At 66.8% G+C, this 57,671-nt stretch carries 46 protein-coding genes and 3 tRNA genes (2 of these 49 running past the window's edge); 29 read left to right on the top strand and 20 right to left on the bottom strand.

From position 1 onward, the window contains the following. Positions 1–1,253 carry the 3' portion of a diaminopimelate decarboxylase gene (gene lysA, locus OH799_RS31175; protein WP_406271571.1) on the top strand. It extends 91 nt beyond the left edge of the window, so only the last 1,253 of its 1,344 coding nucleotides appear in the window; its start codon lies off the left edge, out of view; its stop codon occupies positions 1,251–1,253. A gap of 50 nt (positions 1,254–1,303) precedes the next feature. Here lysA and OH799_RS31170 read toward each other — a convergent pair whose 3' ends face one another. Next, a complete protein-coding gene (locus tag OH799_RS31170) occupies positions 1,304–3,049 on the bottom strand; it encodes a helicase HerA-like domain-containing protein (protein ID WP_406271568.1) in 1,746 nt (581 codons plus the stop codon). A gap of 249 nt (positions 3,050–3,298) precedes the next feature. Between OH799_RS31170 and orn the strand changes: the two genes are divergently transcribed. The 3 genes from orn to OH799_RS31155 all read left to right on the top strand — a co-directional run bounded on the left by orn (position 3,299) and on the right by OH799_RS31155 (position 6,827). Next, positions 3,299–3,943, top strand: coding sequence for an oligoribonuclease (gene orn, locus OH799_RS31165; protein ID WP_406271565.1), 645 nt, complete (start codon positions 3,299–3,301; stop codon positions 3,941–3,943). A 55-nt stretch (positions 3,944–3,998) separates the two neighbouring features. Then, a tRNA-His gene (locus OH799_RS31160) sits at positions 3,999–4,071 on the top strand. Positions 4,072–4,604: 533 nt separating this feature from the next. Beyond that, positions 4,605–6,827, top strand: coding sequence for an NACHT domain-containing protein (locus OH799_RS31155; protein ID WP_406271562.1), 2,223 nt, complete (start codon positions 4,605–4,607; stop codon positions 6,825–6,827). Positions 6,828–6,866: 39 nt separating this feature from the next. Here the strand turns inward: OH799_RS31155 and OH799_RS31150 are convergent, their stop codons facing one another. Both OH799_RS31150 and OH799_RS31145 read right to left on the bottom strand, forming a co-directional pair. Further along, positions 6,867–7,097: a hypothetical protein gene (locus OH799_RS31150; RefSeq protein ID WP_406271560.1), complete on the bottom strand. Its 231-nt coding sequence runs from the start codon at positions 7,095–7,097 to the stop codon at positions 6,867–6,869. A gap of 381 nt (positions 7,098–7,478) precedes the next feature. Beyond that, on the bottom strand, positions 7,479–8,711 hold the full coding sequence (locus tag OH799_RS31145) for an Ig-like domain-containing protein (RefSeq protein ID WP_406271558.1): 1,233 nt from the start codon (positions 8,709–8,711) through the stop codon (positions 7,479–7,481). Positions 8,712–9,013: 302 nt separating this feature from the next. Here OH799_RS31145 and OH799_RS31140 point away from each other — a divergent pair. The 3 genes from OH799_RS31140 to OH799_RS31130 all read left to right on the top strand — a co-directional run bounded on the left by OH799_RS31140 (position 9,014) and on the right by OH799_RS31130 (position 10,853). Beyond that, positions 9,014–9,086: transfer RNA gene (locus OH799_RS31140), tRNA-Lys, on the top strand. 715 nt (positions 9,087–9,801) lie between these two features. Continuing rightward, complete coding sequence (locus OH799_RS31135; protein WP_406271555.1) at positions 9,802–10,422, top strand: transglycosylase SLT domain-containing protein; 621 nt, start codon at positions 9,802–9,804, stop codon at positions 10,420–10,422. Between the two features lie 116 nt (positions 10,423–10,538). Beyond that, entirely contained in the window at positions 10,539–10,853 is a 315-nt protein-coding gene (locus OH799_RS31130; protein ID WP_406271552.1) for a hypothetical protein, read from the top strand. 239 nt (positions 10,854–11,092) lie between these two features. Here OH799_RS31130 and OH799_RS31125 read toward each other — a convergent pair whose 3' ends face one another. Continuing rightward, on the bottom strand, positions 11,093–11,548 hold the full coding sequence (locus OH799_RS31125; RefSeq protein ID WP_406271550.1) for a MarR family winged helix-turn-helix transcriptional regulator: 456 nt from the start codon (positions 11,546–11,548) through the stop codon (positions 11,093–11,095). A gap of 70 nt (positions 11,549–11,618) precedes the next feature. Between OH799_RS31125 and OH799_RS31120 the strand changes: the two genes are divergently transcribed. Together OH799_RS31120 and OH799_RS31115 are read left to right on the top strand one after the other, a co-directional pair. Continuing rightward, positions 11,619–12,596 (top strand): pirin family protein, encoded by a 978-nt coding sequence (locus OH799_RS31120; protein ID WP_406271547.1) that lies wholly within the window; start codon positions 11,619–11,621, stop codon positions 12,594–12,596. Positions 12,597–12,730: 134 nt separating this feature from the next. Next, complete coding sequence (locus OH799_RS31115; protein WP_357267831.1) at positions 12,731–13,027, top strand: excalibur calcium-binding domain-containing protein; 297 nt, start codon at positions 12,731–12,733, stop codon at positions 13,025–13,027. A gap of 68 nt (positions 13,028–13,095) precedes the next feature. Here OH799_RS31115 and OH799_RS31110 read toward each other — a convergent pair whose 3' ends face one another. Then, complete coding sequence (locus tag OH799_RS31110; RefSeq protein WP_357267829.1) at positions 13,096–13,317, bottom strand: DUF3618 domain-containing protein; 222 nt, start codon at positions 13,315–13,317, stop codon at positions 13,096–13,098. 178 nt (positions 13,318–13,495) lie between these two features. On the opposite strand from OH799_RS31110, the gene bcp reads away from it, so the two are divergent. After that, a complete protein-coding gene (bcp, locus tag OH799_RS31105) occupies positions 13,496–13,969 on the top strand; it encodes a thioredoxin-dependent thiol peroxidase (RefSeq protein WP_406271544.1) in 474 nt (157 codons plus the stop codon). Between the two features lie 66 nt (positions 13,970–14,035). Here the strand turns inward: bcp and OH799_RS31100 are convergent, their stop codons facing one another. Further along, entirely contained in the window at positions 14,036–15,292 is a 1,257-nt protein-coding gene (locus tag OH799_RS31100; RefSeq protein WP_406271541.1) for a hypothetical protein, read from the bottom strand. Between the two features lie 296 nt (positions 15,293–15,588). On the opposite strand from OH799_RS31100, the gene OH799_RS31095 reads away from it, so the two are divergent. Next, a complete protein-coding gene (locus OH799_RS31095; protein WP_406282761.1) occupies positions 15,589–16,209 on the top strand; it encodes a TetR family transcriptional regulator in 621 nt (206 codons plus the stop codon). Between the two features lie 52 nt (positions 16,210–16,261). On the opposite strand, the gene OH799_RS31090 is transcribed toward OH799_RS31095, so the two are convergent. Next, on the bottom strand, positions 16,262–16,684 hold the full coding sequence (locus OH799_RS31090; RefSeq protein WP_406271538.1) for a holo-ACP synthase: 423 nt from the start codon (positions 16,682–16,684) through the stop codon (positions 16,262–16,264). 76 nt (positions 16,685–16,760) lie between these two features. After that, positions 16,761–26,081, bottom strand: coding sequence for a fatty acid synthase subunit beta domain-containing protein (locus OH799_RS31085; protein WP_406271535.1), 9,321 nt, complete (start codon positions 26,079–26,081; stop codon positions 16,761–16,763). Between the two features lie 386 nt (positions 26,082–26,467). Here OH799_RS31085 and OH799_RS31080 point away from each other — a divergent pair. Next, positions 26,468–26,549 (top strand) — tRNA-Leu (locus OH799_RS31080). Positions 26,550–27,449: 900 nt separating this feature from the next. Here the strand turns inward: OH799_RS31080 and OH799_RS31075 are convergent. After that, positions 27,450–27,854 (bottom strand): GbsR/MarR family transcriptional regulator, encoded by a 405-nt coding sequence (locus OH799_RS31075; protein ID WP_406282757.1) that lies wholly within the window; start codon positions 27,852–27,854, stop codon positions 27,450–27,452. Between the two features lie 141 nt (positions 27,855–27,995). Here OH799_RS31075 and OH799_RS31070 point away from each other — a divergent pair, with 141 nt between their 5' ends. From OH799_RS31070 to OH799_RS31025, 10 genes are all read left to right on the top strand, one after another. Continuing rightward, complete coding sequence (locus tag OH799_RS31070) at positions 27,996–28,895, top strand: ABC transporter ATP-binding protein (protein WP_406271532.1); 900 nt, start codon at positions 27,996–27,998, stop codon at positions 28,893–28,895. After that, complete coding sequence (locus OH799_RS31065; protein WP_406271530.1) at positions 28,885–29,676, top strand: ABC transporter permease subunit; 792 nt, start codon at positions 28,885–28,887, stop codon at positions 29,674–29,676. Before OH799_RS31070 ends, OH799_RS31065 begins: the two co-directional genes overlap by 11 nt. Before the next feature lie 204 nt (positions 29,677–29,880). Continuing rightward, on the top strand, positions 29,881–30,345 hold the full coding sequence (locus OH799_RS31060; protein ID WP_406271527.1) for a GbsR/MarR family transcriptional regulator: 465 nt from the start codon (positions 29,881–29,883) through the stop codon (positions 30,343–30,345). A 2-nt stretch (positions 30,346–30,347) separates the two neighbouring features. Further along, a complete protein-coding gene (locus OH799_RS31055; RefSeq protein ID WP_406271525.1) occupies positions 30,348–31,505 on the top strand; it encodes an FAD-dependent monooxygenase in 1,158 nt (385 codons plus the stop codon). Between the two features lie 608 nt (positions 31,506–32,113). Further along, on the top strand, positions 32,114–32,563 hold the full coding sequence (locus OH799_RS31050; RefSeq protein WP_406271522.1) for a CBS domain-containing protein: 450 nt from the start codon (positions 32,114–32,116) through the stop codon (positions 32,561–32,563). Between the two features lie 28 nt (positions 32,564–32,591). Further along, positions 32,592–33,881, top strand: a complete 1,290-nt coding sequence (locus OH799_RS31045; protein WP_406271519.1) for an ArsB/NhaD family transporter — start codon at positions 32,592–32,594, stop codon at positions 33,879–33,881. A 241-nt stretch (positions 33,882–34,122) separates the two neighbouring features. Continuing rightward, positions 34,123–34,674, top strand: coding sequence for a TerD family protein (locus tag OH799_RS31040; RefSeq protein ID WP_406271516.1), 552 nt, complete (start codon positions 34,123–34,125; stop codon positions 34,672–34,674). A 750-nt stretch (positions 34,675–35,424) separates the two neighbouring features. Then, the gene (locus OH799_RS31035; RefSeq protein WP_406271513.1) at positions 35,425–36,000 is read left to right on the top strand and encodes a TetR family transcriptional regulator; all 576 of its coding nucleotides are present in this window, start codon (positions 35,425–35,427) and stop codon (positions 35,998–36,000) included. Further along, positions 35,960–36,865, top strand: coding sequence for an ABC transporter ATP-binding protein (locus OH799_RS31030; protein ID WP_406282754.1), 906 nt, complete (start codon positions 35,960–35,962; stop codon positions 36,863–36,865). The genes OH799_RS31035 and OH799_RS31030 overlap by 41 nt, the downstream gene beginning before the upstream one ends. Further along, positions 36,862–38,388, top strand: a complete 1,527-nt coding sequence (locus OH799_RS31025) for a hypothetical protein (RefSeq protein WP_406271510.1) — start codon at positions 36,862–36,864, stop codon at positions 38,386–38,388. The genes OH799_RS31030 and OH799_RS31025 overlap by 4 nt, the downstream gene beginning before the upstream one ends. 399 nt (positions 38,389–38,787) lie before the next feature. On the opposite strand, the gene OH799_RS31020 is transcribed toward OH799_RS31025, so the two are convergent. Genes OH799_RS31020 through OH799_RS31000 form a run of 5 tightly spaced genes read right to left on the bottom strand, consistent with a single transcriptional unit; the run spans position 38,788 to position 42,536 of the window. After that, a complete protein-coding gene (locus OH799_RS31020; protein WP_406271507.1) occupies positions 38,788–39,225 on the bottom strand; it encodes a hypothetical protein in 438 nt (145 codons plus the stop codon). Continuing rightward, a complete protein-coding gene (locus OH799_RS31015) occupies positions 39,222–40,451 on the bottom strand; it encodes a molybdopterin-dependent oxidoreductase (RefSeq protein WP_406271505.1) in 1,230 nt (409 codons plus the stop codon). The genes OH799_RS31020 and OH799_RS31015 overlap by 4 nt, the downstream gene beginning before the upstream one ends. Continuing rightward, a complete protein-coding gene (locus tag OH799_RS31010; protein WP_406271502.1) occupies positions 40,448–41,077 on the bottom strand; it encodes a methyltransferase domain-containing protein in 630 nt (209 codons plus the stop codon). Before OH799_RS31010 ends, OH799_RS31015 begins: the two co-directional genes overlap by 4 nt. Then, the gene (locus OH799_RS31005; RefSeq protein WP_406271499.1) at positions 41,074–41,874 is read right to left on the bottom strand and encodes a DUF2064 domain-containing protein; all 801 of its coding nucleotides are present in this window, start codon (positions 41,872–41,874) and stop codon (positions 41,074–41,076) included. Before OH799_RS31005 ends, OH799_RS31010 begins: the two co-directional genes overlap by 4 nt. Further along, on the bottom strand, positions 41,871–42,536 hold the full coding sequence (locus OH799_RS31000; protein ID WP_406271496.1) for a glycosyltransferase family 2 protein: 666 nt from the start codon (positions 42,534–42,536) through the stop codon (positions 41,871–41,873). The genes OH799_RS31005 and OH799_RS31000 overlap by 4 nt, the downstream gene beginning before the upstream one ends. A 125-nt stretch (positions 42,537–42,661) precedes the next feature. On the opposite strand from OH799_RS31000, the gene OH799_RS30995 reads away from it, so the two are divergent. From OH799_RS30995 to OH799_RS30985, 3 genes are read left to right on the top strand one after another with little or no spacing between them, the layout of a single operon-like run. After that, a complete protein-coding gene (locus OH799_RS30995) occupies positions 42,662–44,083 on the top strand; it encodes a hypothetical protein (protein ID WP_406271493.1) in 1,422 nt (473 codons plus the stop codon). 4 nt (positions 44,084–44,087) lie between these two features. After that, entirely contained in the window at positions 44,088–44,780 is a 693-nt protein-coding gene (locus OH799_RS30990; RefSeq protein ID WP_406271490.1) for a response regulator transcription factor, read from the top strand. After that, positions 44,770–45,804, top strand: a complete 1,035-nt coding sequence (locus OH799_RS30985; RefSeq protein ID WP_406271487.1) for a sensor histidine kinase — start codon at positions 44,770–44,772, stop codon at positions 45,802–45,804. Before OH799_RS30990 ends, OH799_RS30985 begins: the two co-directional genes overlap by 11 nt. Before the next feature lie 159 nt (positions 45,805–45,963). On the opposite strand, the gene OH799_RS30980 is transcribed toward OH799_RS30985, so the two are convergent. After that, a complete protein-coding gene (locus tag OH799_RS30980; RefSeq protein WP_406271484.1) occupies positions 45,964–47,025 on the bottom strand; it encodes an NAD-dependent epimerase/dehydratase family protein in 1,062 nt (353 codons plus the stop codon). Between the two features lie 960 nt (positions 47,026–47,985). On the opposite strand from OH799_RS30980, the gene OH799_RS30975 reads away from it, so the two are divergent. Then, entirely contained in the window at positions 47,986–48,414 is a 429-nt protein-coding gene (locus tag OH799_RS30975; protein WP_406271481.1) for a hypothetical protein, read from the top strand. Positions 48,415–48,416: 2 nt separating this feature from the next. Next, positions 48,417–49,466: a tyrosine-type recombinase/integrase gene (locus OH799_RS30970; protein WP_406271478.1), complete on the top strand. Its 1,050-nt coding sequence runs from the start codon at positions 48,417–48,419 to the stop codon at positions 49,464–49,466. Positions 49,467–50,341: 875 nt separating this feature from the next. On the opposite strand, the gene OH799_RS30965 is transcribed toward OH799_RS30970, so the two are convergent. Both OH799_RS30965 and OH799_RS30960 read right to left on the bottom strand, forming a co-directional pair. After that, positions 50,342–50,947 (bottom strand): class F sortase, encoded by a 606-nt coding sequence (locus OH799_RS30965; protein WP_406271475.1) that lies wholly within the window; start codon positions 50,945–50,947, stop codon positions 50,342–50,344. Between the two features lie 53 nt (positions 50,948–51,000). Then, the gene (locus OH799_RS30960; RefSeq protein WP_406271473.1) at positions 51,001–52,377 is read right to left on the bottom strand and encodes an ice-binding family protein; all 1,377 of its coding nucleotides are present in this window, start codon (positions 52,375–52,377) and stop codon (positions 51,001–51,003) included. A gap of 491 nt (positions 52,378–52,868) precedes the next feature. Here OH799_RS30960 and OH799_RS30955 point away from each other — a divergent pair, with 491 nt between their 5' ends. Next, on the top strand, positions 52,869–53,213 hold the full coding sequence (locus OH799_RS30955) for a hypothetical protein (protein ID WP_406271470.1): 345 nt from the start codon (positions 52,869–52,871) through the stop codon (positions 53,211–53,213). 922 nt (positions 53,214–54,135) lie between these two features. On the opposite strand, the gene OH799_RS30950 is transcribed toward OH799_RS30955, so the two are convergent. After that, complete coding sequence (locus OH799_RS30950; RefSeq protein ID WP_406271467.1) at positions 54,136–54,285, bottom strand: hypothetical protein; 150 nt, start codon at positions 54,283–54,285, stop codon at positions 54,136–54,138. 63 nt (positions 54,286–54,348) lie between these two features. Further along, positions 54,349–54,474 carry a hypothetical protein gene (locus tag OH799_RS30945; RefSeq protein ID WP_406271464.1) on the bottom strand — a complete coding sequence of 42 codons (126 nt, stop codon included), beginning with the start codon at positions 54,472–54,474 and terminating at the stop codon, positions 54,349–54,351. Positions 54,475–55,146: 672 nt separating this feature from the next. On the opposite strand from OH799_RS30945, the gene OH799_RS30940 reads away from it, so the two are divergent. Next, positions 55,147–56,487, top strand: coding sequence for an ice-binding family protein (locus OH799_RS30940; RefSeq protein WP_406271461.1), 1,341 nt, complete (start codon positions 55,147–55,149; stop codon positions 56,485–56,487). A 198-nt stretch (positions 56,488–56,685) separates the two neighbouring features. Here the strand turns inward: OH799_RS30940 and OH799_RS30935 are convergent, their stop codons facing one another. Next, positions 56,686–57,671, bottom strand: partial view of a carboxyl transferase domain-containing protein gene (locus OH799_RS30935; RefSeq protein ID WP_406271458.1) — the end only. The gene runs 4,549 nt beyond the window's last position; only the last 986 of its 5,535 coding nucleotides appear in the window; the start codon falls outside the window, past its right edge; it ends in the stop codon at positions 56,686–56,688.

Here is a 57,671-nt window from a genome sequence, read left to right as displayed (position 1 = left end):
GCGACGGCAGGATCACCCTCGGCGGGGTGGCCCTCGCCGACATCGCCGACCAGTACGGCACCGCCACCTACGTCCTCGACGAGGAGGAGGTCAGGTCCCGCTGCCGGGCCTACCGCAAAGCCTTCCCCGAGGCCGAGATCATCTACGCGAGCAAGGCGCTGATGATCCGCGCGGTAGCGGAATGGGTTACCCAGGAAGGACTTTCGGTCGACGTGTGCTCGGCGGGAGAGCTTGCCGTCGCACTCGCCGCCGGGGTGCATCCGGATCGAATCCTGTTGCACGGCAATGGAAAGTCCTTCGACGAGCTGGAGACGGCGGTGCGCGAAGGAGTCGGCCGGATCGTGGTCGACTCACTCGCCGAAATCACCCTGCTCTCGGCGCTCGCGACCACGCCACAGAGGGTGTTGCTGCGCCTGTCCCCCGGTATCGACGTACACGGACATCCCGCGGTGCGCACCGGTGTGCTCGACCAGAAGTTCGGCTTCCCGATCGGGAGCGACATGGCCGCGGAGGCGATCTACCGGGTCATGCGCCAGCCCAACCTGACGCTGATCGGCTTCCACTGCCATCTGGGCTCGCAGATCCACGACCCGGATCACTACGGTGAGGCCGCGCGGCGCCTGGTCGCCGAAATGGCTCGGGTTCGGCAGGACCACGGCGTCATCCTCACCGAACTCGACCTCGGCGGCGGGCACGCGGTGGCCTATCGCAGCGGCGACGCCGAAATGAATCCGACCGAACTCGCCGACATCATCGAGGATGCCCTCGACGCCGCTTGCGCGCGCCACCACTTCCCGCGCCCCGTCATCGCGTTGGAACCGGGCCGGGCCATCGTGGCGAGGGCGGGCGTGACGCTGTACCGAGTGCTCTCGGTCAAGCACATCGACGGGGGACGCACCTACGTCACGGTGGACGGGGGCATGAGCGACAACCCGCGCGTCGCGCTGTACGGCGCCCGGTACGAGGTGGTGGTGGCCAACCGCCATCCGTGCGGTCCGCACATGACCGCGACGGTCGCCGGTCGCCACTGCGAGGCGGGCGACATTCTCGCCGCCGACGTGCGGCTGCCCGCCGACCTGCGCCAAGGCGAAGTGCTCGCGGTGCCGTGCACCGGCGCCTATCACCACAGCCTTGCCTCGTCCTACAACATCGTCGGACGCCCGCCGATCATCGCGGTGCGCGACGGCCGCGCCCGCGAGTTGGTGCGCCGTGAGACCACCGCGGATCTGCTCGCCCGCGACGTCGGGCACTGAGCTGGGCAGGCCTGACGCCGGGATATCCGATGTCCGGCCGGCTACGGTGCTCAGCGGCGGCGGGTGCCGAAGAGGCTGCGGCTGATCTCACGACCCGCCGCGACGGCCGCCGACCGTAGAAATCCCTTCACCGCGGGGTTCTTCATGATCCGCTCGGCGGTCGACTCCTGCTCGCGCGTGGCGCGGCCCGGAGCCTGGGTGGTTTCCGGATCCTGCGCTGCTGCCGCGACTTTCGCGGCGAGCAGCTCGTAGGCGGACTCCCGGTCGACGGTCTGCCCGTACTTCGCGGCGAGCGCGCTGGTCAGCGCGTGCGACCTGATCGCGTCCGTTCCGATGGTGTCCATCAGCGAACGCGGTGGCTGAATCCTGGTCCAGGCCACCGGAGTAGGCGCGCCGTGCTCCGAGAGCACCGTCACGATCGCCTCACCGGTGCCGAGCGAGGTGAGCGCGTTCTCCAGGTCGTAGCTGTTGGTCCTGGGGTAGGTGCGCACGGTCTTCGACAACGCCTTCTGGTCGTCCGGGGTGAACGCGCGCAGCGCGTGCTGAATGCGCGCACCCAATTGGGATAACACCTGATTCGGGATGTCGGTAGGCAACTGGGTGCAGAAGAACACTCCGACACCCTTGGACCGGATCAGCTTGACGGTCTGCTCAACCTGATCCAGGAATGCCTTCGAGGCGTCCGAGAAAAGCAGGTGAGCCTCGTCGAAGAGGAAGACCAGCTTGGGCTTGTCCACGTCGCCGACCTCGGGCAGCGTCTGGAACAGGTCGGCGAGCACCCACATCAGGAAGGTGGAGAACAGCACCGGCCGCGCCGCCTGCGCGCCCAGCTCGAACAGCGTGATGACGCCCTGCCCGCCCGCGACCCGTACCAGGTCCGACGGATCGAGTTCCGGCTCACCGAAGAATGTGTCGCCGCCGTCGGCCTCCAGGTTCACCAGGGCGCGCAAAATCACGCCCGCGGTGGCCGCGGAAACGCCGCCGATGCCCTTCAGGTCCTCCTTTCCGTCGGGGCTGGTGAGATGGGTGATCACGGCGCGCAGATCCTTCAGGTCCACCAGCGCGAGGCCGTTCTTGTCCGCCCAGTGGAAGATGAGACCGAGGGTCGACTCCTGCGTCTCGTTGAGCTCGAGCACCTTGCTGAGCAACACCGGCCCGAACGAGGTGATGGTCGCACGGACGGGCACTCCGATTCCGGTCGTGCCCAGCGAGACGAACTCGGTCGGAAACCCGGTCGGCGCCCACTCCTCGGCACCGGTCTCCGCGGCGCGCGCACTGATTTTGTCGTTGGTCTGCCCTGGCCGGCTCAGTCCCGACAGGTCACCCTTGATGTCAGCGACCACCACGGGGACCCCGGCGCGCGAGAGCTGTTCGGTGATGGTCTGGAGCGTCTTCGTCTTCCCGGTGCCGGTCGCCCCCGCGACCAGGCCGTGCCGGTTCATCATCCGCATCGGAATCCTGATGGGAGCCGCCGGTTCCACGGTCCCGTTGATCACCACAGTGCCCAGCTCCAGTGCCGCGCCTTCGAATGCGTATCCCGCGGCGATTTCCGCGGCGGCGTCTGACCGAGCGGAGGCTTCCTTCGGCTCGCCATCCGCTTTCTTGTGCTGCGTTATCCGATCCGCGTTCTCCGGCGCCGTCACCACATCCGAACCGCTGCCTCCCGCAGCAGTCGCTTCTTGCTCGGCGAGTTCGCGCTCCGCGGCCGCTGCGGCGGCCGCCGCTTCGGCCGCGACCCGCGCCGCCTCCTGCGCCGCCTGACGTGCCGCGGCCGCTTTCTCCTGGGGGGTGATCATCGTAGGTCCTCCCTCTCGGTCTGACTCCGACTGCTTTACCCAGTGTTTGCTGTCGCACCGAAAACGCATTTGCCGATCTGCGGAAACTGTATCTCCGCCGGTCAGGTTCGAAGGGGTGTAGCCGGTCATCGTTTGCCGTGCCGGATCGGCGGCGGCTGGCGGCGAACGCCGACCGTTCACGGCGCCGAGGTAGCGAGCGAACGCCCCGTACCGACGGCGCTGCGGTAGGCCCCGGCTAATGTTGCTCGAGTGTCCGACAAATATGTGGTGTGGATGGATTGCGAGATGACCGGCCTGCGCCTGGACAGCGACAAGCTGATCGAGGTGGCCGCGCTCGTGACCGACAGCGATCTGAACGTCCTGGGCGAGGGCGTGGATATTGTCATCCACGCCGACGACCAAGCCCTTGCCGCGATGCCCGCGGTGGTCGCAGATATGCACGCGCGTTCCGGCCTGACCGACGAGGTCCGCCGCTCCACCGTCACCATGGCCGAGGCCGAACAGCGGGTGCTCGACTACATCCGCCAGTACGTCCCCGCCCCCCGCACGGTGCCGCTGGCCGGTAATTCGATCGCCACCGACCGCGGCTTCATCGCCAGGGACATGCCGCTGCTGGACACCCACCTGCACTACCGGATGATCGACGTGAGTTCGATCAAGGAGCTGTGCCGCCGCTGGTACCCGCGGATCTACTTCGGCCAGCCGGAGAAGGGCCTGACCCATCGCGCGCTGGCCGACATCAAAGAGTCCATCCGCGAGCTGGAGTACTACCGGCGCACCGCGTTCGTCGCCCCACCCGGCCCCTCCACCGCCGAGATCGCCGCGGTCGCCGCCCAGATCTCCAAAAATGAGGTGGAATCCAGCCAGGTCAACGCCTCGCCGGAAACCGATTAGGGAGTCGAAGGGGTGACGCGCTAGTATCTACCGCGCCGGTTGTTCACCGGCGATGGTGAGCGTAGTTCAGTTGGTAGAGCACCAGGTTGTGATCCTGGCTGTCGCGGGTTCGAGTCCCGTCGCTCACCCTGATGTGAGGGTGCGAACCGAATCCCGAGAAGGGCGGTTCGCACCCTCCCTCATTTCCGCTGGTGGAATGGCAGGACCCTCGGTTTCCCCGCCGGACGCGCTTATACCTATCTGACAGGCATTTCACGACCGGATGTCAGAAGGGCGGCCCCGTGCGTCGACAACGAGTCCGCCCGCCTGGAGAGGAGCAGCGGGCTGCTCTGGCCGACCTGCTCGGCGAAGATCGGTTTACGGCCTGAGATGACGACTGTGTCGGTTGCTCGAGTCGACGCTGCGCTGACAGAAGCCATCGGCACATCGAGCAGGTGACGCCGAACCACACGAGCAACCGCTTCTCTGACGCCTCGATTCAATTCGACTGTTCCGTCGCCTACGAGGGCCAGGCGACGAAGAAATCGCGAGACAACAACAACGCCCTAGGTCGCAGCCTCGACGGCCGGGATCCGCGGTGAGAACCTTCACATGGGCCAACGCACGGCGATCCGGACCGATCATGCGGTCGGTCCACCGGCGGTAGAGCAGGATGGTGATCATGTCAGCGGGCCGCCGTAGCAACAATCGAATCCCGATCGCCCTGTTCTTCATCGGCGTTGTGGCGTTGGCGATTTGGCTGGCACTGCAACTCCGGGGGCGCGATCCCGAAGGTGCCGACGCGTATGCCGGTGTCGTGAGCATGTGGTTGGGAATTGCCTCGATCACGCTGAGCGTGTTCACGGCCCTGGCCCAGCGCAACCAACTGTCGCAGCACTCGATCACGCCCGACCCGTCCGAATCGCTCGACGCCGTCACCGAGACACTGGCGTATGCCGTGCGGAAGCAGTGGAGCAACGAGGTAGAGGTGCGCCGAGTGAACGAGTCGCTGCCGCTGAAGACCCGCTGGGTGAACGGGCCGGACGAGATCTCCGATCACTGGCCGAACATTCGTGACGACCGGACGCAGCGGACCGCGCTGCAGCTCGGCGGCCAACTGGAGCAGATCGCCGACGTGTTCGGTCGCGTTCCCTCCGGGCGACTGGTCGTGCTCGGGCAGCGCGGGGCAGGGAAGACCATCCTGGCTTCACGTTTCGTGCTGGACATGCTGGAGCGCCGCACCGCGGGCTCCGGGGATCCGGTGCCCGTGCTGTTTCCGCTCGGCGCGTGGAATCCCGAGACTCCGCTGCGTACCTGGTTGGCCGATCGGCTGGTGGACACCATTTCTCCGGAGCTGAAGGACACCGATGCGCAGGGCACGACCCTCGCGACTCGATTGCTGGACAAGCAGCGTATTCTGCCCGTGCTGGACGGGTTCGACGAGATCGGAGAACAGCTACGTGCCACCGCGATTCGGGCCATCAATGCCGATCTGCGGCTCGGTGACCAGCTGCTGCTGACCAGTCGCCCGAGCGAGTATGCGAGCGCGGTCGCCGACAGCGATGTCCTCAGCCGTGCGGCGGTGGTCCAGCTGACCGATCTCACCACCGGGCAAATCGCCGAGCATCTGCCGTTGACCACCCGCAGGGACGGCAATGGGCAGACCAAGTGGGGTTCGGTCCTGCAGCGGGCTCGGAGCGAACCCCGGTATGCCCCGCTGATGGAGGTGCTGTCCACCCCGCTGATGGTCATGCTGGCCCGAACGGTCTACAGCGAGACCGGTGACGATCCCGTCGAACTGCTCGACATCCTCGATCGGGTGGCGCTGGATCCGGCGGCGGACCCGCATCGGGCGCTCGCCCACCGGCTGCTGGCGGGTTTCGTGAGCACCGTGTACGCGAAGTCCTACCGCGCCGGGGTGAAGCACCTGCGCGACGACTACACCCCCGACAAGGCGACAGAGTGGCTCGGATTTCTGGCGCGGCACCTGAAACGCCATCAGAAGACCGAACTCGCATGGTGGGAACTGGTTCTCGCGGTCCCGAGGTGGGTGGTCGGTGTGGTCGCGGGCGCGGTCACTGTGCTGACGGTCGTGCCGGTGGTCGGATTCACGGGGTGGGCAGGCAACTGGCACGGCAACGACGGCCGCACGGCCTGGATCACGGCCACTGTGGTATCCGCCCTGGTCTGCGGCATTGTGGGCGGGACGCTGATCGGACGAGGCCGCGGCATCAGAAGCACACCCGCCCGACTTCAGTTGCGCGCCAAAGGCCGGATGCGTGAGATCGCCGGGGACCTCGCGCAACGACTGCGCAGCTGGCGGACCGCCGCTTGGCTGCTGGTGTGGACCGCAGGCGGCGGCTTCTTCGGGTTCGCCGGCTGGCTGACTCCCACTGCGGCGGTGGTGATCCCGGTCGGTCTCGCGGCGGGCGTGTTCGCCGGGTCCGGCACCTGGTTCGTGGTCTCGTTGATCAGGGCGCTGGGGGTACCGGTCGATCCGACAACTACGGTCAGTCCCTCCGATCTCCTCCACACCGACCGCTCCACCGCCTTCCTGCAAGGGCTGGGTGTCGGAGCCGGTGGCGCGACGGTGTTCTGGATCATGATGTTGTTCGCCTTCGAGCCCGCGTCCGGGCTCCCCTTCGAGGAGGTGCTCGGCGCGGGCCGCTGGGCTGCCGGGTGGGTGGCCACCGCAGGGGCAGGCGTGCTGATCTGGGTACTGTACTTCCCCGTGTGGGGGCCGTGGCTGATCGCGCGAATCGTCTTGCCGCTCACCGGCAAACTTCCGTGGGGAGTGATGACGTTTCTCGACGACGCACACCGTTCCGGGGTGCTGCGCAAGGTCGGTGGTGTGTACGAGTTCCGTCACGGCTATCTGCGCGACCACCTCGCAGACACCCGCTGACCCACCCCGTTCACTAGGCGAGAGTGGTGGCTACGCAGATCAGGCGTGGGCCTGTCGCAGTGAATTCGATGAGGGGGGCGCGCGCATGGTGGTGAGCAGGTATTCGAGCTGTTGTTCGTCGATGAGGTGCTCCTGCGCGCTGACGACGGCCAGGTCGATGCCGTGCACCAGGATTTCGGTGAGGTGGATCAGCGCTGCCATCGGACCGGGGACCGTGCCGAAGCCGAGCCGGATGGTGGTGTCGAGGGTACCGGGGTGAGACCAGGCCACGCGGTCGAGGTCGGCAGCGGTGGTGAAGGCGTGTGATGCCTCGCCGACGGCGTCGGCGGCGCCCGCCGGGAACGAGCCGAATCCGGGGTAGCACTAACAGATCGGGCAGGTTCAACGCACGCTCATCGGCACCGGCTACAGGGCTTGTTCCAGCGCTACCGCACAACAGTCCCTACCAACCTGATCGCGATCTCCTGCCCGCTGACCAGGATTTCCCGGTTCGTATGCCGGGACGTCGGGGACCCCGAATGCGGCCCAGGCCAGGGACTTGAATCCCGGGCCTGGGCCGTACTGCTACTCGGTACTCGCTGCCGGGTACCTCGAAACGCCGACCGGGCCACCAGCGATCTGGTGGCCCGTTCGCGTTCCCATGGTGTGGCTTCAGCGGTTGTCGTCCGCGTTTCCCGCCTTCCAGGTCGGCCACGGAATGTTCCAGTCGCCGAGGCCGTCCACACCGGACAGGGTGCCGCCGACGGTGTTCTTCACAATCGTGATGTCACCACGCTTCGCGTTCTGGTAGACCCACTGCGCATTCGCCGGGCTGAGGTTCAGGCAGCCGTGGCTGGTGTTGCTGTAGCCCTGCTGGCCGACCGACCACGGCGCCGAATGGAAGAAGATTCCGCTGTAGGACAGGCGCGTCGCGTAGTCCACTGGCGTCTTGTATCCGTCCGGCGAGCCGACCGCTACGCCATAGGTCGAGGAATCCATGATGATCCGCTCGTGCCGATCGGCGACGATGTAAATGCCGTTGTCGGTAGGCGTGTTGCTCTTGCCCATCGAGGTCGGCATGGTGCGAATCACCTGGCCGTTCTGCTCGACGGTCACCTGCTTGGTGTTGTCGTCCGCGGTGAAGATCACGGCGTCGCCGACGGTGAAGAACGAGTGGATGTTGTCCTGGCCGTACAGACCGTCGCCCAGATCACGCCCGTAGACGTTCACGTCGATGGTCACCTTGGTTCCCGGCGCCCAGAAATGCTCCGGCCGCCAGCGCACCTCACGGTTGTTCACCCAGTAGAACGCACCCTCGACGGGCGGCTCCGTGGCGACTTTTATCGCGGCCTGCGCGGCCCTGCGGTCGGGGATGTTCTCGTCGAACTGGATAGCCACCGGCTGGCCGATGCCGACCACCTCACCCTCACCCGGGATCAGGTAGGGCTTGGTCTGGCTGTCCGGCGAGCTCGTGGTGAAGCTCAGCACCGTGGAGTTCGCGCCGCCGAGGCCGATCGCGTCGGCCTTCAGCCGGTAGGTCTTGCCGTAGCCGAGCACCTCGGTGGTCTCCCAGGACCGTCCATCGGCCGCCAGCTTGCCGCCGACCGGCTTGTTCTGCGTATTGACCAAGGTCACGTTGGTGAACTTGCCGTCTTCGACCTTGAATGCCATCGGCATGCCGGGTGAGACGCCCACCGCGCCATCCTTGACCGGAGACAACAGCTTCGGCTTGATCAACTCGGTTATCGGATTGCGGTCGATGGCGACCTGCGCGGTCTCCGTGCCGCCCGACGACGAACACGCCGTCAAGGCCAGCGCGGCCACGACGAACACAACCACAAACCCCGCGATCCTCCGTCTCGACCGATATGCGGTCGATCCGTGCCGACCCTGACCAACGCTCATTTCAACCCCGTTTCAAGTCTCGGTGCTCCAGAACGCACCGATGGCTTCGGATACCAACCGCCTACGCCGTCACCCCGCGCGCCGCAGGCGGTCGAGACCACAATCGGACATTCTGCCAGCACGTCACCACCCCGGCCAATGCGAAAACCACGTCGACACAACAGCGTTACAACGGATAGATCAGGTCCGCGGCCCTACGTGTTAACACAGTGGGAGAGCATCGCATCCGCGCCGGTCAGGACACGATTTCACTTCTACGGCCCGAGCCTGTTAAGGTTTGTGCCGCACCGCAACACGGGCACGCGCCATTAGCTCAATTGGCAGAGCAGCTGACTCTTAATCAGCGGGTTCGGGGTTCGAGTCCCTGATGGCGCACAACCAAGCCATGTTCTTTGCCCGCAATCAGGCGGCAAGAACATGGCCTTTTTTGGCACCGACATCGTCGAAATCCTCCGTGACAATCATGAGACCTCGACCTTCCCAGGTGCGCCATTGGTCGCGATTCAGTGCCGATATGCTCACGCGCGCCGCCGAAATCCAACTGGCCAGCCGAGAATTTCTGTGACGTATGTCACATCAGGTTTAGTGCCAAACCCCCTGCTCAGGTAACGATTCGGCAACGCGGTTCTACGCTTTCCAAGATCGGCAGCCCCGACCATTGGCCACTCGTTCACTCTCCGTTAACCAAGCGTGACCATTCTGCAATCAGGTCACAAAGCGACCTGGAGTTTGGTTATCCCGAAGAGTTGTTCACACCGATTCGGTAACCACCGTACGGATGGCAACTGCCAACCACACGGTCGGCGGAGCGGAATCCGGCAACAAACCGGCGATCCCCATTCTTCCGCCCGACTCTTCGCATCGAGGATGCGGAGTCCCGCGCGACATCGCGGCCGAGTCCTGCCGAAGGCGAGCCGGCATCGCACGCACGAGCACGTCGCGCTCCAGGGGACCAGAGCGTCCCACACAACAGAACCACAAAACAGCACATGGCCGAAACGGCGAGCGTCCACGAGCGCACGCCGCAGGATCCTTGCTGCTCGAACGCGGCCGGATCGAGACAAGTCCCCAACCAAGGAACCGATTCGCAATGCCTGACAGACGCATTTCTTCCTTCCGCCGCCCATCACTCCGCGAAGGCATCACCATCGCCGTCGCCGCCGCGGGTGTCGTGGCCGTAGCCGCCTCCTCCGCGGTGTCGGTGGCCGACGACAGCGTCCCGTCTCGCATCGCCATGGTGGCCGAGCAGCAGCCGGCTGCCGCGCCCGCCGCCGCTGCGCCCGCCGCCGAGGTGGCCGCCCTGGAGGCGATCCCCGCGCCCATGCCCGCACCCGCACCCGCACCGGCGCCGATGCCGATGCCGGCCCCGGCCCCGGCCCCGCCGGTTTACGAGAACAACCTGGACGGCTGGATCCGCCAGTCACTCGACATCATGAACGCCAAGGGCATTCCGGGCAGCTACAACGGCATCCACCGCAACGTCCTGCGCGAGTCCTCCGGCAACCCACAGGCGATCAACCTCTGGGACTCCAATGCCGCCGCGGGCATCCCGTCCAAGGGCTTGTTGCAGGTGATCGACCCGACCTTCGCCATATACCACGTCGAGGGCACCTCTTGGGACATCTGGGATCCCGTCGCGAACATCGTCGCCGCCTGCAACTACGCGGCGCACCGCTACGGCTCGATGGACAACGTCAGCAGCGCGTACTGACCCGCCGGCGAGGCGAGGCCTTCCTGTCCACGGATGGGGAGGCTTCGCCGCGTTCGGTCACCGTCCGCCCGGTCGGCTAGGGTCGATGCACCCCGACCCCGTGGACAGACAGCACCATGACCGACTATGCACATAGCGACGCCGCGGCAAAGAGCCGCGCCGAGAAGGCGCGGCGGTTGGCGAGCTATGTCTGGCAGCGCGGCGTCACCGGATCCGAGTTGCTCGCACTGCCCGCGTCCGCACGACGCAAGCTGGCCAGGGCTGCCGAGACCAACCCGCCGAGCACCGACGAGACCTGGGTGACGGTGGCACAACTGCTGGACGAGAAGGACCGCTGGGCGGCCCGGCATCCGGAGCATCCGGCCGCCCGGCGCGAGCACACCGACGAGAAGCTGCTCTGGGTGAAGCCACCGATCGCCCCTTGGTTGTGAACACACCGGGACGCCGGAAACCCGACTGCCACAAACAGTCGCCACCAGCTTGCCGGTCAGGTGCTGGGCGATCGCGGCTGGTGGCGACGTTCGGTCGGCCGCGGCCGGACCATCGGGTAGCCGCGAAACCGGGAGCACTTGCCTCCGCCGAGTCCGGCCGCCCGTCGGTGATCCCGAAGCGGCGTGTTCCGGATCGAGCCGCGGAGCCGACCCGACCGTCCTCGCCGACGGCCCGCCGATCAGGCGCCGCCCAGCTCGGTCACCTGCTCGACCTCGGCGACGACCTTGTCCGCCAACGCCCGCAGCGTCCGTGCTTCCGCGACCGTCATCGGCTCGACGAACACCCTGCGCACCAGATCCACGTGATTCGGCGCGGCCCGCTCCAAGGCGGCGCGGCCCTCCGGCGTGAGCTGAACGATGATGCCGCGGGCGTCCTCCTCCGCCGGCCGCCGTTCGACCAGGCCGCGAGCGTCCATCCTGGCCAGATGCTTGGATAACCGGCTCTTCTCCCAGCACACCTCGGCGGCCAGCTCCTTGGCGCGCAGACAGCCGTTCGGCGCCGCGGACAGGGCCACCATCAGCTCGTAGTCCGCGAGGGACAAATGATCCTCGGCCAGCCCGGCCGAAATCGCCCCGTCCAAACGCTGGCGCAGCCGCACGTAGGCCTGCCACGTCGCCTGCTCGTCGTCACTCAACCACCGGACCATGGGAATGAAGTGTAATCACCTTTGGTTGACATGGATACCAATTCTCGAGGAGGTTCCGATGCCCGCCATCACCGTGCCCGACATCATGGTCCTGCCGCGCCTTCCGCACCCCGACGCGACCCTGCGCGAGCGTCCGGTCCGCAGCGTAGTCAACGCGCATACCCAGCGCGAAGGCGCTGGATTCGAGGTGCGCAGGCCCTTCCCCAGTATGGATCTGCGCACCGCCGACCCGTTCATCCTGCTCGACCAGATGGGCCCTGTGGCCTACGAACCGCACGAAGCCAAGGGCGCGCCCTGGCATCCGCACCGCGGGTTCGAGACGGTGACCTACATGCTCGACGGCACGATGGTGCACCACGATTCGAACGGCGGAGGCGGTGTCATCAGTGAAGGCGACACACAGTGGATGACCGCGGGCTCCGGCATCTTGCACGACGAGGTCCCACCGGAGGACATGGTCATCGCCGGAGGCCGGTTCCACGGCATCCAGCTCTGGGTGAACCTGCCGCGCGCACTGAAGTTCGCGGCGCCGCGCTACCAGGACCTGCGCGGCGGCGAACTGACGCTGGTGAGTTCGCATGACGGCGGCGCACTGGTCCGGCTCATCGCCGGTGAAGTCGGCGGATTCACCGGTCCCGGTTCCACCTACACTCCGATCGCGTACGCGCACGCCTCGATCGCACCCGGCGGACAGCTGAAAACGCCCTGGCCGCAACAGTTTACGGCGATGGTGTACGCGCTGTCGGGCAATGGCACGGTCGGTACGGAACGCAGGCAGCTGCGCGACGGACAGCTGGCGGTATTCGGCCGAGGGGACGTGATCACCGTGACAGCCGATGCACGCCAAGACAATCGGACCGGCGAACTCGAAGTGTTACTGCTCGGCGGACAGCCGATCAAGGAACCTGTGGTGCAATACGGGCCGTTCGTGATGAACACCCGTGCTGAGATCATCGAAGCGATGGCCGATTACCAGGCCGGACGCATGGGAAATATCCCCGCCGAGCACGTCGGCGGTGGCCGGCCCACCACCTGACCGGCGCCATAGCCACATCCTCCTGATGCCCTGGTTCCGTTCCCCCGCAGTTGACAACAGGCCGAGCCGTCACAACAGTGGATGCGGCGTCCGGTTGGGCGCCCATCCACCGCAGCAACCAGACAGAGGAATACATGAACGTTCGTCGGCTCACCGTCAGCGCTGCCGCCGCAGGTTTAGCCCTGCTCGCGGCACCCGCCGCCCAAGCCGCCCCTCCGTCCGGCTCCGCCGGGACGGGTTCGTCGGCTGTCGATACCGGCTCCGCCGCGACCGGCTCGGCCGGTTACTCGCAGACCGGCTCGGCCGGAGGCGCCTACGCCAACTGCGACGATGCCCGCGCCGCTGGACACGCCCCGCTCTTCCGCGGAGAACCAGGCTACGGTCCGCACCTGGATCCCGATGGCGACGGCTTCGCCTGCCCGACGGTCTGAACTGACTGACCTGGTAAACGACGACACCCGGTATGGCCGCGGCCATACCGGGCGTCGTCGTTTACCAGTCAGCGGAAGATCTTGAGCAGAACCAGACCGACGATCAAGGTGGCCGCCCCGATCAGGCCGTACTTCACCTTCGGCTCGTTGAGCTTCGCGACCACGATCTGCTTGGTGTCGTCCGCGAGCCGATGCGGATCCGTGCGTACCGCGAGTTCGTCGAGTGTGCTCGCCAGCCGAGTGCGGGCGGCCTCGATGTCCTGCTCGATCCGCTCGGTATCCCTTGCCACGTTCAAATCCTCCTGTAGTCGATTGCCGCGCCCGGAGCACGAACCACGCCGTCGTGTCGGCCGTTCGCGGAGCACCCAGCGCTCGCGGACGAGTCTATCCGTCCCCACTATGCGCTCTCGGGCCGCGCGACGATCTCCCTTCCGCGCGATGTCCGGGCATTCGGTTACCGTGCTGGAGGTGACCACCAACCAACGACTCTCACCCGGCGACACCGCGCCCGAGTTCACGCTGCCCGACGCCGACGGCAATAACGTCTCGCTCGCCGGCTACCGCGGCCGCAAGGTGATCGTGTACTTCTATCCCGCCGCAAGCACGCCCGGTTGCACCAAGGAAGCCTGCGACTTCCGCGACAACTTGGCCGACCTGGACGGCGCGGGCATCGACGTCATCGGTATCTCGCCGGACAAGCCCGCAAAACTGGCCAAGTTTCGCGACGCCGAACAGCTGAGCTTCCCGCTGCTGTCGGACCCCGACCGCAGCGTGCTCACCGCATGGGGGGCGTACGGCGAGAAGACCATGTACGGCAAGACGGTCGTCGGCGTCATCCGCTCCACCTTCCTGGTGGACGAGGAGGGCAGGATCGCGGTGGCGCAGTACAACGTTCGCGCCACCGGACACGTCGCCAAGCTGCGCCGCGACCTGTCAGTGTAGCCCGGACAGCGAAAAGCCCGGCGCCGCAAGGGCGCCGGGCCCGATTCGCGTCGCTGTCCGGTCGCGCTACGTCGGCAGCACCTGCCGGGTCCCCCACTGCGTCATCATGCGAAAGTGCTTGTCCCACCAATCCGCGGCCTCCGGAGAGAACATGGAGGGCGGCGGGACCTCACCGGGAAAGAGCAGCGCGCCATTGGGCGTGCCGACCTCGGTGGTCGTCGGGATTCCCGAACCGGGCACAAGCGACGCCGTGGCGTTCGTACCCACCTCGTACCCGACTTCGGCGGACACCAGTGGCACCGGAGCACCCCGGGGCTGCGCCGACAGCGGCAGGCGGGCGGCGAGACCTCCTATCCCAGCTGTCGGCTCGGCGAACGATCCGCCCGTCTGGGCAGGCCGCCCCGATCCGTGCTCGCCGGGGGCCGTACCGCGGTCACCGGCACCGGCCGAGCCGGCGACGACGCGACCATCCGCCGTCACTCGCGCGTCGGCCGCCACCGCGGTGGACGTCGGCCGCACGAAACCGTTCATCGCGTAGACACCGCCGACGAGCAACCCGCCCGCCAGCACGCTGGCCGCCGCGAACATCGCCGCTCCGCCCCGCACCCGAGGCACCACCTCCTCGACCGGCTCGTCGAACCCGTCCACAGCCACCCGCGCGCTCGACGCCGCACCCACCGCGGACGCGAAAGCGGCCATCCTGCATGGGATCACCGGTGCGCCGAAGCTCTGCACCGCGGCGAGCACCGACGACTCGGCGCCCGCCGACCCGATCAGCACCACCGCGTCCGGTCTGGTCGCGGCCGCCTCCAGCTGATCCCACGCCGCCGTAACAGCCATGCCGAGCGATTCGGATGTCGCCCTGCCCGCCTGACCGACCGCGGCGAGCACCCGGCGGCGACCTCGGTCGACCAGGGTGAACGCCTGATACCCGGGCACGACCTCGCCGACCAGCAGGTTGTCGAATTCGTCGAGCCAGGTCATCAAGCTCGCCACGCTCAGGTGGGCGGATTTGGCCGAAACCATCGAGGCAGTGTGCCACGGACCGGCCGCCAGCGCGGACACGATGGTCCGCCGCTCAGCGGCGTCCCGGTAGGCGACCGCCGCGCCGCCGATCTCCCGGTCGGGCCCGAGGTCGGCGGCAAGTTCGTCCAGCACCGTCGCTACCGCCGCTGCTACGTCCGCCTTGGTGTCACCATGCGTATGTTGCGATCGATGCAGCAGAACGCGCTCGGACAGCGTCCCGCAATCGGCGAGCGCTACCGCGTGCACGGCGCCACGTTCGGTGGAAACGCCAAGAGTTATCACTGATCGAGCTACCACAGACCACCCCTTCCCTGTGCGCATTGACCGGGACAACGAGCTTTGCCGAATGCCATGAGCGCCATGGATTCCCTGCTCGGAACACGCGTCACAACGCACGCGCGCTCGGTATGTGTTCGAGGCCATATTCGTCGCGGATGGGTGCGGAAAATCAACGGACCTGAACAAACACCGCACATGCGCGTGTCGCGCTCGTGCCCTACCGTTAGCCTGGATGCGTGGAAGTACGCGCGGAGGCCAGGTCGAAACAACGTCTGGACCCTGCGTTGGAGCTGCAGGACGACCCACGGGAGCTCATGCCGCGGCGCCGACCGACGCAGGAACGCAGCAAACGCAAGTTCGATGCCCTGCTACAGGCGTCCCGGGAACTGCTCGTCGAGGTCGGGTTCGAGTCGTTCACCTGTGAAGAGGTCGCGGCGCGTGCGGAGGTACCGATCGGCACGCTGTACCAGTTCTTCGCCAACAAGTACGTCATCGTCTGTGAGTTGAATCGGCAAGACTTGGTTGCCGTTTCCCAGGAGCTGGCCGATTTCCACGGCGAGATCCCGTCACTGGACTGGTTGCGGCACATGAACCAGTTCGTCGATCACCTGGCCAACCTCTGGATGACCGACCCGTCGCGGCGGGAGGTGTGGCTTGCCATGCAGTCCACTCCGTCCACCCGGACTACCGGTGCGATCCACGAGAAGCAATTCGCCGAGGTCGTGTCGCAGATGCTGCGACCGCTCACCCCGCGCACGCCGCGGGCGCGCCGCACCATGATGGCCGAAGTGCTGGTGCACGTGGTCTATTCGATGCTGAACTTCTCGGTGCAGGATGATCAGAGCAACGCGGAGGCGGTCTCCGAGCTCAAGCGACTGATGGTCGCCTACCTGCTCGTGGCGGAGAAGGAATCACGCACCGCCAGCGAACGGTAGCGGGTGATCCCGGCGCGAGCCGGGATCACTTCCGCGCTGACCTGATATTTGTTCAGTCTTCGACGATATCGGCCGGCTCACCCGGGTCTTCCAGCACGACCATCGCGGCCGCGGTGTCGCCATCGTGCGTCAGCGACAGATGAACCCTTACCCGTGGGAGGAATTCGGCGGCGACGCCGTGCAGCTTGATGCTCGGCCTGCCCCACGCGTCGTTGACCACCTCGATCAGGGGATAAGGGTTGTCCCCGATCTGCGGGCGACGGGCGAACCGGGACGAGGCCCAGGCTTTGATCACAGCCTCCTTCGCCGCCCACCGCGTCGCGTAGCTGCGCGCCGGGTCGGTCCCTTTACTCTGGCAGTATCGCCGCTCGCCTGCGGTGAAACTTTCCCGGAGCATCGTGGTTCCGGCGCGTTCGAGCTGTTCGGCGAACTCGGAGATAGTCACCAAGTCCAAGCCGATACCGAGGATCGTCATAGCCGCGCAGCCTACGACCTGGCCGACGCGCCCGTGCAGGTACCCCGCGCGGCGGGTTGCCCCGCCGCGCTCGAGATCAGGCGCATCCGAACCCGTTCGCCTGGTACGCGCCATCCTGCCCAAGGCGCGCCTCCGGTGCGAGCAGCACGTCGGCTTCCAGCTGCCGAGCCCGCTCGGCGGGGGTGCCGTCCCCGCCGAAACGGCGATCCGCGGGACGCTCGTACAGCGGAGCGCCACCGCACATCGCTTCGGAGAATCGCTGCCGCCCTGCCAGCTGACGCTCCTGCGCCCTGCGCTGGTACTCCGCACGTCGGCCAGGCTCGATGGCCTGGATGAACGCCTCCGGATGCACCACGGCGAGCAGGCCGGACACGTGCCCGAAGCCGAGCGAGGTCAGCAGACCCGCCTTGAGCGGGAACCGGTCGCCGAAGCGCAGCGGCTCGCGTACCCACACCAGGTGCGGGTATTCCCGCATCTTGTCGTCGACGCAGTCCAGGCTCCGGTTCGGCGGCACCACACCGCTTTCCAGCACCTGGCACAGGCCGATCAGCTGGAATGCCGCCGCGCCGCCCTTGGCGTGCCCGGTCAGGCTCTTCTGCGAGACGACGAACAGCGGAGCGCCATCCGACCGCCCGATCGCGGCGGCAAGCCGCTCGTGCAGCTCGGACTCGTTCGGGTCGTTGACGGCGGTCGAGGTGTCGTGCTTGGAGATCACCGCGATGTCGTCGGGCTGCACGCCGAGCTTGCGCAGTTCGGCGGCCAACCGCGACTCGCGCCCGCCACGGCCCGCGCCGAGCGCACCGAGGCCCGGCGCCGGGATCGACGTGTGCACGCCGTCGGCGTACGACTGCACGAACGCCACCACGCCGAGCACCGGCAAACCGAGCTCCATGGCGATATCACCACGCGCCAGCAGCACGGTGCCACCGCCCTGCGACTCCACGAACCCGCCGCGACGGCGGTCGTTGGCGCGGGAGAAATACCGGTCGCTGATGCCCTTGGCGCTCATGGTCGCGGAGTTCGCGGTGGCGGACATGTCACCGAAGCCGACGATGCCCTCGATACCGAGGTCGTCGTAGCCGCCGGCGACCACCAGCTCCGCCTTGCCGAGCCGGATCTTGTCCACGCCCTCCTCGACCGACACCGCTGCGGTGGCGCAGGCCGCCACCGGGTGCACCATCGCGCCATAGCTGCCGACGTAGGACTGAACCACATGCGCCAGCGCCACGTTCGGCAGCGCCTCCTGCAGGATGTCGTTCGGGCGCGACTCACCGAGCAGGTTGTCGATGTAGAGCGAGCGCATCGAGGACATGCCGCCCATACCGGTGCCCTGGGTGTTGGCCACCAGCGAGGGATGCACCCAGCTCATCAGCTCGGCCGGGCTGAACCCGGAGCTGATGAACGCGTCCACCGTGCACACGATGTTCCACAGCGCGACCCGGTCCACCGAGGCGGCCATGTCGGGCGAGATGCCCCAGATGGTCGGATCCCAGCCGGTCGGGATCTGGCCGCCGACGGTGCGCGACAGCTTGGCTCGCCGCGGCACCCGGATCTCGGTGCCTGCCTTGCGCGTCACGGTCCAGTCGCCGGAGTCGGCGACCGGCGTGATCACCGTGTGCTCCGGGTCGGAGGCGTGGAAGGCACGGGCCTCGGCCTCGCCGCCCACCGTGAACGACAGGTCTTGGTCGAGGAAGACGGAGGTCATCAGCGGGGCCGTGTTGTCTGCCATGGCGCCGTCGTCCTCGTAACGGCGCACGCCGCACCGGGCGACCACCGTGTCGTGGTACCGCTCGGCCACCTCGTGTTCGGGCACGTAGTCACCGGACTCGGCGTCGTACCAGCCTGGCTTCGGGTCGTTCTCCCAGGTGATCAGGCCGGTGGTCCAGGCGAGCTCCAGCACACCCGCGGCCGACAGCTCGTCGGAAACCTCCATTTCGAACCGGGTGCGCGCCGAACCGTACGGGCCGAGCTCACCGGCACCGACGATGACCACCATGTCGGCAAGATCGGCGGTGACGCCATCGAACTCGGGCACCGGCAGAGCCGAGGTCATGGTCGGCGGTGTGGGCAGCGCCGCGATCGTCCTCGCCGCATCGGCTTCCGCGGTCTCGGCTTCGGCCTGCTCCGCTGCCTGCTTGGCCAGCGCGGGCAGATCCAGCTTGACTCTGGACAGTCCGCCGGTCAGGTCGATCTGCTGCGGGCCTGTCGCGGTAACCTGGCGAGCTCGCGAGGTGCACCACTTGACCAGCTCGTCGGCCATCTCGGTGGTGGACCAGGTGTGCACGCCTGCCTTCTCGACCGCCGCGGCGATCGGGTCGTTGTGGCCCATCAGGCCGGTGCCGCGCACCCAGCCGATCAACGCGTGTACCAGGGTGACCCGGGCGGACCAGGACTTCTCCGCCCGCCACTTGGCGACCACCGCGTCCAGCGCCGCCTTCGCCTCGCCGTAGGCTCCGTCGCCGCCGAACATGCCACGGTTGGGCGAACCCGGCAGGACCACATGCAGTTTCGCGTCCACGTCGTGGTCGGCGCCCAGCTTGGACAGTCCGCCGATCAGGCGCTCGACCGACCAGAGCAGCACCCGCATCTCGAGCTCCGCGCGGCTGCCCGCGTCCGCGAGGTCACCGGCCACCCGCGGCGCCGCGAACGGCAGCAGCAGGGTTGGGGTCATCGCGTCCTTGATCTTGATCTTCGCGCCGCCCGCGTTGTCGACCTGCTCGGTGCCGACCCAGTCGATCAGCTCGTCGATGTCCTGGTAAGACGCCATATTCGCGGGCAAGACCCAGAGCGCGGCGCCGTGGCGGGCATTCTCCCGGTACAGCTTCCGGTAGAAACCGAGGCGCTCGTCGTTCAGGCTCGAAGTGGTCACCACCACCGTGGCGCCACCGCTGAGCAGACGCCCGGTGACCGCCGCCGCGATGGACCCCTTGCTCGCGCCGGTGATCACCGCGACATCGGAAGACCAGAGCCCGGGCTCTGCGGTGCTCCGCGCCGCTTCGGCGATACGCTCGTACACCCGGGCAAGCACCGAACGTGCCTCACGCATGGCCCGCTGACGCCACCAATCGGCTTGCGCCGCAACAGCTTCGCCCGCACCGAGGAATCCGGTCACCGGGCCTTCTGCGGAGCCGACGTCGTCGAGCAGCCAGAGCCGGGCAAGATCCTCACGCGCTGTGGCCCACCGGTCGTCCAGCAGCACCGCCTTGCGCGCGTCGAACACGGGCGCGACCTGACGTGGCCAGTCCGAACCCAGTTCGGCCGAGACCAGGTCGACCAGCGAGTCGTCGGTCGCCTCCGGCGCGGACACCCGCTCGGAAAGGCCGAGCTGTTCGAGCACCACCCGGGCGGCCGTGGCGAGCACGCCGTCGCGTCCGGTGATCTGCTCGGTGAACTCGCCCAGCGCGGCCGCGTCGACGGTCGCGCCGCCGCCACCGCCCGCCGAAGGCAGCGACACCGCGACACCGCGACGGGCCGCGACGGCCTGCACGGCGGCATCGATGGCCGCGTCGACCGATGCGGCGTCACCCAGCGTGCCGGAGACCAGCCCGCCCAGGTCGCCACCGCGCACGCTGGTGCCCTCACGGGTGCCGAGCGACACCTCGGTGGTCACGTGGCTGGCCCACCCGTCGCCGAGCTCCCAGACCTTCTTCACGCGCTCGGCGATCGCGGCCGGGCGCTTGCCGGACGGACCGAACACCTTGCGCAGGTGGTCGCCGATGGCGTCGTTCAGCACCGAACCGAACGGTTTGTAGGTGCGTGCCAGGCGCTCCACCGTCACGGACAGCGCACCCATGTCGGCATCGGCCGCGCCGTCGATCGCGCCGAGCGAGAGCTCGGAGCCGAGGTCGACGAGCAGCTGGTTGCGCCGCGACGAGACGCCATCGCACAGCCCCTCGATGGTGTCCACCGGACCGATCTGGTCCAGCCGCAGCTTGGTCCACAGCGCGATCAGCACGCGGGTGGCGTCGGCGGCGGTGAACGGGATGTCGTCGGGACGCGCGCCACCCGAGCTCGGCGCCGGCGCCGCGACCGGAGCGGCTGCCGCGACGGGGGCCGCGGAAGCGGTGACCGCGGGCTCCTCGATCGGCTCGTCGACCGGCGCCGGGTCGGTGTCGGTCGAGTACACGAGCGCGGCCTCGCGCTCGATGTTGAGCACCTCGACTGTGGCGGCGTCGAACGCCGGCAGCTTCAGCGTCTGGCTTGCCAGGTTGGCCACCGTGGGCGTCACGCCGAGACCGATCTCGACGAAACGCTCGACGCCGAGGCCGCCGTGTGCGACATCGGTGAACAGCAGGTCCTGAGTCTCGATCCAGCGCACCGGGCTGGCGAACTGCCACGCGAGCAGCTCGACCAGCACCACGCGGCACAGGTCGGTCGGCCGGGCCGCCCAGCTGTCGAAGTCGGCGAGCACCGCGGCCAGCGGCTCGGAGGGCACCAGATCCGCGATCTCCTGGACGAACGCGCGCTCCAGTGAGAACGGCTTGGGCACCAGATTCGGGATGTACCGGCCGATCAGAGTCTCCGGCTGCAGGTCGGCGGGCAGCAGCTGCTCGAGCTTCTGCCGGAATTCCGGAACACCCTTGCGCAGCACAGTGGAGTGGAACGGCACGTCGATACCGGGCACCACGATGAACGCACGCCTACCGCCGAATTCCGCGCGGCGCCGGTCGATCTCTTCCTCCAGCGCCGCCAAACCCGCCACCGTGCCGGCGATCGCGTATTGCGAGCCGCGCAGGTTCAGGTTGACCACCTCGAGGAACTCGCCGACCCGCTCGGCGATGCCGTTGACGAAGTCGATCACCTCGGAGTCGGGCAGCCCGATCTGGGAGGGCCGGATGGCGGCCATCCGGTAGTCACTTCGGCCCTTGGCGTCCCGCGGCACCAGCTCGTGCATGGCCGAGCCACGCTGGAACACCACCTCCAGCACCGCTTCCAGCGGAAGCACTCCGGCGACCGCCGCGAGCGCGTTGTACTCACCGACCGAGTGGCCCGCGAGCATCGCGCCTTCGACGAACGCACCGGCCTCGCGCAACTCCGCCACCTGGGCGACCCCGAGGGTCGCCATGGCGACCTGGGTGAACTGGGTCAGGTGCAGCACACCGTCCGGGTGCCGGTGCTCGACGCCGCGCGCCTTCAGGTAGGTCGGGTTGTCCCGCACCACGGCCAGGATGGAGAAGCCGAGCGCCGCGCGGGTGTGCTTGTCGGCACGGTCCCAGATCTCCTTGGCGGCCTTCGAGCGGGAACGGGCGTCCAGGCCCATGCCCTTGCGCTGGATGCCCTGACCCGGGAAGGCGTAGACGGTCTTCGGCGCCGCGGTGCGACCGGTCGCGGTCATCACCAGTTCGCCGCCGGCCCGGCAGGAAACCTCGATGATCTCGCTGCCCGCGTCGACCGCGACGCGCTCCACCCGCACATCGATCTCCGCGCCAGGGCGGACCATGCCGAGGAAGCGGGTGGTCCACGCGGTCAGCGTCCGCGCGGGAACCGAGCTGTCCGGATCGATCGCGGACACCGCGTGCTGCGCGGCGGCCGACAGCCACATGCCGTGCACGATCGGGCTGCCGAGACCGGCCAGCTTCGCGGCGGAATCGCTGGTGTGGATCGGGTTGTGATCGCCGGAGACGGCAGCGAACGCGTGCATGGCGCGCGGGGCCACCATGGTGACGTCCCGACGACGCCTGCGCGGGGTGTCGGTGGCCGTGTCGGACACGGTGCCCGCCGCGCGGGGCGGATCGGTCAGCTCGCCGGTGCCGTTGCGTCCCCGGATCGCGAAGCGCTCGGTGAGGGTGGCCAGCACCGGCATGGACATCCCGGTCTCGGGCTTGTCCAGCATGGCGGTGATCCGGACGTGCACCTCGACGACCCGGCCGAGGTCGGTGTCGAGGGTTTCGCCTGCCTCCGCGCGGACCGCGAGCACGCTGGTCTCGGTGGGCAGGTCGGCGGCGAGGTGGATCTGGTGGTCCAGGTGGACCAGGTCGAGCATGCCCTCGATGACGCTTTCGCCGTTGGCGGTGCGCGCCGCGCCCAGCACCGCGAAGACGGCGGGCCAGCAGGCGCCGACCAGCACGTCGGGGGCGGTGCGGCCGAGCGTACTCAGCGACACGGGCAAGCCGGAGCCGGTGACACCCGCGTGGTCGGCGATCAGATCCGGCGTCCAGGCCAGATTCACGTGCGCGACCCTGCCCTTCACCTCCGGCAGCGCCTGGCCGGCGGCGACGGCGAGCAGCGCGGCCATCGCCTTGTCGGCGTCGGCCTCCGTGACGACCGGGGCACCGCCGTTGTAGATGGATACCGGAACCGTGATGCGGATACGGACCGCGTTGCCCGCCAGCAACGGAACGGTCAGCTCGACGTAGGAGTGCTCCGCTTCGGGTCCCGTGGTCTCGACGAGCGTCGCGCCACTGGTCGGATGCACCGCGCCCTTGCCGTCGACGACCCATTCGGTCAGATCACCGAGCCGGTGCACCGGGCTGATAGTGGTGCGTCCGGCCCACTGCACGTCCGGTGCGGCGAGCACAGCGTCGATCGGACCGCTGGTCACGTCCGCGGTACGGCGCGCGTCGACCGCCGCGGGCACAACGCCGGCACGTACCAGCGAGTACGCGGTGTCCTGTTCGAAGCGGTCCAGCAGCTCGCCGACCGGCTCGTCGACCCGGGTGATGCCCGCGACCGAGACGGTGCCGGGGATGACGCACACCTGGTCGGCCGAGTAACGCGGATCGTGCGCCTGCCACAGCGAATCCGAGCGCCACCAGCGGCGCACGTCACCGTCGACGACCGGGACGAAGTTCACCGGCTTACCCGGTGTCTTGCACAGCGCCACGAAGAACGGAACGTCGGCGGGGTGCAGCAGCGTCTGTGCCATCGCCGGGTACCGCTGCTTCAGCGTGCACAGCGCGGCAACCGGGTCCTCGAAGTCCTCGTCGGCCGCGAACAGGGTGGGGATCTCGCCGCGGTCCGCCGGATGCAGCCGGGATTCGGTGCGGCGCATCATCTCCGCGAACCGGTCACGCCAAGTGATGTCCAGCCAGACCGAGCGGGTCGCCTCGGTGATGGCGTCGCCGATGTCGCTGCCGCAGTCGAAGTCCTTGCGGTGATCCAGGCCCACCGCGAGCTCGACGTAGCGCTCCAGCCAGTCCTGGTAGGTCATGGTCGCCACGTCGCCGAAATACGGCTTGGCGGTGGCGTTCAGCGCCGCGATGATCTCGTCCCTGCGCCCGGCGACCGCGTCGGCGTCGCCCGCGACCTCGTCGAGCAGGCGGCCGGTGCGCGAGGCCGCGTTGTCGATTTCGTGGATGTCGGCGCCCAATTGACTACGACCCGAGGCCATTCCGCCGGACGCGGTGCCCGCGCCGACCCAGTCGGGGGTACCGGGAGTGTCCACGAGCAGCTGCTTGACCTCCGGCGCGGTCGTGGCTTCCAGCGTCGCCATGGCCGCGGTGCCGACCAGCACACCATCCAGCGGCATCACGGGGTAGCCGTGCGGAATCGCCCATTCGCCGGTGAGGTACTGCGTCGCGCGCTCGGGAGTGCCGATGCCGCCGCCGACACACACCACCACGTTGGCACGGTTGCGCAGCTCGGCGTAGGTGTCCAGCAGCAGGTCGTCCAGGTCCTCCCAGGAGTGGTGGCCACCCGCCTTGCCACCCTCGATGTGGACGATCACCGGATAGTCCGGGACTTCGTCGGCGATCCGGAGCACGGCCCGGATCTGGGCGACGGTGCCCGGCTTGAACGCGACGTGCGAGATGCCGACCTCGGTGAGTTCCTCGATCAGCGCGACGGCTTCCTCGAGTTCAGGAATACCCGCGGTCACGATGACGCCGTCGAACGGCGCGCCCGCGGTGCGGGCCCGCTGCACCAGACGCTTGCCGCCCAACTGCAGCTTCCACAGGTAGGGGTCGAGAAACAGTGAGTTGAACTGCACCGCGCGACCCGGGTGCAGCAGTTTCTTCAGCTCGGCCACTCGGTCGGCGAAGATCTGCTCGGTCACCTGGCCGCCACCGGCCAGCTCCGCCCAGTGCCCCGCGTTCGCCGCGGCCGCGACGATCTTCGCGTCGACGGTGGTCGGGGTCATGCCCGCGAGCAGGATCGGCGAGCGACCGGTCAGCCTGGTGAAGGCGGTCTCGACCACGATGCGGCCATTGGGCAGCCGGATCGGTCGCGGCGCGAACGCCGACCACGGGTCTGCCGGCTCCGGCGCAGCCCCTGGCGTGAGCAGGCTGCGCTGCCCCGCGCGGGTGGCCGCGGCGATCATGCCGACGCCGGTGCCCTTCAGCGAGCCGGAGGTGATCCGGGTCAGCAGATCGCCAGGCCCGAGGTCCAGAATCCATTGCGCGCCAGCGGAAATCATGCCGTCGACAACGCCGACCCAGTCGACCGGATCCACCAGGATCTGCTGCGCCAGTCCGCCCGCCAGGTCGGCGTCCACAGCGCACTGGGTGGCCCAGCTGGTCACCAGGTCGACGGTGTCGGCCAGTGCCGGGTGGTGGAACGCCACATCGACGGACACATCTTCGAAGACCGGCGCGAACACCGAGCCGCCACGTATCTTCGCGTCACGCTCGCGCGCCTGCTCGTCGTGGAGCTGCACGCACCGCTGACGCACCCGCTCCAGCTGTGCCGGTGCGCCGGAGAGCACCGCACGCCGACGGCCGTTGCGGATCGACATCACTACCGCCGCGGCGGGGTCCACACCCGCGCTCACCTCCGCGACCACGGCGCGCAGCCGCTCGGGATCGACATTCGACACCGCGACCATCGGCGAGCGATCGCCCACCGGCATCACTCCGCGCCGCCGTGCGACCAAACCCGCTGCCGCGCCGATCATTTGCGCGATCGCAAGCAGCTCGGCGTCGCGCCGGCCACCCGCCTCGACCGCGGCGGCCGCGAGCAGACCCTGCGAGTGGCCGACGATCGCGGCGGGCGCGTGCTCGGTCGTATCCAGTCCGTGCAGCCGCAGCGCCCGCACGGCCGCCACCTGAGTCAGCAGCACACCGGGCATCGACACCGCGGCCGAACGCAGCACATGCTCGGATGGCGCCGCGGAGGTCTCGCCCTCGTCGGTGTCCGCCAGCTCGTTCTCCAGCATCCAACCGATCGGGTCGAAGCCGACCGGCCGCACGACAAGCAACTGCGCCGCGACTGGTTCCAGCAGCGTGGCCGCCTCGTTGACCAGTGCGGTCAGCTCCGGCTCCAGCGCGCTGTCGCGCCCGATCTCCTCCAACTCGCGCAGCCATTCCGCGCCTTGTCCGCCGAAGGCGAGCGCGTACGGAACGCCGCCGAGCAGACGATCCAGCAGCGGCGACCGCGCGCCCCCTGCCGCGGCCTTCCCGGCGGCGCCGACCACCTTGGCGCTCCGTCCGGTCCCGGTCTTGGTGCTCTCGTTGATCGTCAAGACGCTTCGACTTCCTTTTCCGTGCGACATGCCCTCGTCGACACGCCGCTCCCTACCGGTATGCGGGTGATCGCAGAGCATCGGCCTGATACCGGCGAGGATGACACAAAATCATGAGGAAATCCTCACGTTTGCTCGCCGGCGTCTGCCCTACCGTCGAGTATTCGCGTACGCACGTACTAGAACATTCTGAAGCATGACTCGTCCTCATGTTTGAAGCCGCTGGTCGATCGGGTTACCAACGCGTACGAAACATGAGCTCTCCTCATGTTGACTGTTATAAAATCGTTATAATCCCAGGTTGTGTTACTGGCGGGTACGCCACGCCCCCCGGTGCTTCGCGATGGCGGTGAAGCCCGGTAGAGTTTGGACGGTCGTACCATCAAGCGCGAGTGGCGAAATTGGCAGACGCGCCAGATTTAGGTTCTGGTGTCCACGGACGTAGGGGTTCGAGTCCCCTCTCGCGCATTACTCGAGCACGTATTTGCGTCAAACTTGACGCAAATACGTGTTCGAACACCTTCTCGCACGACGTTCCCCTCGCTCGATCACCCCCGACGTGGCCCAGACGAGCCATCCACGCCCTCGCTTGCACATGTCTCCGGCACCGATCACCCCGATACGTGTTCGAGTGGCGTCGCACCTCGTCCTCGAACACACCATCCATGACACATCTGAGCCAGCCGAGTGTTCGAGAGCTTCTCTAACATGCGTTTCCGGCACTACTGAGACAGTCGAGTGCATGAGCGCTTTCTCGAACACGTGCCAGCGGAACCCGTCTGGCACCCCGCCCCGTTATCCGACTGGTTGGTCTCGACCGAGAAGGGCGGCTGCGAGAGCACGTAGTCAACGAACTGGATCGCGGTCTTCTGGTTGTTGCGCGGTTAGTGGTCGTAGATGGGCGCTTCCCACGGTTCTGGACTGCGCGAGTGGAGTTCGTCCGCTGAGTAAGCCTCGGGGGTGATCCACGTCACTGGTTGATGCTGTCAGGAAGCCGGGGACTGTTTCGTTCAGGGAGCACGCGAACAAGACAGGAGCGAATCATGAAGCACCACAACGCCGTCACCAGCGGATCAGCGGGCTCTTGGTGACCCTGCTGGTGACGGCGCCACCAGATGAAACTCCGGTCGAAAGCTACGCATGAGGCGCGACGCGGTGCTCCGCCACCGCCGCCTGGTCAATGGTCGCCCTCCTTCCGGTCTCTCCGATCCAGCCCGCGTCCGCCTGCTACGGAATGGTGCAGCCGAGCTACTGAAGGCGGTAGAGGTTCATCGCGCAGCGTTTTACACCGTCTCGTTGCGGGTGATCAGACCGCCGCCGACGCGCGTGCAGTACGGCGTACTGGCGTTGCGAGCCAACAAGAGCCTGTCAGTCGTGTTCGGCGGCGTACCGCTCGCGCCAGCGATCGATGAGAGGGACGAGTTCGTTGGTCATGTAGGTGTAGAAGTCCTGCATCTCGTGTAGACGGGCCGCGGTGGCCGTGTCCTGGCCGGTCGCGTCGATACCTTCCTGGGCGGCGTGGCGCATGGTGGTAAGCATCGTGTTCTGCTGCGACATCAATGCCGCCCAAGCGCCTCTGCGGAAACGGTAGTGGTCGCGCCGACTGCCCGGTGCGGGGACGCGTTCGATCAGGCCGACCGGGATGAGCTGTTTGATGGCGGTGGACACCGCGCCCGAGCTGATCGACAACTCCTCGCACAAATCCGCGGCAGTCATCGTGTCCTGCTCGGTGTAAAGCAACGCCGTCATCACCCGAGCCGTGGACCGCTGCATCCCTCCCCCGTCGGACAAGGTCAAGGCCAGCTTCTCCGCGGCGGCCCGCAATCGCTCATTGGTACCCACACCCGAAACGGTAGCAAACCTCCATGCGTTCGGAGTATTTACAGATTTCTGAAATATCAGTATTGTCGGCTTATGGTGAACGTGATTGAGCTTCAAGGGCTCAGCAAGACCTACGGTTCTGTCCGGGGTCTGGTCGAGCTGTCTCTGGAGGTCCGCCGAGGTGAGGTGTTCGGCTACCTGGGCCCGAATGGGGCAGGCAAGTCGACGACCATCCGGTTGCTGCTGGACCTGATTCGGCCGACCGGTGGCAGTGCCCGTGTACTGGGCCTAGACCCTCGGGAGGATGCGGTGCAGTTGCACGCACGGATCGGTTATCTCGCTGGGGATTTCGTCGTACCGGGCCGCCGGAGCGTCGGGGCGACGCTACGGTTCCTGGGCGCTCTGCGCGGCGGAGTCGCCGCCGAACGGATCGATGCACTCTGCGAGCGACTCGAATTGGATCAGCACGCTCAGGTCAAGAGCCTGTCCAAGGGCAACCGTCAGAAGGTGGGCCTGGTTCAGGCGTTCATGCATTCCCCCGAACTGCTCATCCTGGACGAGCCGACCTCGGGCCTGGACCCGCTCGGTCAGCAGACCTTCCTCGAGATGACGGCCGAGGCCGCCGCGCACGGGCAGACGGTGTTCATGTCCAGCCACATCATGAGCGAGGTCGAGGCAGCCGCCGACCGGGTCGCCATCATCCGTGAAGGAAGATTGGTCACCCTGAACACAGTGTCGGGGCTGCGCACCAACGCCGTTCGCGATGTGGAGATCACCTTCACCGAGCCGGTCAGCATCGTCGAATTCACCGCGCTGACGAACGTGACCGATGTTCGTATGGATGGCACAACCCTGCGCTGCCAGGTCGCCGGGAGCCCGGACGAGCTGTTGCGGGCGGTTGTCGCGCACCATGTCGTCGCGCTGTCGGTCACCGAACCCGCGCTCGAAGACCTGTTCCACGGCTACTACACCGGAGAATCCGATGCTGCCTGACATCTACACCCAGACCATCTCCGACAACCGCCGACCCCTGATCGCCTGGTCGGCTGGGATCACCGCGGTCGGGCTGATGTACGCCGGGTTCTATCCCCAGGTGTCAGGCGGCGGCATGGCCGATACCGTGCAGAACTATCCGGAAGCGATGCGGGAGGCACTGCGTCTCGACGATATGTCCTCAGCCGCAGGGTATCTCGGCTCCAGTGTCTTCGGGCTGCTGCTACCGCTGCTGGCGATGATTTTCGGCGTCACCTTCGGCGCACGCGCTATCGCGGGCGACGAGGAATCCGGATACCTCGACCTTCTACTGGCGTATCCGATCAGCCGAATCCGGCTCGCACTGCAGCGCTTCGCCGCCCTGGTGACCGGCGCCACCGCGATCGGGCTGCTGGTCTTGCTCGGCATGCTGGCGATCCGCTCCTCCGCTGACCTCGACTCGATCAGCGTCGGCGAGTTCGCGGCGCAATGCCTCAACCTGACACTGCTGGCAATCACCTTCGGCGCGCTGGCGATCGGCCTCGGCGCGGCAACCGGGCGGCGCGGGCCGGTCCTGGCCGGCGCCGCGGCGATCGGGGTGCTCACCTACGCCGCTCATAGCCTCGGCGGCGTCATCGGCGCCGAGTGGCTCGAATATTTGTCGCCGTTCCACTACTACATCGGCGGAGAACCGTTGCGGAACGGAATCCAATGGGCCGACGCCGCCATCCTGTTCGCGATCTCGGCGATCCTGGTGACCGCGGGCCTGACTCGGTTCGACCGCCGCGACCTCACCTCCTGAGCAGTCGAGGGTGCCGCACGGCAGCGACACCCTCCATCTGTCAGCCCTCAGTCCCTCATCTCTCGAGACTCGGCACTCGTCTCGGGGTCCGTTCATGGTGGTCTCGAGCAACAGTCCCGCACCGCATTCCCCCTCGCCCTGCCGTCATGTACGCTAATTTTAGTTAATACTAAAACTTGCAGCGGAAGACGAAAGGGGCATGATGTGACCGGCCTCGACGGCGACCGGCTGATGGATTGGGTCGAGCGGCTGGCGATGTTCCTCGCTCAGGACGGCGTACCGCCGATCGCGGGGCGGTGCCTGGGCTGGCTCATGGTCTGCGATCCGCCCGAGCAATCCGCGGCGCAGATCGGCGCGGCGATCAGCGCCAGCCGCGGGTCGTTGACCACGAACCTGCGGGTACTGATGGCCATGGGGTTCGTGAACAAGCGCACGCGCGCCGGTGAGCGCACCGCGTACTACCGCGTCGATGACAACGCGTGGGAGAAGGTGGTTCAGCGGCAAGTCGCTTCACTGACATCGTTTCGCGAGCTTGCCGCCGACGGCATGGCACTGCTCGGGCCCGGCAGCGCCCGCTCCGCGCGGATACAAGAAGCACACGACACTTTCGACTGGATGGCGAAGGTATTCGACAACGCCCCACCACGACCATCCAGCAAAGGAGTGTGACCATGAACGGATCAGCCATTGTGGTCGGTGCCGGAATCGGCGGACTGACCGCCGCCATCGCTCTGCGGCGGATCGGCTGGGACGTCACCGTCCTGGAACGGGCCTCGGAGCTCGGTGAAGTAGGCGCCGGAATGTCCCAGTCGCCCAATGCTTTACGCGCGCTCGATGCGCTCGGCGTCGGGAAGGGCGTACGCAGAGCCGGTGTACCGTTCCACGCACCCAACCACCTGCGCACCCCATCGGGCAGCTATCTCATCAATGCGCAGACGCCGGAGGATGCCGCGCCGCTGCTGGGATTCCACCGCGCCGATCTGCACCGCGCACTACTCGAGCACGTCCCCGACGAGTGCGTACGCACGAGTTCCGAGGTGACCGGCATCGAGCAGACCGCAGGGAAGGCCACCGTGACCTGCGGCGGTGAGAAGGCGACCGCCGATCTGGTGGTGGCCGCCGACGGGGCGAACAGCACCATCCGACGGTCGCTCTGGCCGGATGCGCCGCGACCGCGGTTTTGGGGCAACACCGTGTGGCGGGCTATCGCGAAGCTGGACGGGGTCGACGCCGGCATGACGATGAGCCGCGGCCAGTATTTCCTGATCATGCCGGTCGGACGGGGCCGGGTGTACTGGGCGCTGGTGGCCCGTGCGCAGAAGCCAGGTGTCCGCTTCGACGATGAGCTCGGCGAGGTGCGCGGTCAGGTCGGCCGCTGGCACGACCCGATCCCGGCGCTGCTGGATGCCACCCCACCCGATGCCGTGCTGCACCACGACCTGGCCGACCTCGACTCACTGCCGACCTACGTGCACGATCACGTGGCCTTGCTCGGCGACGCCGCGCACGTCATGCACCCGGACATGGGCCAAGGCGCCGGCCAGGCTATCGAAGACGCTGTCGTGCTCGCGGCCGCACTGGCCGCGGCCGGCGACGTTCCCGCAGCGCTGATGCAGTACGACGCCGAACGCCGGCCACGAACACAGACCATCGTGAAGCAAGCCCGCAAGAAAGGACTGGGCGCGACGTCGGCGAACCCACTCAGCTACAACCTCCAGAAACTGATGCTGCGCATGATCCCAGCCTCCCGCTGGCCGGCCTTGTCCGAACGCGCGCTCGCACCAGTATGGACCTGGGAACCACCGCAGCTTCTCGAACACACTCCGTGATCATGAACACCGCACCGGCAGCTCGAACGGTGGGCGGCAGTCAGGTCAGAATTCACACCCATGCGCCTACTCGATATCACTGATCGATCAGCGCCTCCCGCGGAGCCCGCTCCGCTGCGAGTGTTCGATCCGATCGACGCCACACCACATCGTGGACATCGGAGCGGCGTTGCTCGCCGACCAAGATGAGGAAGACCTCGCCATCAGCGGCCTTCGAGTGGAAACTTCGGCCAGCTCGAATCCGTGCCCATATGCGAACTGAGCCAGCCGTTCGTCCCAGATCTCGGGGTCGCCCTCGCCCGCATTGCTGTTGGTCGATCGTCCGCGCTCGGATCAAAAGGTGGCGGCAGCGAGGCCGACGCGATGGGTGCTCTGCCGTCACGCGGTGGCGCGGTTTGCCTCGCGTCGATATTTACGGCATCTTTACGGGTGGTGCGCCGGGAAGTCTGGTCGGCATACCCGGCTCGGTTGCGAGTCGGGCGGTCCGGCGATGGGAAGCTGCATGGCGCACATACGAATGTCGTCTTTGACGATGTCTATACACACAATTCCTGTCCACGCGGCCAGATACATGTCGTCAGGTCCCATGCAGGTCGTATCGTGCTGGTGTGCACGCAAGTCAGATAGCCGAGGACTATCCGTCGGTGACGATGGATTCCGATGCCTTGGAGGCGGCGAAGCTGTTGGCCGAGCATCGGCTGCCGGGCATCGTGGTGACCGATGGCGACTCGGCGCCCCGTGCCGTATTGCCCGCCTCGCAGGTAGTGCGGTTCCTCGTGCCACGGTACATACAGGACGACCCGTCGCTGGCCGGGGTGCTCTCGGAGTCGGTAGCCGATCGAATCGCGGACACGTTGCGTGGCAAGACAGTTGGCGAACTGCTGCCGGAGCCGCGAACGAAGTCGGTATTGCCGGTCGCCCGAGCCGACGACACAATAGTGGAGGTTGCCGCGTTGATGGCCCGCTGCCGGTCCCCGTTGGTCGCGGTGGTCGACGGTACTCGGATGATCGGAGTCATCACCGCATCCCGCCTTCTGCAGGTCACACTCGCCACCTGACCGTCGGCACCAACACGAGTGACCCGCGATGACCGCGGTTGCCGTTGTAGCGTTCGTGGTGGCGTATCTGCTGATCGCCACCGAACGGATCCACAAAACCAAGGCCGCGCTGGGCGGCGCCGCAGTGGTCCTCGCACTGGGTGTGCTCGACTCGGGAGAGGCGTTCTTCTCCCACGACACCGGTATCGACTGGGATGTCATCCTGCTGCTGTTCGGGATGATGGTCATCGTCGGGATCCTGCGCCAGACCGGCATATTCGAATACACCGCGATCTGGGCAGCCAAACGCGCCAAAGGATCTCCGGTACGGATCATGATCCTGCTGACGCTGATCACCGCGGTGGCATCGGCCTTCCTGGACAACGTCACCACCGTGCTGCTCATCGCGCCCGTCACGCTGCTGGTGTGCGACCGACTCGGGATCCGGCCCGTACCGTTCCTCATCGCCGAAGTGCTGGCATCCAACATCGGCGGCGCCGCGACACTGATCGGTGACCCACCGAACATCATCATCGCCAGCCGAAGTGGCTTGACATTCAACGACTTCCTCGTGCACATGGCACCGATCGTGGTGCTCGAGCTGGCGGTGTTCACCCTGATCCTGCCGCTGCTGTTCCGTGGCTCGTTCGACGCCGACCCCAGTCGCATCGCCGATGTGATGGCTCTCGACGAGCGCGAAACAATCCAGGATCAGGGTCTGCTGATCAAATGCGGCGGCGTGTTGCTCGCCGTGTTCACCGCATTCGTCACCCACTCCGTGGTGCATATCGATCCGTCGGTGGTGGCGTTGCTCGGTGCCGGTGTGCTGGTGCTCATCTCCGGGGTCGAGTCCGAGCAGTACCTCTCCGGGGTCGAGTGGGAGACGTTGCTGTTCTTCGCCGGGCTGTTCGTCATGGTCGGAGGGCTCGTCAAGACCGGGGTCGTGGAAACGATGGCGCAGTGGGCGACCGACGCCACCGGCGGTAACGCCCTCGTGGCGGTGATGCTGATTCTGCTGGTGTCGGCGTTGTTGTCGGGCATCATCGACAACATCCCGTACGTGGCGACCATGAGCCCGCTGGTCGCCGACCTCACCGGCACGATCGACAACCCGGTCCACGCCGACGCGTTGTGGTGGTCACTGACCCTGGGGGCGGACTTCGGCGGCAACCTGACCGCGGTCGGCGCCAGCGCCAACGTCGTCATGCTCGGCATCGCGGCACGCGCCGGGACACCGGTGTCGTTCTGGGAGTTCACCCGCAAGGGCGCGGTGGTCACCACGATCACGATCGCGGTTGCCGCACCGTATCTGTGGTTGCGCTACTTCGTGTTCAGCTGAACCCGTCGGCGACTTCCATCGCTACCACGACAGGAGCAACCTCGTGCAGACACCGCCGCTGGACGTCGCCGCGCGCCCCCGCGCTCGGTATTCTCGCCGCGCCCACCGCAAGTCGACGCAGGCCTGGCCGCGGAGGGTCGGTTGTCAGAAAACACGACGTCCCAGAGTGGGACACCGGCCACGATTCGGCGGAGCAGCACACCAGTGCCCTCGGTCGCCGGTAGAAAGTAGGGGGTAACCCATGTTCGTGACGCTGCGCGATGAGAGTGGGACGGGACTCGATTACGTCCGTATGGCTCTCGGATGGGACCCGGTCCACCGGCGGCGCTGGTTCGGCCGACGAAGCAAGGACATCGACCTCAACGCCTCAGCGCTGTTGTTCGCCGAGGATCGCCTCGTCGATGTCGTCTACCACCAACAGCTCAACTCCACCGACGGCTCGGTACGCCATCTCGGCGACAGCACGACCGGTGAAGGCAAGGGCGACAACGAAATCATCACCGTCGACCTCACCCGACTAGCACCCCAGATCACCACCGTGATCTTCATCGTCACGTGCTACACGGGCCAAACCTTCCAGCAGATCGACAACGCCTTCTGCCGCGTAGTCGACGGCATGTCCGGCACCGAGATCACCCGCTACGACCTCGGTGGCGGCGGTTCACACACCGGCCTGGTCATGGGCAAACTGGTCCACTCCAGCGACGGCTGGCAATTCGACGAGATCGGCGCAGCGATCCACGCACAACATCCGGTCGAGGCAGTCTCACAGCTAACAGCTTTCTTGATCTAGTCGCGGGCGCGGTACCAGCCTCTACTCGCGATCTCAGCCAATCGGCCGTGGCAGCGGCGAGTACGGGACTTGCACGGCATTGCAGTAAGACATCCCGGTCGCCGCATTCGACGTCTGCCCGGTGACGATCGCGCTGTCTATCGTGTGCACTACTCCAGCGAATTATGGTGGCCGCGCGCTGCGGGCGGATCCACTGGAGCGCCTGCCGAACGGGAAACCGGCCCTGCACACAGCCGAGAATCACCCCACACGACCCGGCCCAGCTGGCACTTCTGAATCGTAAGCAGCCCGGCGACCGGTATCTCCCTGATGGGTCCCCGACCAGCGGGGGCCAGATCATCCCGAGAGCTCAGGTGACGAAATTCTTGTTGGACCAACAATGTAAATGGGCACTCTCCTGTCGGGCCACGGCTGGACAGACCACCGATTCGTACGCCGCGACGGATGTCCTGCCGCACCATAGAGGAGCACCCGTCATGGCCGAGATCACCGCACTCGCTCTCATCGGAATCTTTGTTTGCCTCGCACTGCTGATGCGACACAAGAATCACTCTCAGAACTGACTCAGAGCGCAACCGTTGCGCCGAGTGGACAGACCATCGGCACGGGCCGAAATCCGGCACGTTCGATGCGGCGGCGCGCCTACGACGCATGGTCCGCATCCCGAGCCCACAAACCTCAGAACCGATCACGCTTGCGCATCATAATGTTAGTTACTAATATGTTAGCCACTAACATAGTGGAGGTTGGATGGGAACCGACTGGCGGGCCGCCAAGCGCGCTCGTACCCGCGAGACAGTTCAACAGGCTGCGCTGCGCCTGTTCGCCGAGTACGGCTACGACGGCGTCACCGTGGAGCGCATCGCTGCCGAGGCGGGGGTTTCGCACACCACTTTCTTCCGGTATTTCCCCACCAAGGAGGACGTGGTCCTCAGTGACAACTACGATCCCTTGATTGCCCGGTTCGTCGCCGCTCGCGGCGAGACCGACCCCGTCGAGCGGGTCCGCCGTGGTATCGCCGAAGCCCTCAGGCTCTTGGATGAACATGAGATGGTCGTCGTTCGCGAGCGCACCCGGTTGATGCTTTCCGCATCCGCCTTGCGTGCTCGTCAGTGGGAGAACCAGGCGGCCACCCAGCGCCTGCTCGAAGAGGTTCTGCGCGGCGACGCGTCCGGGGCGGTTCCGTTGGCTTTGCGGGTGACTGCCGCCGCCTGCACGGCCGCGCTGGCCACGGCGGTCACCGTTTGGGCCGAGGACGACGGCGCCGACCTCGCTGCCACCGTTGATGCTGCCTTCGTCGCCCTCGAGCGGAACCGCCGTGCCTGAGCCGGCTATCGAGGTCAGCCACCTCACCGTCACCTACCCAGGTGCCGACACCCCTGCCGTGCGCGATATGAGTTTCACCGTCGACCGTGGCGAAGTGTTCGGCTTCCTCGGTCCGTCCGGGGCGGGCAAGACCACCGTGCACCGTGTCCTGACCCGCCAGTTGCGTCGCTTCTCCGGAAAGGTTCACGTCCTCGGTCGACCCGTGGGGCAGGGGCGAGACCGCGATTTCTTCGAGCGGATCGGTGTGGGTTTCGAACTGCCCGCCCGTCTGCCCGGGCTCACCGCCCGCGAAGATCTCACCGCCTTCGCCGCGTTCTACCGCGGCGCGACCGAGGACCCGGACGCGGTGCTGGATTCGGTGGATCTGACGGCCGCCGCCGACCGGCCGACCGCCGAGTTCTCCAAGGGCATGCTCATCCGGCTCAACCTCGCACGGGCCCTGATCAACCGGCCTGAACTGTTGTTGGTGGACGAACCCACCTCGGGACTGGACCCGGTCCGTGCCGAACGCGTCCGTGGCATCCTGCGTCACCGTGCTCACGCCGGTGCGACCGTGCTTGTCACGACGCACGACATGGCCACCGCCGACCGCGTGTGCGACCGGGTGGCGTTCGTGGTCGACGGTCGCATAGCCGCCGTGGACACCCCGCGCAGCCTCAAAATCGCCCACGGCCACCCCGACGTGGTCGTCGAGTATCGCCGCAACGGCCACCTCGAACAGCGCCAGCTGCCCTTGGAAGCCGTGGCCGCGCTCGTGCCGGGCGCGATCGAGACCATCCACAGCCGCGAGGCCGCCCTGGACGACGTCTTCGCCGCCGTCACCGGGCACCGATCCGGACTCACCGAACCTGAGGCGCCACGATGACCACCACAACGATGCTGCACCGCCCGCGCGCCGCCCTCGCCCTGGAGTGGCGCATCCAGCTACGCTTGCGTGTGCCGCTGCTCGCCGCAGGACTGGCTGCCCTATGGGCGGGCGCCACCGCCCTCCTCCCGACAGACCTGGCACGCCCCTTCGCAAGCCTGATCCTGTTCCTCGACACCGCCGGGTTCGGCGTGCTGTTCGCCGTCTTCCTCCTGCTGGGTGAACGCACCAGCGGGGCATGGGCCGCCTTGCGGGTCAGCCCCCTCGGCGCAGGCGAGTACGTGGCCGCACGGCTGACCGTGCTCACCCTGTTCTCCACGGCGTCGACGGTCCCCATCGCGCTGGCTGCACGCCCCGCCATGCCGGTCACCGCGGTAGCTGCTGCCGCCGCGGGAACCGCCCTGCTCACCATCCTGTTGTGTGCGCTGTCCCTTGCCGCATGCGCCCACGCCCACAGCCTGTCCGACGTCATAGCCGCCGTCCCGCTGATACTCGGCCCGCTGCTGGTTCCGGCTCTGGTAGTCGCCACCGGCCTCGCCCAGCACCCGCTGCTGTACGCCGCCCCCACCTCGGCCGCACACGCACTCGTCCTCTGGGGACTGGACCCCGCCGCAGTACCGCCGTCCGGGGCGACGGTCGCGGCCCTGGCCGGATACGCCGCCGTATCCGCTACTGGTGCGTGCGCGCTAGCACGGTGGGCACTGGCCCGCGCCGACACCCTGGCGCCACCCGACCGCCGCCCCCGGCGCCGACCACGCTCGACGAGGACACAGCTGTGGCCCTCGGCCGCGCCGCTGCGCACCCTCGCCCGCATCGATCTCATCGGCGCCGCACGCGATCCGATGACCTGGGCCCTGCTCGCCGGGCCTGCCCTCACTGCCCTCGGCCTGCGGTACAGCCTGCCGCTGTTGGATGACGCGCCTGTCGTCATACGAACCGGTCTGGACCTCGACCGGCTACACCCGGTACTGCTCGCGGCATTGGTCCTACTCCACGTGCCGCTCATGGTGGGTGGGATGGTGGCACTACGCACCGCCGAGGACCGTGAACAGGGCGCGGTTACGCTGCTCGGCGCTTCCCCGCTGGGCATCGGCCGCTACCTCGCCTACCGGGCCACCACCGCCGCAGCTCTCACCGCGATCGGCCTGGCAGCAGCCCTGCCGCTCAGCGGGCTCGCCGGCGGCCCGGCCTGGCGGCTGACGGGCGCCGCACTTCTCGCCACCACGCTTGCCCCTGCGTTCGTGCTGATCGTCGCCGGAGCGGCGGCGAACCGCGTCCGCGCGCTTGCCCTCGCCAAAGTGGCAGGGGCACTGTTCACCCTGGTACCAGTGGCTGCCTGGACGCTCGGCCCCACATGGGCCTGGGCACTGGCGCCACTCCCGCCGCTATGGCCGGTCGCTGCCCTACCCGGATACGCCATGGCCCCCGCCGCAATCACTCTCCCAGCAGGCGCTTTGTCCACGCTCGTGCTCACCGCCGCGCTGTGGCGATGTGCCCGCAAAGCAGTCGGTGAATCCAGGTGAAATTGGGCCATAATCTTGGTGACGCCGACGCGGAGCCGAGTGGCTGCGACGGTCTATTGGGTGCGGGAGTGAAACTCCCAGCTCATTGCTCTGCGGTGACGGACACTTCTGGGTCGCGTTCTGTGATCACGATCGCACCCGCGTGGCGAACCGTCGGTGCCATAATTCGACTCGCAGTCGGGTACGGTCGCGCCTCGCAGCAGGTTTCGGATCCGTGTCGAAAGGCCGACCGTGTCGAGGGCCACCCACAGGTCGCGCTCACCGCCGCGACCACCCTGCATTGTGCCGATAGCCGAGCAGCAACAGTGTCGTCGCGGCTTTGCCGAAGAAGCTGGCTTCTGGTCGTCGGCCATGGGGAGTTTCTCGCGGCTGATCTCGGCGGTTCGGTTGCGCCGAAGGTCATCTCGGGTTGGGGTGGGTTCGGCGGCGGTGTATTCGTAACGGACCGCTGCGTTGTATGAGGATCAGGCCGACGACTCCCCAGACGACGGCGAGCGCCCCGACCAGTCCCCATACGTAGGGGCGGTTGAGGACGCTGGGGTTACCGGTGACGGCGTATTCACGTCCGATGACGGGGACAGCGATCAGCAACAGGGTCACGGTGCAAGCCGCGCCGCAGGCCAGCGGAGCCCACGAGGTGGCCGACAGGAGTTTGCGTGCGGTGAGCCCTGCCGCCGCGCATGCCGGTGCGAAGACGACGTCGTGCAGCACGATTCCGCCGAGGGACCAGAGGGCGACCGACTCCAGATCGGTGATGTTCATCGTCAGCAACAGGCTGATTCCGTACCACGCCAGCCACAGGCCGGCTAGCAGAAGCAGTACGCGCAGGAACGTCATGCCAGCACCTCGATGCTCGAAAGCCATTTGGTTTGCAGCACGCCGGGGCGGCTGGGGGCGATGAGCCGGCAGGGATAGCCGTGGTCGATGTCAAGTTCTTGGCCGTTGAGCCGCAGCGCGATCAGGCTGTCGGGGTCGACGACATGCGAGGGTGGTAGCACCGATACCCGGTACAACCCGCTCTGCTCGAGTGAGGTGAATCGGATGCTGCCGCCGGGGTAGCCGCCGACCACGGTGAGCAGGTCCAGTAGCCGTACTCCGGTCCAGCGCGCGGACGCGCTCCAGCCTTCGACACAGGCGATCGGGAGGGCGGCTTCGCTCTGCGGCAGCGCGCGCAGGTCGGCGACGGTGAAGGCGCGTTGTCGAGATCCGACGGTGACGTGCAACCGGTATGCGGGGTCGAAGACAAGTGCGGTGACGCCGGCCTGGGCGGCGGTCCGATTGACCGGAACACCTTGCGGCCCTTGACCGGTCCGGGGCGCCAGCACCGACAGCCAGCGCAGGAACCGTATTGTTTGACCCGCTGTCGCCAGGCCCGCCACGGCCGCCGTGATTCCGGCGATCCCGAGCACGGCTCGGCGGGACATTCCGGCGTGCCGCTCGCGATCGGCTGGGGCAGCAGTGGGCGACGGCCCCCGATCGGTGTCGGCCGTTCCGGTGACCGGTCTGCTCACGGCGGCGCGCACTACGGGTAGTTTGACCGCGAGGTGGACCGCGACCGCACCGAATGCGACATACGCGATGGCGTAGTGGGTGGTCGTGAAGAAGAATTTCCACGGATACCACTGGGCGGTGTTGAATAGTCCGGTCGCCAGTTGGAACATCACCGCACCTACCAGGACCGCGATCGAGCCTCGTTCCAGGGCGCGGATCGGGCCGCCTATCAGTGGTTTGGCGAACAGCCGGGGATAGACCGACCACAGTTTGACCAGCAACAGCGGGATCGCGGTGACACCGGAGAGCACATGCGCGCCCTGGGTGACCCGGTACAGCCACACCGGACGTGGCGGCCACCAGAACCAGCTCGGTGGGTGCTGGATCCAGTGGCTGAGCAGTCCGGTCACGAAGCACACGGTGATCGCGGCGCCGAGCGCGATCCCCACCCGTGCTGCCACCGCCGGTGACCGGGCCGGCGACACCTGCGCGGCAATGATTCTCGGAACAACCAGTTGCGCGTCCGAATCACTGTCGCCGAATCCTGCCATGGCGGTCGTCTTCTTCCTCATGATCGCGCCAGCCAGGCGATGTGATGGCCGGACACCTCGGCGGTCGTTAGCATGCGCAGCCCGGCCGCTGCGGCCATCCGATCGGCCTGGTCGATGCCTACCCGGGCCCAGGGAAACCAGTCCCCGGCGCCGGAATGGGTTTCCAGTCGTATCTGCTCCGCCACGAGACCGATGCCAGGACAGTCGAATTCGACGATTGCCACCCCGCCGCGGGCGAGCAGTCGCCGGGTCTGGCCGAGCAGGCGCACCGGGTCACCTGCGATGCCGATGTTGCCGTCGGCGAGGATCGCGTACTCCCACCGGCCCGCTGCGGGCAGACAGTCGAACACATCCCGTTGTAGCGCCGGTGCGCCGCGGGATCTGGTGACGGCCACCGCCATCGGCGAGATGTCGATCCCGAGCGCTGCCACGCCTCGGTGCATCAGTGCTGCGACCAGACGACCGGGCCCGCAGCCCAGGTCTACGGTCGGCCCGTCACAGCAGCAGACCAACGCGTGGTCTACGCGCGAGTCGGCGCCATGGAACCATTGCCGCACCGGTATCGGCCTGCGGCTGCCGTCGGTGCGCCGCAGCCAGCACTCCTCGCCGGCCAGCGCCTGGGCGTACAGATCCGAGTGAAAGGTCATCGGGTGACCCGCCGATCCGATCTCGACGGCATTGGGTCCCGGTCGACCGGCTCGGACACTTCAGCCTTGCCGCGGTTCGTTCGCTTCCCCGCGATGTCGTCGCCTCGCCGAGGCCCGGCACCGACCCGTACCCGGATGGGATGCAGGCGTTCGAGGGCGCGAGGGAACCGTCCCTCGTACTGCGCGGCAACGGTGACCGCGTCGGTCACGGTGTCGACATCGCGCAGCATCGGCAGCCGGTGGACGCAGCAGCCACAGCGTGCCATGGCCCGGTGTGTCAGCTCGCCGGTCGCGCTGGTGGACATTGGTACCTGCGTGAGTGCTCGGGCCGGGCGCGGATCGGTCAGTCCCAGCGCCCACCAGCCGCCGTCGGCGGCGGGACCGAGCACGGTGTCGCCGCAGGCCAGGAGCCGTGCGGCGCACATCGCCAGCAGCGCGGGGGCGGCGTGTGGCGTGTCCATACCGATCTGCAATACGGGCAGTCCGGCCCGGGCGGCGTCGGCGTGCGCGTTGGCCAGGCGTTGTCCGAAGGTCGCACCCCGCTGGGGAACGAGTTCGAAATCGGCCAGCGCAGCAGACAATTCGTCGGCGTGCTCGGCGTGCTCGAGCTCACCTGTCCAGGCCACGATCCGGTGCCGGATGCCGCTGTGCCGCACGGCGGTCAGCGTGTCCAGCAGTGCGGCGGCCGCCAGTTGGGCCGCCTCGCGGGGGGAAAATGGCGGGGACAGACGAGTTTTCGCGAAGCCGGCGATGGGTGCCTTGGCGATCACGAGGGCGGTGGCATCGATGATGTTCATCGCACGCTCCAGAAGTCGCGGACCGCCCGCACGGTGCCGCGCAGGGAGCCGGACACCTTGGACACTCCGTGGGTTCTTGGCCGATAGCTGATATCGCACTCGACGATCCGCCATCCGGCGCGGGCGGCGCCGATCAATAGTTGCAGTGGATATCCCGACCTCGGGTGCAGCGGGCCCAGCGCCAGGAGCTGGGCGCGGCGCGTGACCCGCATAGCGGCGATATCGTGCACCAGTAGCCCGTGCCGACGTCGCAACAGCGCGGCGATCACCAGATTTCCCAGCCGGGCATGCCAGGGCCAGGCGCTCGTCACGACCGGGCGACGTCGCCCGACCACCATGTCCACGCCGGGCGCGAGTTCGGCCACGAGCACTGGCAACTCGCCCGCATCCATGGATCCGTCGCCGTCGAGCACGGCGACCACCGCGGTGTCCGCGGAACCGATCCCGGCTTGCACCGCCGAACCGTACCCGGGGACCGGCTCGGTGACGACGGTGGCGCCCGCCGCCCGGGCGACTGCGGTGGTGTGGTCGGTTGAGGCGTTGTCCACGACGATCACTCGGTAACCGGTCGGCACCGCGGCGAGCACGCCTGGCAACGCTCCGGCTTCGTTGTGACACGGGATCACTACGGTGATGTCGCATGCGTTGTGTGCTTTGGTCACGGATCCGACCGTAAGCCTGCAGCGTGGAAATCTGCCCCAGCGAACCGGTGACAAAAGTATGACGAGACCGGGGTCGTCGGCTGTTCAAGCAGTCCCAGACCCAGGTGCGACCTAGGGTGAGCGATGTGCAACAGACAACGGTTGTGCGGGCCCGCACGCGGTCGCGGACCCGCACCGAGGTGGCGTTCGCAGCCGCGGCCGCCGCGCTGGTCGCCATCGCATTCGCGGTGCCGCGAATTCTCAGCGAAGAGTGGAGGCAGCATTTATACGCGGCCTCGGCACCGATCTTCGGCATCTGGGGCCCGCACCTCGGTTGGGGCACCGGCCCGGCGATCGCGATCGCCGCAGCGGTGGTCGTGATCGGCCCGGACCTGGCCAGACGGCTGCCGTGGCGGCAGCTCCTGGTGGGGTCCTGGCTGGCCGCGGTGGCGTGGACGTTCGCGCTGTCGATGATCGACGGCTGGCAGGTCGGTTTCGCCGGCCGGCTCACCCGGCAACACGAGTACCTCTACGAGGTGCCCGGCGTGCATGACATTCCCGCCATGCTGCGTGGATTTTCCGACCGGATTCTGGATTTCCAACCGGACTCGTGGACTACCCACGTGTCCGGGCATCCTCCCGGCGCGCTACTGGCGTTCGTGCTGCTGGACCGCGTTGGCTTGGGCGGCGGCGCGTGGGCGGGCTGGTTGTGCGTGCTGGTGGGTTGTAGTGCAGCAGCAGCGGTCCCGGTCGCGCTGAAGGCCCTCGGTGCACCCGAACATGCCCGCGCCGCAACCCCTTTCCTGGTGCTGGCACCGGCGGCGGTCTGGGTCGCGGTGTCGGCCGACGCATTCTTCGCCGGTGTCGCCGCGTGGGGGATCGCCTTGCTGGCAATGGCGACCCGGCTGCGTCCGGGATGGCCGGTAATCGCAGGTGCGGCGGGATCGCTGCTCGGCTTCGGGCTCTACCTCAACTACGGGTTGGTGCTGATGGCAATTCCGGCCGGCGCGGTTCTTGTGGCCCGCGGATTCCGGCCGGCGGTGCCTGCGCTCCTCGGCGTGGCACTGGTGGTCGCTGCCTTCAGCACGGCCGGATTCTGGTGGCTCGACGGCTACCACCTGGTGGTGCAACGGTATTACCAGGGCATCGCCGCCGAGCGACCCTATTCCTACTGGGTGTGGGGCAATCTGGCCGCGACGGTGTGCGCTGTCGGGCTGGCCACCGTCGCGGCGGCGCCCGCAGCACCACGGGGACTAGCTATACGTGACCTCACGGCACCTTCTTGGGCAGCCGGAACACCGATGACAACGCAGCTCCGGCAGCGCCTGTACTGCTGGCGGACGACAGTCGACCCGGTAGCGCTGCTGGCGGCCGCCGCCACGGTCGCCATCCTCGCCGCCGACCTGAGCGGATTGAGCAAAGCCGAGACCGAACGAATCTGGCTGCCGTTCGAAATATGGCTGCTCGGTGCAACCGCCTTACTACCGCGGCCCGCTGTTCGTAGTTGGCTGGCCGTGCAGGCGGTGGCCGCTCTCCTGATCAACAGTCTCCTTATGACGAACTGGTGACCATATGCGGATTCTGGTAGCCGACGACGACCCCGTCGTGCGTGAGGTGGTGCGGCGCTATCTCGAACGCGACGGCCTCACCGTGGTCGAGACGGCCGACGGCAGCAGCACCTCGGAAGTATTGGCGCGCAACGATATCGACCTGGCAATCCTGGATGTGATGATGCCGCCACCGGACGGTATCGACCTGTGTCGCGCAGTCCGGGCCGGACGGCATCCCGAGACTCCGATCATCCTGCTCACCGCCCTCGGCGACGAGGAGGATCGAGTGCTCGGACTCCAGTCCGGTGCCGACGACTACATCGTGAAACCATTCAGCCCCCGCGAACTCGCCCTACGGGTAGCGTCGGTGCTGCGGCGAGCCCACCGCCCCGCCGCCGTCGAGCAGATACTGTGCAGCGGGACGATCGAACTACGGCCCGGCTCGCAGACTGTTCTGATCGGCGGGCAGCGGGTCGAGTTGACCGCCCGCGAATTCGACCTACTGGCCTTCCTGCTCGCCCATCCACGGCAGGTGTTCGGCCGCGGCGAGCTGCTGGAGCGGGTGTGGGGCTGGACCTTCGGCGACCAGTCCACCGTTACCGTCCACATCAAGCGCTTGCGCGCGAAACTCGGTGCCGCACATCGGATCGAAACCGTCTGGGGCCGCGGCTACGCCTGGGGCCGTCCCGGCAGGGAGGCCGACAATGCCGAATGACATCTTCGCTCTGATCGGATATGCGCTGGCAGGGTCGGTGCCGGTGATGATGCTGGGCGCTCTGGCGATGCGTCTGACCCACAATCGCAGCCTCACCACGAGCATGGTGGTGCTGGTGCTGATTCCCACGCTGGCGACCTTGGCCGGGGTGATCGCGGTGAGCGGGATGATGTTCACCGACGAACTGCGCCGCATCGGTGTGGTACTTGCTGTCGTCACGACAGTGGCTGTCCCCACAGCGATCGCGCTGGGCCGCGCCCAAGCGCGCAAGACGGTGTGGGAAAGACAGATGCTCGAGCAGGAACGAGCGGCCGAACGCTCCCGCCGCGAACTGGTGGCATGGGTCAGCCACGACCTGCGCACCCCCCTGGCCGGCATCCGGGCTATGGGTGAGGCGCTCGTGGACGGCGTGATCGCGCAGCCAGAAACGATCGAACGCTACGCGCACCAGATCGTCCACGAGACCCACCGACTGTCGGCCATGGTCGACGACCTGTTCGAAATGTCGAAGATCAACTCCGGCGCTCTGCGGCTCAGCTTCGAACCAGTCGACCTGCGCGAACTGATCGATGAAGTGACCGCCGCCAATCAGCCGACCGCCGACCACGCCCAGGTGGCCCTGCACGCACGGCAGCCACAGACGCCGATCCTGGTAGCCGGGAGCGACCGCGCCCTGACCCGAGTACTGACCAACCTCGTCGCCAACGCCATCGAACACACACCCCCGGGAGGTCGGATCGACCTGTCCGCGGGCACCGCCCACAAGCATGCATGGACCTGTGTCGATGACACCGGACCAGGCATCGACCCGGTCGATCTCCCCCGCATCTTCGAGGTCGCCTACCGCGGCACCGCCGCCCGCTCCCCGGCCGCCACCGACACCGGCACCAACAGCGGCATGGGGCTCGCCATCGCCGCCGGGCTGGTGCAAGCCCACCACGGTGACATCACCGCCCACAACCGGGAAGTGGGCTGCCGCTTCGAAATCCGGCTTCCGCTCCTGGACCCGCAAGACGACGAATAGATCGTCCATGCCCGCGGTGCGAGATACCACGTTACGCCCGTGTACTGCAGGCCTCGCCCCGACTACCGCGAGCACCCGCACCACACGATCGCGCACCCAAAGGCCAGATCCGCCGACGTGCGCCCGCCATGGTAGGCGACTCGAGTGGTGCGCCGGCTCTTACCGCCACTGGGGCGCACCGGCACCGGCCACCGCTCGCAACGGCGCGGTCGCGAATTCGGCGAGCCCTGTGGCAGGCGCGATGGCCGCGCGGAAACCGAGGACACGGTGGGCTCGGTCGGGACTGGCGACGATGTGGCGAACGTCGCCCGGTCGATATTCGCCGGTGACGACTGGCTGCTTGCCGCCGTACGCCTGGGCCAGCAGCTCGGCGACCACCCCGATGCTGACCGGGGTGCCAGAGGCGATGTTCAACGGCACGAAACCGGGCACGGCGGCGTGCACCGCAGCCACATTCGCCGCGGCCACATCGCGGACGTGCACGAAATCGCGCATCTGACAGCCGTCTTCGAACACCCGCGGCGCCTCGCCCACCGCCAGCACCGATCGGAAGATCGCAGCCACCCCAGAATACGGTGTGTCCCTGGGCATGTGTGCGCCATAGACGTTGTGATAACGCAGCGCGGCAACCGACCCGCCGGTCACGGTGGCCCAGGCCGCGGCGTAATGCTCCTGCGCCACCTTGCCGGCCGCGTACAGACTGCGCGGCAGCAGCGGGCTGTCCTCACCGACCGGAACCCAGTCCAGCAGCGCACCGGTCGCCGCATCGCGATAATCGAACACACCCGCCTCCAGATCCTCGCGCCGACGCGGTGGCGGAACGATCGAGCCGGAATCAGCTGTGCGATAACGACCTTCGCCGTACACCACCATCGACGACGCCAACACCAACCGCCGCACCCCCACCTCGGCCATCACCGCCAGCAGCACCGCGGTACCCAGGTCGTTGTGGCTGGCATACGCAGGAGCATCGGCGGCGCTGACCCCCGCCCCCACCACAGCAGCCTGATGACACACCACCTCAACCCCGCGCAGCAGCCCAGCCAGCGCATCGGGATCGCGCACGTCGACCTCATGCACACCGTCAGGAACCGTGGACCGCGCGCCGTGCGCGGCAGCCAGCATCGCATCAATAGCCACCACCTCGTCGCCCGCCTCGACCAACGCCTGCCGCACATGAGAACCGATGAATCCGGCCGCGCCGGTGAGCAGTACCCGCACGGCGTTAGCCTCCCGTCGAAAAAGTAGAAGTCATGCCCCGAGTCTCGTCGTTCACCCCCAGTTCCTCTCCCACCGAACGCGGTGATTCGCCATCCGTAAGAAATTCGTCACTTCGGCAATCACTCGACCAATTTGTCACCCTTGCCCGAGCCCGATCCAACCCGGCCACGCTCGCCGGGAAATTCACCTGATCGACCGCGGCACCGGTCACGGTGGCCACGACCGACACCGCGTGGCCGGCGGCGTGTGGCGACAGCTACAACGAGTCCGCACTGATCTGCGACGATGGGCATTGCGGCGAAAGTCCTCCTGATGGGGTGACGTCATTGGTTGGCGTCGGCCCAGAAGTAGCAACTTCGAGGCAGGTCTGCAATGGGCCACCACCCTGCCGGAACGGGGTCGGGCAGGCTCCTGATCAAGCCACCGAAACAAGACCAGGCCAGCGTCGCCACCACAAACGATGGGCAGATCCCCAGAAGTGCACTCAATGAGGCAAAGCAGTCCTCGAGCAACACCAGCTGCGGTGACGAGACCGATCCTGTCAGCCAGCCCCCGGGCTGGCTACTCCCTATGGTCAGCACTGTACGTTCGTGGAGCTGCTGTGCGTAGCGGTGAAGTCCCCTACCGAGTCGACCACCCACGCGAAAGCATCAACCGCCCGACCACACGAAATCAGCCTCCACAACCAGTTGACCGTCAAGCAGCCGCTGGTCACCACCCTTCCCATCTGTAGGGCGTCCGCCGGGGCGCGAACCTGCGACGGACGCATACCAACGCTGGGAGCGTGATCGTCAGTGTGATCGAATGACTCCCGAAATCGTTCACGCACCCGACGGTGCGGCTGATCGCCCCCGGGCCGTGGGTCGAGTGCCGCGACCACGGAGGTAGCCTCTTGGCTCACAAAAGAATTGAGTACACCCAACCCAAACAATTGGGCACCACCAAAAGGTGGTGGCTGTCGTGCTGATCGCACCGGTCATTCCACCACAAACACCTTTACAAGAACTCATCCAAGCCATGCACACCGCACCGCGACCGGTCGTGACCCCCATAGACAGCGACGTCGTCTACAGCATGTGCATCGTCGGTGCCGCAGGACGCATCCACGACCGAGCAGTACTCGACGCACTCCACTGGCCCACCGGCACCCACCTCGGGATCCACTGCGCCTACGACGGCATCCTGCTCATCCGCCAAACCGACCACGGCACCGCACACGTCACCGGTGGATACTTCCGCGTCCCCTTCCGGCAACGACGCGCAACAGACCTCCACATCGGCGACAAGGTCCTGCTCGTCGCCCACCCGCAGCGCCACCAACTCGCGATCTATCCACCTCCAGCGCTGCACGCGTTCTTCGGCAACCACTTCCGCACGCTGGACCTGTAGCGATGACATCGGACGTTCGCACCGTCGCCGATCCGGTCGCCATCGAGGCCACGCGAATCCTGTTGTCGCAGGTAGGCATCACGCCCGCTGACTTACTCACCGAAAGCCCCAAGGTACCCACCTTCGGTCACGCGATCCCGAAGCTACGAGCCACCCTCACCCCAGGAACCCTGCGCACCTACAACACCCATCTCATCGGCCTCGAAAACACATGGCACAACCGTCAGTTGGACGCGGTGTCCAAAGCCGACCTCGACGAGAAGGCCCGAACAGCACAAGCCGCCAGCAGAGGTGGCCGCGGCACCCACACCGGTGCCAGCGCACGAGAACATTTCATCAGCACCGTGCGCTGCCTCTACCGCTACGCCGAAGACAACAACTGGATCCACCCCACCCGAAACCCCGCCCGGCACCTAGCAATTCCTGCCCGGTCGCCATCACGCCGACAAGCGATCTCCTCACCACGCCTCGCTGAGATCTGCGAGGTCGCCTCTCTCACTGGTAACGACCCCGAACTCGACGCCCTCATCCTGCGCCTGCACATCGAAACCGCGTGCCGTCGCAGCAGCGCCCTCCGGCTACGCCCCTGTGACCTCGACCCACACCAGTGCCTACTCCTACTACGGGAGAAGGAGGGAATCCACCGGTGGCAGCCGATCTCGCCCACCCTGATGCGACACCTACTCCGCCACGCCGAGCAACGCGGCAGCCCACCCCAAGCGCAACTACTGCGCTACCGCAACGGCAAACCCATCACCGCCCGCCGCTACGACCACCTCTGGAACCGCGTCGGGGTACACCTTCCCTGGGTCGCCACCCACGGAATCACGATCCACTGGCTGCGCCACACCACCCTCACCTGGGTAGAACGCACCTTCGGCTACGCCACCGCCCGCACATACGCCGGCCACCGCACCCGAACCAGCGGCACCACTGCCACCTACGTCAAAGCCAACCTCTACGAAATCGCCGCAGTACTCGCAGTACTCACCCGAGAACCCCACCCACTACTCAGCAACCAACCCAACCGCGCACCCTTCCCCGCACACTAGTGAACACGGTGCCGGTCGCCGGCTTGCGGCGACCGGCACTACCCCACTGCAGTCGATAGGCAATTCGGCGTACGCCGAAACACCTTTGACGCTGAGACGAGACCCGCAACCAACCGAACCGAAGCTCACGATTGCTGAGCATTTCAGCTACAGTCGGAAAAATCTGAAACTTACTACAGCTCAACAGAATACAGATGCACACACACCACCATCGCCCGGCCGTGCTACGCTCTAGCGACCACAATAGATGCCACTCGAACACACATTGGCACCAAAAGTGTTGCAAATCTGTGATCAAGTCCCCTCTCGCGCACAGATTCGCAACGAAGCAACAAACCAACCTCGACGAAATGGCGCGCACCATCCAGGCCACCGCCCGCACCAACCGCGCCTCCCGTGGCGGCAGCAGCGCCGTGGAGCATTTCACCAGCGCGCGGTGCGATGCGTGTACCGGTAGGCCGACGACAACGGCTGAATCCGTCCCTCCGACAACCCGGCCCGCCAACTCACCATGCCCGTGGGCCGTCGGCAGCCACAGTCAACATCACCGGCAACGCCACCCAAGCCCTCCTGCACGACACCGCACTACCCGCAGTCGCCGCAATGGTCGCGCTTGTCCGACCCCTGGCACTACTGGCCACCGTCCGCGGAATATCAGTGCTCCTGCGTGCGCAGCAGGAGCGCCGACCACCCATCTGCTCGCGAAGGCGATAATGCCACCGGCGCGTCCTGGACAGTCCCACTCGACATAATCGCAGCTCCGGTGTGTATCGCAGCCGCGGATATGAGGCTATGGCGAAATTAGCGGCCGCCGGTCTGATCAACCGATCACGTCAACATATTGAGCTCGGGCCGATCAGTCTGCCGCGGCCAGCCTATCGGGCGCCGCCGGCGGCGGCGGGGGTAGTTGTCGTCAGCGAGGTGTAGGCGACGATGTTGGACTGGTAGCTTCGGGTCTCGCGGTCGAACTCACCTCCGCAGGTGACCAGCTGCAATGCGCCGTAGCCATGCGATCCATACACTTCTTCGGCCGGGAACTCCATCTTCGGATACGTCTCGACCTTGGTAACGGTGAAACGCGCTGTTCGGCCATCACTCAAACTCACCTCGACCTCATCGCCTGCTTGCAGGGACGGGAGCCGGTAGAACACCGCCGGACCGTCGAAGGAATCCGCGTGGCCCAGGATCACCGCCGAACCCTTTTGGCCGGGCGATGGCCCGAACTTGTACCACCCCGGCTTCTGGAAATCATTGGGTACCTCGACGGTTTCGTCGGGATTGAGTCCGAGCATGACGAGTGATGTGTCGACACCGATGGAAGGGATGCGCAGTGCCACCGGCACCGGGGAGGCCGCCTCCGGACCCGCGGCACCAGACGGTTCAGCGGATCCGGAGACCGGGGGCGATGCGAGTTCCGACGAGCCCGGGTCGTGCTGGCCACGTGAGGTCAGCACAAACAATCCCATGGCGATGAGCAGCATTACAGCGGCGAGTACCCACCACCTTTTCCCCCTTTTCCCGCTTATCCCTCTTTTCACAGTGCCTCCGGATTCGAATTCGCTTGTCTCGGAGCCGACGTCACCCATCGCTGCCGCCTGCGCAGCCGGGCGATCTTTCCAACCGCACCGGACCCGGCCAGGGGCAGACCTGCGAGGGGCAGGAGAACCGCGCTGCCATTGGGGTGGGGAGCAGTCCCGCCCCCACCGGTTTCCGGATGCCCCTTCGGAATAATGTAGCCCTCCTCGCCAGGGCCACCTTGGCCTTCACCTGGCCCACCTGGCCCACCCTCGCCTGGCCCACCCTCGCCTGGCCCACCCTCGCCTGGGCCACCCTCGCCTGGGCCACCCTCGCCTGGGCCACCAGGGCCGCCCTCACCAGGCCCACCTTCACCAGGCCCACCAGGGCCGCCCTCACCGGGCCCACCAGGTCCACCCTCGCCTGGGCCACCCCCACCGGGCCCACCGGGCCCACCCGGGCCACCCCCACCAGGCCCACCGGGCGCACCCGGGACACCCGGGACACCCGGGACACCCGGCCCACCCGGCCCGCCCAGCCCGCCCAGCCCGCCGGGAATCGGAATCGGGATCGGAATCGGAATCGGGAGAGGAAGAACGGGGACCCCTACCGGCGGCGAAACGACGGTCGTCGTGGGGAGGCCTGTCGTGGTCGAGGTGGGCGGCGGGCCTGTCGTGGTCGTGGTCGGCGGCGGAGTAGTCGTCGAGGTCGGCGGGGGGATGGCGCAGTTCGGCCGCGTGATGATGTTGTCATCCAGGCTGACCTGGCCGTTGCGAGCCAACACTCGCCCGTTCACGGTGCTGCTGGTCTGCACCGATATCGAAGTCAACGCCATGATCGTTCCGACGAAGGTGGTGTTGGTACCCAACGTCGCTGAGCTACCCACCTGCCAAAACACGTTGCACGGCGAAGCTCCGTTGATGAGGGCGACCGTGCTGTTCGACGCGGTGATCAACGTCGACCCGGCCTGGAAGATCCACACCGCGTTGGGATCGCCCTGCGCGTCCAGGGTAACCGTTCCGGTCAGACCCATTGGACCCGCGGTGTTGTATACACCCGCAACTAGGGTTAGCCCGCCGAGATCCGCCGGCACCCCGATGGCTGGCGTCCGGCCCGCCGCATCGTTGTACGCGGTCGTCAGATCGTTTTGTGCTTGCAATGCAACAGCATCAGCGACGTGCTGCGTTCCATTGATCACCGTTCCTGGCGGAAAGCCGGTTACCGCGCTCCCCGGGCTGACCCCGAGGTCCCCGGAAATGATCGAAGGACCGGTGTTGGTGACCGTGGTGCCCGCCAACACCGCGAAGGGTGTCGCAGTCCCCAACCCCACTGGGGGCTGCGCGGCCGACGCGACCCCGCCCAAAACCACCAGTCCGGCGACTATCCCGGAAGCCATTACCACCAGAAGCCAACGACGTACTGGACCCCCACGAACGAAATGAATCAGCGATGGCACGAAAGTTCCCCTCACATCAAACATCCCGACTGGACGGACCACTGCGATAACTTGGCGTCAAGAATCACATGTGGTCGGGAACTTATCGTGTAGTAGAGTGCGGTCGGCGTGTCGCACGCGCCTGGAAATGGCGGGCGCCAGGCGTGCGGCGGTAGAAGCCATCGAAGCATCGATCGATCACATTCCGGAGACGGACGTTCGGTACCGGGCATTTGGCATTGCTACATCTGACGAAACCGACTGCGTGCGACGTCCTCGACCGTGTGTGCCAAGCTGCGGGCCGCGCACTCGAGCTGTCGAAGATCGACACATCCACACGGTTGGGCGATTGACCGACTCGAGTGAGTGGACTTCTGCGATCACCTGAACAATCTTGCGCCCCAATACAGAACGCGGGTCTGGTACCAAATAGCCTGCCCCGGTGCGATCGAATGGACCGCTGTCGATCCGGGGCTACAAGAGGTGCATCGGCCGGATACCGGACAGGATCTCAATATTCTCGGACAGCCGCTGCTACGCCTGTCTCCTGCCTGTTCGATACCGATCTCTATTTCGCGCAGATGGTCGATGGTCAGGTGCAGCTCGACTACGGCGTCAACGAATTCGATTCGTTCATCAGTGCATTGCCCGAAAGCGCCTGTGCGATTGCGAAACCAGCGCCTGCATTGGTGACCACCCGGCTGAGGACGCTGGTGTCGGGCAGTGCTTCGCGCACCGCCTACGACGACATCGTGCCGGTCTGCCGATTGCGGAAATCCAGCGCCGAACCCGAGTAACGGGAACCGGATGGACGACATGGACCTCGTCACCGAAAAGCTGTGCTGGATCGACTGGGACGTGCCGCACGGCGATGACGGCCCGGCATCCGCATCCGGTCGCCGATCCGCCGCTGCGCCTGGCGCCGAGAGCGGAGTTCCCCTACGGCGCGACAGAGGCTGGAGAAACCCCGAGCACGCTCCGCGAGAGGCGAACGCGGGTACGCGCGCAAGTCGACTGGGCGGATCAGTGAACCGCAACAGCGGGTCGAGGGTCAGTTGGTGCCGTCAGCGCCTGTGCAGCCGTCGGCGGCTTTGCCGGCGTCCTCGGCGGCGTGTGCAACTCGGCGACATCAGGGCCTTGTACGAGCGACGGATGACAGTCGATGGTTGCACGGCCGAACCTGCGAAGTCGGCTGTCATGGTGAAGGCGGTTATTCGGTCGTGTGGACACGCATGTGGCTACCTCGTTTCCTCGCCGAACGGGAACGCACTCAGGCGGTAACGCTATAGGTCGCGATGCCGCTGCACTCGAAGGAGACACAGTGTCGGCTCCGTTGAATATCGGATCGAATCGGACTGGACAGGTTGTAGCGAGTCGTGTCCCACCCGGTTGTGCGCCAGCAGCGGCCCGCCCGTAGCGGAGCGAGGAGGAGGCGCCCAGCGCGGCGTGGCCGCGCCGTTCTCGAATGGACTGACCCAGGGTTGCCGCCCGGGTTGCGGATCACGTAGTAGGAGGCCGATGGTGGACAGCCCCCGGGCGACCGGGGAGGTGTTCGGTGACTAGGACATCGGCGTAGCCATAGTCGGGGTCGGTGTTGGGGTCCACTTTGAGCTGGTTCTCTGTTCATCAACCGTGACGGCGGTTGCTCACGAATCTCGACGGGCGTGTTGTGGAGTCGATGTTTACGGATTTGGGCATCACCGTCGACCGACAGGGTGCCTATAGAGTGCGCAGGCAGGAAAGCGTGCCGATGCCCGACCTGTCGAAGTCGAGTCGTATGTGACGATCCGCCAGGATCTTCGCGCGGGAATTTCCAAGCATGCCATCGAGCGCAAGCACGGGATTGGGTGGTGCGGTGCCGATATCCACGAACCCAAACTATAGATGCGAATATCCCCCAGATGACAATCCGGCGCCGCTCCGAACGACTCATCAAGGCTGCCGGGTTTCCCCGCCACTGCCTTGGAGTTCCGGCCCACCGCCGACGATGCCGTCGAACTTGCCGAGCTGCGATTGCTCAACGACGACCGGCCCGCCGGAGCCCCCGGTCGGATCCATCGGATGACCCGGACCGCGTGTGAGTGAAACAAACATCTCGAATTCAGAGCTAGCACCCTCACCGAGGCCGTCGAAATTCGCGAACAACTCGATCTGAAAGTGCTGTCGGAATTCGCGGAAAAACGCCGTCGGAATTCATGGGAAGATTCCGTCGAAACTCACGAAATATCCATCTGGCGGGGTATTTGTTCCGTCACGACTCACGATTGCAATTTGGATTCGACATGGCGCTCGAGCTTTTGGATGCGTACCTTTGGGGTTGAGTTGATTTCTGATTCAATTCTGTGAGGCAAAATGTAGACGATTCAAATCATGAGCAAGATGGCAGCGCGAAACCGGCGACGCCACTACGCGAGAAACGACTCGGTCACCGGCAACAGTGATCGCATTACCGACCGCTGGCATCGTCGTCGGCAACACCGCTATTGGCAGTGGCATCCACGTCGAATTCAGCTGGCTGATCATCCATGCCTGCACTGCCGGTGACACCCCGGACAACTGCGCCCCGTCAAGGCGGCGTCGGCTTCACCGGCGGACGGCCCCGGCTGCCACCAGCGGACGTATCGGCCCAGGACTCCATCTAGACGACAACCACCGTCGCGCTCGGCGGCGCACGCGGCCACCTGGCCTCGGTTGGTCATGCACGCACCACATCAACAAGGAAGGCACCTCATGCCTCTCTCTCCCAACCAAGGGTCGACCGGAGGCGGGACCGTCGTCACGATCACCGGCACGAACCTCGGCGGCGCCACCGCCGTTCGCTTCGGCTCCAAGCCGGCCGCCATCACGGCCAACACACCTACGTCGGTCACGGTCATCTCCCCGTCCGGAACGGGCGTAGTCGGTGTGACCGTGACCACCTTGGGTGGGACCAGCAACCCACGGTCGTTCTTCTACATCGGCCCACCGTTCAAGGCCGGCCTGTCCCCCGCCTCGGGCATCACCGCCGGCGGCAACACGGCCACCCTGACCGGAACCGGCCTGTCCACCGCGACGGCGGTGAGCTTCGGTGCCAACTCCGCGACCCCGACTGTGGTCAACGACGGCGTGCTGACCGTCGTTGTCCCGGCGGCCGCGGCGGAGGGATCGGTGGGCGTCAGCGTCACTACCGCAGGCGGTACCGGCAACGGTCTTGTCTACACCTACGTTGCGGCCCCTGCCTTGACCTCGATCAGTCCGACTTCAGGTCCAGTAGCCGGAGGCACCACGGTTACCCTCACCGGCACGGGCTTCACAGGGGCGACCTGGGTTACCTTCGGTGCCACACCGGCCACGTCATTCACGGTCGTCTCCGCCACGCAGATCACGGCGGTTGCTCCTGCGGGGACGGGTACGGTGCTGGTCACCGTCACCACCGTCGGTGGCACCAGCAACGGAGTCTCCTACACCTACGTTTCGGGTCCGGCTCCGATAGATTTGGCGACAGCCTCGTCGTTCGCAGTATTGGCGGGAGCCACAGTCACCAACACCGGCGCTTCGGTCGTCACCGGCGATCTGGGGCTCAGCCCCGGCAGCGCAGTAACCGGGTTTCCGCCGGGAACAGTGATCAATGGCGCACAGCATGTCGCGGACGCAGTCGCGGTCCAAGCCCAAACTGATCTGACGACCGCCTACAACGATGCTGCCGGCGGGACCCCGGCCATCGGGGTGCCAGCGGACATCGGCGGACTAACCCTAGTTTCGGGGGTGTACAACACAGCCGCCGCAATGGGTCTGACCGGCACCGTCACCCTCGATGCGCAGGGTAACCCCAACGCGGTATTCATCTTCCAGGCCGGGTCGACATTGATCACCGCGACGAACAGCACCGTCAGCCTCATCAACGGAGCCTCGCCTTCCAACGTCCTCTGGCAGGTGGGTAGCTCAGCGACCTTGGGCACCAATACCACCTTCGCCGGGACCATCTTGGCGTTGACCTCGATCACGGTGCAGACCGGAACCACCGTGTCCGGACGCGCACTGGCCCGCAACGGTGCAGTCACCCTGGACACCAACACCATCACTGTGCCCTAAGCCTCGATCTACTGAGGTTTTGACTTGTCCGCGCGCCCCCGGCGAGGCGCTCGAACGATCCGCCACCCCGGCATCCGCGCTCACCTCATGACCATCGCACCGCCAGGTCTTCGCCGCGCGTAGCTACGCACCTCACCGCCCGCCCACGGACTTCGGGCAATCCGCGGGCGGGACTCGGGCGTCGGGTGGGTTCCGGGGCTAACGCAGACGGACCTCGATGGCCTCGATGATGCGGGGGCGGAGTTCGGCGGCACGGATGACAGCGTCGACAGAGCCGACCTCGACGGCGCGCTGGATGTTGTGCACGCGGTCGAACTCCGTGGCCACCTCGCCGAGCTTCTCTGCGCGGACCGACGCGCGGAGCTCGTCGAGTTCCGCGGTCAACGCGCCGCGGTCGGCGCCAGAGGCGATTGCGGCACGGGCCTCCAGGTCCCGCACGCGCGGATCGGCCGCGGTGCGGGCGTTGACGTCGCCGGAGAACACCACCGCCGCGGCGGGAGCACCGCCGAGCACCGAGGCGAACGAGCCTTCCAACGCGAGCACGGTCATGTTCGGGTTCAGCGCCTTCGAGAAGACCACGAACGCGCCGCCGTGATACCGCGAGATCACGCAGAACACGATCGGCCCGCGGAAGTTCACGATCGCGCGGCCGATCTCGGCGCCGTATTCCAGCTGCAAGTTCCGCATCGACTCCGGGGAGCCGTCGAACCCGGACAGGTTCGCCAGCACCACTAGCGGCCGGTTCCCGCTCGCCGCGTTGATCGCCCGCGCCGCCTTCTTCGATGACCGCGGGAACAGCGTGCCGGCGGTGTAGGTGTCCGGGCCGTCGGTGGGCGGAAAACCGCGACGCGGCACCGACTGTGACTCGATGCCGAGCAGGCATACCGGCATGCCACCGAGATGCACATCCTGCACCACTGCGGTCTCCGCATCGCCCATGCCCGCCCAGCGTTCCAGCACCGGGTGGTCCTGGTCGGAGAGCGCCCGCATCACGGTCCGGATGTCGAACGGCTTCTTACGGTCCGGGTTCGCCTGAGCGGAGAAGATGTCGCCGACAGTGGTGAAGTCGCTGCCCACCACGGCATGCGGGAAGTCGGAGATGTCGCGGTCGACGGGGTCGGTCGTCTTCGCCCGCCGCGGCGTCTCCTCCCCTGGTGCGACGTACGTGTGGTCGTAGTACGACA

Origin of the sequence: Nocardia sp. NBC_00881, from assembly GCF_045207455.1 — a bacterium.
In the GTDB taxonomy this organism is placed as follows: Bacteria; Actinomycetota; Actinomycetes; order Mycobacteriales; family Mycobacteriaceae; genus Nocardia.
The sequence above is the reverse complement of the archived record's forward strand: the minus strand, read 5'-3'. Positions and strand labels throughout refer to the sequence as shown.

Coding starts and splice junctions, on each gene's coding strand:
- OH799_RS31170 (WP_406271568.1), bottom strand. CDS start 3,049: ATGATCACCCCCCAGGAGAAAGCGGCCGCGGCACGTCAGGCGGCGCAG.
- OH799_RS31155 (WP_406271562.1), top strand. CDS start 4,605: ATGTCAGCGGGCCGCCGTAGCAACAATCGAATCCCGATCGCCCTGTTC.
- OH799_RS31145 (WP_406271558.1), bottom strand. CDS start 8,711: ATGAGCGTTGGTCAGGGTCGGCACGGATCGACCGCATATCGGTCGAGA.
- OH799_RS31135 (WP_406271555.1), top strand. CDS start 9,802: ATGCCTGACAGACGCATTTCTTCCTTCCGCCGCCCATCACTCCGCGAA.
- OH799_RS31130 (WP_406271552.1), top strand. CDS start 10,539: ATGACCGACTATGCACATAGCGACGCCGCGGCAAAGAGCCGCGCCGAG.
- OH799_RS31120 (WP_406271547.1), top strand. CDS start 11,619: ATGCCCGCCATCACCGTGCCCGACATCATGGTCCTGCCGCGCCTTCCG.
- OH799_RS31115 (WP_357267831.1), top strand. CDS start 12,731: ATGAACGTTCGTCGGCTCACCGTCAGCGCTGCCGCCGCAGGTTTAGCC.
- OH799_RS31095 (WP_406282761.1), top strand. CDS start 15,589: ATGCCGCGGCGCCGACCGACGCAGGAACGCAGCAAACGCAAGTTCGAT.
- OH799_RS31090 (WP_406271538.1), bottom strand. CDS start 16,684: ATGACGATCCTCGGTATCGGCTTGGACTTGGTGACTATCTCCGAGTTC.
- OH799_RS31075 (WP_406282757.1), bottom strand. CDS start 27,854: ATGCAGCGGTCCACGGCTCGGGTGATGACGGCGTTGCTTTACACCGAG.
- OH799_RS31070 (WP_406271532.1), top strand. CDS start 27,996: ATGGTGAACGTGATTGAGCTTCAAGGGCTCAGCAAGACCTACGGTTCT.
- OH799_RS31065 (WP_406271530.1), top strand. CDS start 28,885: ATGCTGCCTGACATCTACACCCAGACCATCTCCGACAACCGCCGACCC.
- OH799_RS31055 (WP_406271525.1), top strand. CDS start 30,348: ATGAACGGATCAGCCATTGTGGTCGGTGCCGGAATCGGCGGACTGACC.
- OH799_RS31045 (WP_406271519.1), top strand. CDS start 32,592: ATGACCGCGGTTGCCGTTGTAGCGTTCGTGGTGGCGTATCTGCTGATC.
- OH799_RS31040 (WP_406271516.1), top strand. CDS start 34,123: ATGTTCGTGACGCTGCGCGATGAGAGTGGGACGGGACTCGATTACGTC.
- OH799_RS31035 (WP_406271513.1), top strand. CDS start 35,425: ATGGGAACCGACTGGCGGGCCGCCAAGCGCGCTCGTACCCGCGAGACA.
- OH799_RS31030 (WP_406282754.1), top strand. CDS start 35,960: ATGCTGCCTTCGTCGCCCTCGAGCGGAACCGCCGTGCCTGAGCCGGCT.
- OH799_RS31025 (WP_406271510.1), top strand. CDS start 36,862: ATGACCACCACAACGATGCTGCACCGCCCGCGCGCCGCCCTCGCCCTG.
- OH799_RS31020 (WP_406271507.1), bottom strand. CDS start 39,225: ATGACGTTCCTGCGCGTACTGCTTCTGCTAGCCGGCCTGTGGCTGGCG.
- OH799_RS31015 (WP_406271505.1), bottom strand. CDS start 40,451: ATGAGGAAGAAGACGACCGCCATGGCAGGATTCGGCGACAGTGATTCG.
- OH799_RS31010 (WP_406271502.1), bottom strand. CDS start 41,077: ATGACCTTTCACTCGGATCTGTACGCCCAGGCGCTGGCCGGCGAGGAG.
- OH799_RS31005 (WP_406271499.1), bottom strand. CDS start 41,874: ATGAACATCATCGATGCCACCGCCCTCGTGATCGCCAAGGCACCCATC.
- OH799_RS30990 (WP_406271490.1), top strand. CDS start 44,088: ATGCGGATTCTGGTAGCCGACGACGACCCCGTCGTGCGTGAGGTGGTG.
- OH799_RS30985 (WP_406271487.1), top strand. CDS start 44,770: ATGCCGAATGACATCTTCGCTCTGATCGGATATGCGCTGGCAGGGTCG.
- OH799_RS30970 (WP_406271478.1), top strand. CDS start 48,417: ATGACATCGGACGTTCGCACCGTCGCCGATCCGGTCGCCATCGAGGCC.
- OH799_RS30965 (WP_406271475.1), bottom strand. CDS start 50,947: ATGCTGCTCATCGCCATGGGATTGTTTGTGCTGACCTCACGTGGCCAG.
- OH799_RS30960 (WP_406271473.1), bottom strand. CDS start 52,377: ATGGCTTCCGGGATAGTCGCCGGACTGGTGGTTTTGGGCGGGGTCGCG.
- OH799_RS30955 (WP_406271470.1), top strand. CDS start 52,869: ATGGACCGCTGTCGATCCGGGGCTACAAGAGGTGCATCGGCCGGATAC.
- OH799_RS30945 (WP_406271464.1), bottom strand. CDS start 54,474: ATGGATCCGACCGGGGGCTCCGGCGGGCCGGTCGTCGTTGAGCAATCG.
- OH799_RS30940 (WP_406271461.1), top strand. CDS start 55,147: ATGCCTCTCTCTCCCAACCAAGGGTCGACCGGAGGCGGGACCGTCGTC.